This is a genomic window from Arthrobacter sp. RIT-PI-e (genome assembly GCF_001187915.1).
GTDB lineage: Bacteria > Actinomycetota > Actinomycetes > Actinomycetales > Micrococcaceae > Arthrobacter_D.
Map to the genome: position 1 here is coordinate 57672 of NZ_LGIU01000042.1, position 55499 is coordinate 113170.

General features: G+C 70.4%; 48 protein-coding genes and 1 pseudogene (1 of these 49 only partly in view). 17 read left to right on the forward strand and 32 right to left on the reverse strand.

All coding sequences use genetic code 11. The features are described from left to right. The 4 genes from AC792_RS04035 to AC792_RS04050 all read right to left on the reverse strand — a co-directional run. A protein-coding gene (locus tag AC792_RS04035) for an MFS transporter (RefSeq protein WP_049829290.1) crosses the window boundary here: on the reverse strand, positions 1-243 show its 5' portion. Its footprint begins 975 nt before the window's first position; 243 of the gene's 1218 nt are visible here — the first part of the coding sequence; it begins with the start codon at positions 241-243; its stop codon lies beyond the left edge, outside the window. A gap of 194 nt (positions 244-437) precedes the next feature. Next, positions 438-998, reverse strand: coding sequence for a hypothetical protein (locus AC792_RS04040; RefSeq protein WP_160317607.1), 561 nt, complete (start codon positions 996-998; stop codon positions 438-440). Between the two features lie 65 nt (positions 999-1063). After that, positions 1064-1357, reverse strand: coding sequence for a transcriptional regulator (locus tag AC792_RS04045; RefSeq protein WP_049829292.1), 294 nt, complete (start codon positions 1355-1357; stop codon positions 1064-1066). Beyond that, positions 1350-1790, reverse strand: a complete 441-nt coding sequence (locus tag AC792_RS04050) for a hypothetical protein (RefSeq protein WP_152916014.1) — start codon at positions 1788-1790, stop codon at positions 1350-1352. The genes AC792_RS04045 and AC792_RS04050 overlap by 8 nt, the downstream gene beginning before the upstream one ends. A 260-nt stretch (positions 1791-2050) precedes the next feature. On the opposite strand from AC792_RS04050, the gene AC792_RS04055 reads away from it, so the two are divergent. After that, entirely contained in the window at positions 2051-2908 is an 858-nt protein-coding gene (locus AC792_RS04055; RefSeq protein ID WP_235436354.1) for a CPBP family intramembrane glutamic endopeptidase, read from the forward strand. Positions 2909-2948: 40 nt separating this feature from the next. Here AC792_RS04055 and AC792_RS04060 read toward each other — a convergent pair whose 3' ends face one another. Continuing rightward, complete coding sequence (locus AC792_RS04060) at positions 2949-3539, reverse strand: hypothetical protein (RefSeq protein WP_152916015.1); 591 nt, start codon at positions 3537-3539, stop codon at positions 2949-2951. Between AC792_RS04060 and AC792_RS04065 the strand changes: the two genes are divergently transcribed. Continuing rightward, on the forward strand, positions 3540-4607 hold the full coding sequence (locus tag AC792_RS04065) for a DUF2268 domain-containing protein (RefSeq protein ID WP_200903357.1): 1068 nt from the start codon (positions 3540-3542) through the stop codon (positions 4605-4607). A gap of 28 nt (positions 4608-4635) precedes the next feature. Here AC792_RS04065 and AC792_RS04070 read toward each other — a convergent pair whose 3' ends face one another. The 6 genes from AC792_RS04070 to AC792_RS04095 all read right to left on the reverse strand — a co-directional run bounded on the left by AC792_RS04070 (position 4636) and on the right by AC792_RS04095 (position 11808). Then, positions 4636-5538, reverse strand: coding sequence for a MerR family transcriptional regulator (locus tag AC792_RS04070; protein ID WP_152916016.1), 903 nt, complete (start codon positions 5536-5538; stop codon positions 4636-4638). Further along, on the reverse strand, positions 5469-5819 hold the full coding sequence (locus tag AC792_RS04075) for a hypothetical protein (protein WP_049829298.1): 351 nt from the start codon (positions 5817-5819) through the stop codon (positions 5469-5471). Before AC792_RS04075 ends, AC792_RS04070 begins: the two co-directional genes overlap by 70 nt. 41 nt (positions 5820-5860) lie before the next feature. After that, positions 5861-6592, reverse strand: coding sequence for a DedA family protein (locus tag AC792_RS04080; protein ID WP_082177390.1), 732 nt, complete (start codon positions 6590-6592; stop codon positions 5861-5863). An 83-nt stretch (positions 6593-6675) separates the two neighbouring features. Continuing rightward, positions 6676-7704 carry a CNNM domain-containing protein gene (locus AC792_RS04085; protein WP_049829299.1) on the reverse strand — a complete coding sequence of 343 codons (1029 nt, stop codon included), beginning with the start codon at positions 7702-7704 and terminating at the stop codon, positions 6676-6678. Beyond that, complete coding sequence (locus tag AC792_RS04090) at positions 7701-9116, reverse strand: hemolysin family protein (RefSeq protein ID WP_049829300.1); 1416 nt, start codon at positions 9114-9116, stop codon at positions 7701-7703. The genes AC792_RS04085 and AC792_RS04090 overlap by 4 nt, the downstream gene beginning before the upstream one ends. Positions 9117-9327: 211 nt before the next feature. Continuing rightward, positions 9328-11808 (reverse strand): MMPL family transporter, encoded by a 2481-nt coding sequence (locus tag AC792_RS04095; RefSeq protein WP_049829301.1) that lies wholly within the window; start codon positions 11806-11808, stop codon positions 9328-9330. 79 nt (positions 11809-11887) lie between these two features. On the opposite strand from AC792_RS04095, the gene AC792_RS04100 reads away from it, so the two are divergent. Next, positions 11888-12517 (forward strand): TetR/AcrR family transcriptional regulator, encoded by a 630-nt coding sequence (locus AC792_RS04100; protein ID WP_049829302.1) that lies wholly within the window; start codon positions 11888-11890, stop codon positions 12515-12517. Positions 12518-12571: 54 nt separating this feature from the next. Here the strand turns inward: AC792_RS04100 and AC792_RS04105 are convergent, their stop codons facing one another. Then, positions 12572-14089, reverse strand: a complete 1518-nt coding sequence (locus tag AC792_RS04105; protein WP_082177391.1) for an MFS transporter — start codon at positions 14087-14089, stop codon at positions 12572-12574. A gap of 113 nt (positions 14090-14202) precedes the next feature. Between AC792_RS04105 and AC792_RS04110 the strand changes: the two genes are divergently transcribed. Continuing rightward, positions 14203-14865, forward strand: coding sequence for a TetR/AcrR family transcriptional regulator (locus AC792_RS04110; protein WP_082177404.1), 663 nt, complete (start codon positions 14203-14205; stop codon positions 14863-14865). 146 nt (positions 14866-15011) lie between these two features. Here AC792_RS04110 and AC792_RS04120 read toward each other — a convergent pair whose 3' ends face one another. From AC792_RS04120 to AC792_RS04155, 8 genes are all read right to left on the reverse strand, one after another. Continuing rightward, entirely contained in the window at positions 15012-16490 is a 1479-nt protein-coding gene (locus AC792_RS04120; protein ID WP_049829304.1) for a dynamin family protein, read from the reverse strand. Then, positions 16487-18361, reverse strand: coding sequence for a dynamin family protein (locus AC792_RS04125; protein WP_049829305.1), 1875 nt, complete (start codon positions 18359-18361; stop codon positions 16487-16489). The genes AC792_RS04120 and AC792_RS04125 overlap by 4 nt, the downstream gene beginning before the upstream one ends. A gap of 125 nt (positions 18362-18486) precedes the next feature. Then, complete coding sequence (locus AC792_RS17885) at positions 18487-20199, reverse strand: IniB N-terminal domain-containing protein (protein WP_200903358.1); 1713 nt, start codon at positions 20197-20199, stop codon at positions 18487-18489. Positions 20200-20366: 167 nt separating this feature from the next. Continuing rightward, a complete protein-coding gene (locus tag AC792_RS04135) occupies positions 20367-24368 on the reverse strand; it encodes an Hsp70 family protein (RefSeq protein ID WP_326947686.1) in 4002 nt (1333 codons plus the stop codon). A gap of 248 nt (positions 24369-24616) precedes the next feature. Further along, positions 24617-26437, reverse strand: coding sequence for an ABC-F family ATP-binding cassette domain-containing protein (locus tag AC792_RS04140; protein WP_049829308.1), 1821 nt, complete (start codon positions 26435-26437; stop codon positions 24617-24619). Between the two features lie 51 nt (positions 26438-26488). Beyond that, positions 26489-27460 (reverse strand): 4-(cytidine 5'-diphospho)-2-C-methyl-D-erythritol kinase, encoded by a 972-nt coding sequence (locus AC792_RS04145; protein WP_049829309.1) that lies wholly within the window; start codon positions 27458-27460, stop codon positions 26489-26491. Between the two features lie 10 nt (positions 27461-27470). Next, positions 27471-28364, reverse strand: coding sequence for a 16S rRNA (adenine(1518)-N(6)/adenine(1519)-N(6))-dimethyltransferase RsmA (gene rsmA / locus AC792_RS04150; protein WP_049829310.1), 894 nt, complete (start codon positions 28362-28364; stop codon positions 27471-27473). A 331-nt stretch (positions 28365-28695) separates the two neighbouring features. Beyond that, positions 28696-29658 (reverse strand): TatD family hydrolase, encoded by a 963-nt coding sequence (locus AC792_RS04155; RefSeq protein WP_049829311.1) that lies wholly within the window; start codon positions 29656-29658, stop codon positions 28696-28698. 211 nt (positions 29659-29869) lie between these two features. Here AC792_RS04155 and AC792_RS04160 point away from each other — a divergent pair, with 211 nt between their 5' ends. Continuing rightward, positions 29870-30892: an AAA family ATPase gene (locus tag AC792_RS04160; RefSeq protein ID WP_049829312.1), complete on the forward strand. Its 1023-nt coding sequence runs from the start codon at positions 29870-29872 to the stop codon at positions 30890-30892. 180 nt (positions 30893-31072) lie between these two features. Here AC792_RS04160 and AC792_RS17465 read toward each other — a convergent pair whose 3' ends face one another. Then, positions 31073-31249 carry a hypothetical protein gene (locus tag AC792_RS17465; RefSeq protein ID WP_200903361.1) on the reverse strand — a complete coding sequence of 59 codons (177 nt, stop codon included), beginning with the start codon at positions 31247-31249 and terminating at the stop codon, positions 31073-31075. Between the two features lie 349 nt (positions 31250-31598). Here AC792_RS17465 and AC792_RS18155 point away from each other — a divergent pair. Together AC792_RS18155 and AC792_RS04170 are read left to right on the forward strand one after the other, a co-directional pair. After that, positions 31599-31643: pseudogene (locus tag AC792_RS18155) on the forward strand (hypothetical protein); the annotation flags it as partial. An 811-nt stretch (positions 31644-32454) separates the two neighbouring features. Further along, positions 32455-34866, forward strand: coding sequence for a transglutaminase family protein (locus AC792_RS04170; protein ID WP_049829314.1), 2412 nt, complete (start codon positions 32455-32457; stop codon positions 34864-34866). An 86-nt stretch (positions 34867-34952) separates the two neighbouring features. Here the strand turns inward: AC792_RS04170 and AC792_RS04175 are convergent, their stop codons facing one another. The 3 genes from AC792_RS04175 to AC792_RS04185 all read right to left on the reverse strand — a co-directional run bounded on the left by AC792_RS04175 (position 34953) and on the right by AC792_RS04185 (position 40278). After that, positions 34953-37286, reverse strand: a complete 2334-nt coding sequence (locus tag AC792_RS04175; protein ID WP_082177394.1) for a putative bifunctional diguanylate cyclase/phosphodiesterase — start codon at positions 37284-37286, stop codon at positions 34953-34955. Positions 37287-37440: 154 nt separating this feature from the next. Then, a complete protein-coding gene (locus AC792_RS04180) occupies positions 37441-38922 on the reverse strand; it encodes an NAD-dependent succinate-semialdehyde dehydrogenase (protein ID WP_049829316.1) in 1482 nt (493 codons plus the stop codon). A gap of 306 nt (positions 38923-39228) precedes the next feature. Then, complete coding sequence (locus tag AC792_RS04185; RefSeq protein WP_049829335.1) at positions 39229-40278, reverse strand: zinc-dependent alcohol dehydrogenase; 1050 nt, start codon at positions 40276-40278, stop codon at positions 39229-39231. Between the two features lie 73 nt (positions 40279-40351). On the opposite strand from AC792_RS04185, the gene AC792_RS16185 reads away from it, so the two are divergent. Together AC792_RS16185 and AC792_RS04190 are read left to right on the forward strand one after the other, a co-directional pair. Then, positions 40352-40960 carry a hypothetical protein gene (locus tag AC792_RS16185; RefSeq protein WP_200903359.1) on the forward strand — a complete coding sequence of 203 codons (609 nt, stop codon included), beginning with the start codon at positions 40352-40354 and terminating at the stop codon, positions 40958-40960. After that, positions 40932-41735 carry a GAF and ANTAR domain-containing protein gene (locus tag AC792_RS04190; RefSeq protein WP_235436355.1) on the forward strand — a complete coding sequence of 268 codons (804 nt, stop codon included), beginning with the start codon at positions 40932-40934 and terminating at the stop codon, positions 41733-41735. The genes AC792_RS16185 and AC792_RS04190 overlap by 29 nt, the downstream gene beginning before the upstream one ends. A gap of 25 nt (positions 41736-41760) precedes the next feature. On the opposite strand, the gene AC792_RS04195 is transcribed toward AC792_RS04190, so the two are convergent. Genes AC792_RS04195 through AC792_RS17475 form a run of 3 tightly spaced genes read right to left on the reverse strand, consistent with a single transcriptional unit; the run spans position 41761 to position 43731 of the window. Then, positions 41761-42198, reverse strand: coding sequence for a hypothetical protein (locus tag AC792_RS04195; RefSeq protein WP_152916019.1), 438 nt, complete (start codon positions 42196-42198; stop codon positions 41761-41763). Then, on the reverse strand, positions 42188-42808 hold the full coding sequence (locus AC792_RS04200; protein ID WP_049829318.1) for a hypothetical protein: 621 nt from the start codon (positions 42806-42808) through the stop codon (positions 42188-42190). The genes AC792_RS04195 and AC792_RS04200 overlap by 11 nt, the downstream gene beginning before the upstream one ends. After that, the gene (locus AC792_RS17475) at positions 42799-43731 is read right to left on the reverse strand and encodes an RNA polymerase sigma factor (RefSeq protein WP_200903360.1); all 933 of its coding nucleotides are present in this window, start codon (positions 43729-43731) and stop codon (positions 42799-42801) included. The genes AC792_RS04200 and AC792_RS17475 overlap by 10 nt, the downstream gene beginning before the upstream one ends. Before the next feature lie 219 nt (positions 43732-43950). Here AC792_RS17475 and AC792_RS04210 point away from each other — a divergent pair, with 219 nt between their 5' ends. The 5 genes from AC792_RS04210 (at position 43951) to AC792_RS04230 (ending at position 46583) form a co-directional block, all read left to right on the forward strand. After that, on the forward strand, positions 43951-44457 hold the full coding sequence (locus AC792_RS04210; protein WP_049829319.1) for an Asp23/Gls24 family envelope stress response protein: 507 nt from the start codon (positions 43951-43953) through the stop codon (positions 44455-44457). Positions 44458-44673: 216 nt separating this feature from the next. Beyond that, positions 44674-44856, forward strand: coding sequence for a hypothetical protein (locus AC792_RS04215; protein WP_049829320.1), 183 nt, complete (start codon positions 44674-44676; stop codon positions 44854-44856). Beyond that, on the forward strand, positions 44853-45302 hold the full coding sequence (locus tag AC792_RS04220; RefSeq protein WP_049829321.1) for an Asp23/Gls24 family envelope stress response protein: 450 nt from the start codon (positions 44853-44855) through the stop codon (positions 45300-45302). Before AC792_RS04215 ends, AC792_RS04220 begins: the two co-directional genes overlap by 4 nt. Then, the gene (locus AC792_RS04225; RefSeq protein ID WP_049829322.1) at positions 45299-45865 is read left to right on the forward strand and encodes a DUF6286 domain-containing protein; all 567 of its coding nucleotides are present in this window, start codon (positions 45299-45301) and stop codon (positions 45863-45865) included. Before AC792_RS04220 ends, AC792_RS04225 begins: the two co-directional genes overlap by 4 nt. Before the next feature lie 103 nt (positions 45866-45968). Beyond that, complete coding sequence (locus tag AC792_RS04230; RefSeq protein ID WP_049829323.1) at positions 45969-46583, forward strand: hypothetical protein; 615 nt, start codon at positions 45969-45971, stop codon at positions 46581-46583. 54 nt (positions 46584-46637) lie between these two features. Here the strand turns inward: AC792_RS04230 and AC792_RS04235 are convergent, their stop codons facing one another. The 3 genes from AC792_RS04235 to AC792_RS04245 form a co-directional block, all read right to left on the reverse strand. Next, positions 46638-46922, reverse strand: a complete 285-nt coding sequence (locus AC792_RS04235) for a hypothetical protein (protein WP_082177395.1) — start codon at positions 46920-46922, stop codon at positions 46638-46640. A gap of 275 nt (positions 46923-47197) precedes the next feature. After that, positions 47198-47716 (reverse strand): adenylyl-sulfate kinase, encoded by a 519-nt coding sequence (locus tag AC792_RS04240; RefSeq protein ID WP_049829324.1) that lies wholly within the window; start codon positions 47714-47716, stop codon positions 47198-47200. A gap of 176 nt (positions 47717-47892) precedes the next feature. Next, on the reverse strand, positions 47893-48570 hold the full coding sequence (locus AC792_RS04245; RefSeq protein WP_049829325.1) for a hypothetical protein: 678 nt from the start codon (positions 48568-48570) through the stop codon (positions 47893-47895). A 296-nt stretch (positions 48571-48866) separates the two neighbouring features. Between AC792_RS04245 and AC792_RS04250 the strand changes: the two genes are divergently transcribed. After that, the gene (locus AC792_RS04250; RefSeq protein WP_049829326.1) at positions 48867-49532 is read left to right on the forward strand and encodes an ANTAR domain-containing protein; all 666 of its coding nucleotides are present in this window, start codon (positions 48867-48869) and stop codon (positions 49530-49532) included. A 597-nt stretch (positions 49533-50129) separates the two neighbouring features. Here AC792_RS04250 and AC792_RS04255 read toward each other — a convergent pair. Together AC792_RS04255 and rsmI are read right to left on the reverse strand one after the other, a co-directional pair. Continuing rightward, entirely contained in the window at positions 50130-50651 is a 522-nt protein-coding gene (locus tag AC792_RS04255) for a DUF1697 domain-containing protein (protein ID WP_082177396.1), read from the reverse strand. A 102-nt stretch (positions 50652-50753) separates the two neighbouring features. Continuing rightward, positions 50754-51575, reverse strand: a complete 822-nt coding sequence (gene rsmI, locus AC792_RS04260) for a 16S rRNA (cytidine(1402)-2'-O)-methyltransferase (protein ID WP_049829339.1) — start codon at positions 51573-51575, stop codon at positions 50754-50756. A 267-nt stretch (positions 51576-51842) separates the two neighbouring features. On the opposite strand from rsmI, the gene AC792_RS04265 reads away from it, so the two are divergent. Continuing rightward, on the forward strand, positions 51843-53471 hold the full coding sequence (locus AC792_RS04265; protein WP_082177399.1) for a dolichyl-phosphate-mannose--protein mannosyltransferase: 1629 nt from the start codon (positions 51843-51845) through the stop codon (positions 53469-53471). 38 nt (positions 53472-53509) lie between these two features. After that, complete coding sequence (locus AC792_RS04270) at positions 53510-55351, forward strand: AMP-dependent synthetase/ligase (protein ID WP_049829328.1); 1842 nt, start codon at positions 53510-53512, stop codon at positions 55349-55351. Positions 55352-55499: the final 148 nt, after the last annotated feature.

Below are 55499 nucleotides of genomic sequence, written 5' to 3' on the forward strand. Positions count from 1 at the left end.
GAGACCGGCGAGGTGTTCACGCCTACCGGAGTCCGCGAGCCGCCCGGCGATCGGACGGACGATGACGGAGACGATCAGTTCGAGAGCGACGAGGAACCCGATGTGAGCAGGTTCGGCGCCGAGCGCCATACCTGCCCAGAGCGGGATGAGGAAGTCGAGCAGCTCGGCCGGTCCGTTCGTCAGACCTGCCGCCACCAGCGCTGACCGAAGACGGGCACGCTTGCCCACAGTGTTCCCCCACATGCGCCTGATCCTAACCACAGGGGTCAAGCCCAGCTGGGATACTCAGCCTGACGGCGATCAGAACGTGCCCCAACGCCACGCAGCCCAGGTCACCGCCGATGACGATCATGGATCAGCATGGAGCCCAGTACGGCTTTGCCGCCTCCACCGCGACGTACCGACGTGAGCGGGTTCCACTTCAAGGCAAGACGCGGCTAGGAGATGACGCGGTGCACCCGACGTCGTGCACCGCCGGTGAAGCCGAAGCGCTGGTACTGCTCGAACTGGGTAGGCGTATTGGCTGTTGCCACGACCACCGCACCGGATGGCGGGACGGTGGCGAGAGCACTCCGTGCAGTCTGGACTGCCGTGAACTGCGTTCCGGGCAGTTGCGCGAGACCCGCGAGCTCCCACCGCGGACCGGCCGGCGTCTCGGGCCCGTACGGCACTGTTGACGCTCCCCTCTTGGGGAGCAGGAAGAGTGCGCCTGCCGAGGCCGCGATCACCAGCAGTGGGGCGAGGACGAGCAGGACAGGGAAGGCGTTCAGGGCATCGGCCAGCGCTAGGAGGCCGAAGGTGGTGACTGCGGCGAGGACGCCGACGGGTAGCAGTAGGAGCAGATCGAGGGCCACGTTGATCGGCAGCAGCAGCACCAAGCCCGTGCGGGTCGCGTCGAGGAAGAGCCCTCCACGCACCGCGGCCGGGAGAACCGCCAGCACTGTCCACGGTAGGGCCAGGAGTGCCACCACCCGGTGAGGAGTGAAGGCTCGCGCCATGATCCACGCCGAACGCAGTACCCGGCGACTGGGACGAGGTGGGTGAGTCGTCATGTCAGTGCCCCTCATTCTGTTCCCTCGATGATGGCCCGGAGTGCTGCGATGTGCCCCTGGTACGCGTCCCGCCCCTGCTCTGTGAGCGAGAGCCGGAGGCGTGAGCGCCCTGCTCGCGTCACCTGCTCCTGCTGGAGGTATTTCTGCTCGATCAACTGGGAGATGTGCTTGCTGAGCGCGGACTTCGACAGGTCGAGCCTGCGCTGGAGCTCACCGAACTCCACGTGCGTGGCGGCGTTCGTGATGGCGCAGATCTGCAGGCGGTGAGGTGCGTGGATCAGCGGGTCGAATCTCGGCTCAGGCACTGCCCACTTCTCTCCTGTAACGGTGACCCATCTCGAACGTCACCACACCGCCGAGCACCCCGGCCGGCAACCACAGCCACGTGGCGTCGAGGGCGACGGCGAGCGCCGCGGGTAGGCCGACGGCGGCGATCATCGAAACCATGTAGGGGAATGCCCCCTGGCCATCCAGCCCCACCATGCCGTAACCGGGTCGCAGGAACACCCAGCGCATGCCGACCCCTACGAGGGCCAGGAACCCGATGATCGTCACCACTCGGGAAGGGCTGGTGGGAAGCATCTGCGCCCAGCAGATCACCGTGATGAGCGTGGCCTGGGTGATGAAGAACGCCCTCGATAGCGGCGGGTTCCGCGTTGCAGTCTCGGCCCCTTCTGCAACCTCCAGCATCGCGCGCGCTTCGTTGCGGTCCGGTGTCCCGTCTCGGCTTGTTTCCATAGGGGAAACAGTAGCATTGTGTTTCCACTAAGGAAACAGGGAGTCAATCGGAGATGGCCTTGAAGTAGCGGGCAACAGGCCAGCGCTCGAACCCGGATCGCTCGTAGAGGTGACGTGCTGGTTCATGACCGGGATCATCACCGGTCTCGACCAGCATCATGTGCATCCCACATGCTCCAACCGTTCCCAACCCTCACCAAGGAGCTTGGGCGGCGACCCCTTATGAGTCTTCTCCCCGACCAGGCTTTACAGTCGGTCGCATGGGAACTTCAACCAGGACGATGGGCCATGCAGCCCGGTGGATCATCAGCACCGGCGCCGGGCTGTGGCTCTCGAGCCTCACCCTCCTCATGGTCGTGTCCCCGTCGGGGACGGCGATCTCGAGTGATCCTGGTGCGCAATCCGTGCCGTACTGGGCAACGCTCGTACCGCTCGCCGTGGGGACTGCCCTCGCCCTCCTCCTCCCCCGCTCGTCACCGCACCGACCGGTCAGGATTACTTCCCCGAGGTCCTTCCGCGTGACCACAGCCGGTCTCCTCGTCCTGGCTGCCCTGTTCCCGGTGATGACGCTCGCCGTTCCGCTCGTCGGCGAGTCCTACGTCCTGGGCAAGTTGATCCTGTTCATGATCGTGCCGACGGTCCTGCTGCTGATAGTGCGCAGGAGCGTGAGCATTACCTGGCGTAAGAATTGGTCCCGATGGTGGGCGCCGGCCATTGTGATCATCGTGTGGACGCTGCTGTCCCAGGTTGCCCCGTGGAGCCCGGCATTCGACCCGGCAGGCATGGAGGTGGCGTTCATCCTCACGGCGGCCATCGCGACGGCCATCACCGCGGGCGTGGGTGAGGAACTGTTCTATCGTCGCTGGTTACAGACGCGACTGGAGGCCGCCCTGGGCGCATGGCCGGGCATCATCGTGACCTCCCTCGCCTTCGCGCTCATGCATCTCGGTTCCCACGGGACCGGTGACCCGCTCCTGGACGTGGCCCGCGTGATCGTCCTCCAGGGATCGTTCGGGCTGTTCGTGGGAGTGCTGTGGTGGCGCTACCGCAATCTCACCGCCGTCGTCGTGGTTCATATCATCAGTAACGGGTGGGCCGTGGCCGCGGCCCTGGTGTAACCGGGAAGGGCACTGCGCAATGGGGCGTGACCGCCGGCATTCACCCGACGAAGACGAAGTAGAAGGAAAGGTGCAGGGCGAGATTCAAATGGAGGGTCTTCAACCCGAGCCGTAGTGATGCCAGAACGAACCCGAGGGCGAGGATCGAGAGGCTCGGCAGCACATGGACGGGTGCAAAGCTCTGCCGGAGGAACACTGCATGGCCGAGCCAGAACATGACGGCACTGGTAACGAGCACACCCCACGCTGGTAACCGCTCCCCGAGGTAGCTCTGCAGGAGCCCGAAGGTGAGGTAGTTCTGCCAGAAGTCGGAGACGGTCATCCAGAACATGTAGAGCGCCACCGGCGCCTCCAGTTCGTACCGGAAGGGCACCGTGACGGCCAGGACCAGCGGCAGCACGTAGAGCCACCTCGACCAGGAGCGGGCGAACAGGACCCGGTTGTACCGGCGGTGGGTGAGCACGAGTACGACGACGACGATGAGCGCCAGGATCGTCTCGATGAGGATGGACGTGTCGATGTCCGTGGTGAGGAGCTTGCCGGCACCGTTGGCGAGCAGTCCCGGAGTGAGATACCAGAGCCCGAGCCACACGACGGAGATCAGGAGGAGTGTCCTCCGCGAAGGACGCATGTGGAGATCGGAGGTCATCACGGGTGTTCGGTGTGGAGTGCTCACCCGGCCCATCCCAACGGTCCGCACATTCTCGACCACCGCACCGAAACGTCGGGTCCGGGTGTCTTCCTGATGGACGACAACCTGCATCGCCGTGCCGATGTTGACCCTGACGCGGGGTCAGTCTCTACGGTCGAACCCATGACGACCAAGATTCTGGACACCAGTAGGGGAATGGGTGCCGTGCTCGCTGCTCCCCGCGATGAACGTGAGGACATACTGCGTGGCATGATTGCGCCGGCGGAGGGGATGTATCGGTACTTCCCGGGCGAGGTGGACCTGGTGGCGATGCACCGGATGAGCTTCGGGTTCCCCCTCGACCGCTGCGAGGAAGAAGTCCTCGAGGCACTCGAACGGATGCGGGCCGCCGAGGTCTGGCAGCGGATGAGCACCGCGCTGACCCGCGCCGTCGACGTCCAGCGTGCCGCCACCCCGGATATCGAGGTGCCCGACGTCGTCGTCCTCCTCGTGCTGGGCGATCCGGAGGATCAGTACTTCATGGGCCCGTTACGGGGGTTCAGCGGCAACGGCAGTGTGCCCGGCTATGTGCAGTTGACGGTGTGGCCGACCGAGGAGAACCTCGCCCGGGTCGAAGCAGCGGTGGTCCACGAACTGAACCACAACCTGCGCTACGCGCCCGGAGGGATCAGCTGGGACCCCTCCACCGTAGTAGTGGGCGAGCAGGTGATTTCCGAGGGGCTCGCCGACGCCTTCGCCCGGCAGCTCTACGGGCATACCGGGTACACCCCCCTAGGCCTCCCGCACCTGGACGACGACGCGGTCCTGGCGAAGGTGATTTCCGGGTTGCAGGTGACCGGGATGCAGAACTTCACCGCCTGGATCCATGGGGACGATTCCGCGCGGCGGTTCGGCGCCCACCCGGTGGGACTTCCCACCGGCGCGGGCTACGCGGCAGGTAACCGCCTGATCGACGCCTACCTGGCTGCTACCGGGCGGACGGCGGCCGAAGCCCTGCACGTGCCGAGTCAGGACGTCATCGACGTCGCCCTGTCCCGCCTGCACTGATCCCCCGCCCGCGGTGTCGTCGCAGGGCTCATTCCCATCGGGCGGTGCCCGGGTCCACACCGTGGTTTCGGGCGTTCGCTTCGATGGCCAGCTGCAGCCACACGGCCAGGCCCGGCGCAGCCTGCTCGTAGTAGGCACGGAACCCGGGCTCGGTCACGTAGCTGCGCGCGAGGACCACCTGCATGGAGTGGGTGCAATGGAAGTACTCGCTCATCGCCACCCGGTGCTGCTCGGCCACCGCTCCGGCCTCCGTACTGCCCGGGAGAACTCCGGCGCGCAACGCTTCGGCGGCGGCGTCCGTCGATTCCTGCAGCGAGACCGAGACGGCGTGCCAGTCGGCCTCGGTGCGGGCGGCGGAGCGCTCCGCGTACTGCGCCCACTGCACCGATTCGCCCCACAGCTCGCGCGCCTGCCCGGGCCAGTCAGGATCCCACTGCGCGCCGAAGACCCGGGGCTGCTCGGGTACGGGGACGAGGACACCGTGCTCCTCGGCGGCGAGCAACCGCTCCACGGCCCGGTCCACATCCTGGAGGCGCAGGATCCTCTCCGCCAGCTCCACCCGCCGGGACTCGAGCTCGGCTCGGCGTTGCGCGGACCCGGCGTCGAGCAGTCCGGGGATCCGCTGCAGCGGCACCCCCAGATCCCGGAACAGCACCACCCGCTGCAGACGGGCCACGTCGGCCTCCGAGTACATCCGGTATCCATTGCTCGTACGCCCCGACGGAACAGCAACACCGCATCGGTGCCAGTGGTGCAGGGTCCGCACGCTCACCCCCAATGACCGGGCGACCGCACCGACACCCTCGAACCCGTTCACGCTCTCCTCACTGCTCCGGGAGATTCGACCCGGGCTCGACGCCGTCACCGACGGGTGAGATTGCCCGGCTCGGGTACCGGAAGCTCGATGATCGTCCCGTAGTCCTGTTCCCATCCGTAATCCACACTCTTCACCCGCAACACCTCCGGGCTCGCCTCCACGATCTGCACGTTGATCGGCTCCTCACGGTCGGCGATGGACAATACCCAGGTGTCCGCCAGGTAGCTCAGACCGATGCTTTCCAGCACCTGGGACGCGTCGTACTCATCGGCAGCCTCGCCGAGCCGGTACCCGAATACCGTGACCGGGACGAACGTCCCACCCTCCGCCACGAGGTACCCGAGCAGCTCGCCGTCGTCCTCCCGGTGGTACGGCACCCACGATGAAGAGATCATCACCCGATCCTACTGACGCCTCATCCTGTCAGTCTCGCCGATCAGTCCTGCTGGGCCTCCGTGCGGGGCTCGCTCACCGCGACCCTCGACTGCCTGAGGCGCTTCCTGACCCGCAGGAGCACGAAACCGAGGACGACGAGCCCGATGATGACGACGACGACGTTGGAGATCAGACCGCTCCAGTTCTCGAGGATCGACTTGATGGCCGGCCCGAAGGCGACGCCGAGCCCGATCCAGATCCCGTTCCACACGGCGGAGCCGACGAAGGTGTAGAGGCTGAACTTCCAGACCGCCATGCGCTCGATCCCCGCGGGGATCGAGATGAACGAGCGGACCAGCGGCACGCACCGGCCGAACAACACCGCCGCAGCACCCCATCTCGCGAAGAACGTCTCGGCGCGGTCGAAGTCGTCGTGGTCGAGCAACGGGATGCGCCCGACGATGCGCCTCGTACGATCACGGCCCACCGCAGCTCCGATGGCGTACCAGATCAGCCCGCCGATCAGTGCGCCGAGCGTCGCCGCCATCCACGCTCCCCACGCGGACATCCGGCCCTCGTAGGCCAGGAAACCGGCCACCGGCAGGATCGCCTCCGAGGGGATCGGCGGCGCGAAGGTCTCGATGAGCACCGCCACCCCCACACCCACCTCGCCGAGGCTCTCCATGAGGCCGAGGACCCATCCGACGAAGCCGTCGTACTCCGCGCCGGGGGATACGTTGAACGGGATGAGGGTGTGCACGGGAATGATCCGGTCCTTCGTGTAGTGAGGCATGGGCCGCTCCGCACCATATCGCGGAAGACACGTGCCCGAGCATGTCGGCGGGCACGTGTCTTCCGCGGGTAGGAGGAGGCGGGTTACACCGTCGGCGCCGCGGCGGGGACGTCGGCGGAAGTGGGCAGTACTTCCCGCAGGAGGTCGTCGAGCGTGATGACGCCGAGGAGCCGCCCGTCGTCGACGACGGTGGCGAGTTGCACACGTGCCTGGCGCATGCGCGTCAGGGCGTCGTACGCAGCGACATCGGGGGTCACCGTGAAGGCCGTCCGGGCGACGTCGATCGCCGGCGTCGTCGCGCTCGCGCCGAGGGTGTCGCGAACATGGATGACCCGGGAGTCCGCCCCCGTACCCACGAGGATCCGCAGGTGTCCGGACGAGACCGCGGCGGCCTGCACGTCGGCCATGCTCGCCGTACCGGGCACCGAGGTCGGTGTGCGGTCGGTCTGCACGATGTCGCCGATGGTGAGCGTGGCCAGGGAGATGGTGCGGACGATCGGCTCGGAGTACTGGACGTCTAGGGTACCCGCTGCGCGCGAATGGGCCACGAGTTCCCGGATGGTGTCGGCATCCTGCCCACCGGCAGCGGCCTTGTCCACGGGTTCGACCCCCGAGGCCTTCACCAGCCTGTTCGCGATGTGGTTGATCCACAGCAGGAACGGCCGCAGCGGCCAGGTGAGGCCACGCGCGGCGAGGCCTGTCGCTTTCGCGGCGACCTCCGGGTGCGCGATGGCCCACGATTTCGGCGCCATCTCCCCGATGACCAGGTGCAGGAACGTGACCACGATCAGAGCGAGCATGAACGCGATGACACCCGAGAGCACCTCGGGCAGACCCCACTGCACGAACACCGGCGACAACGCGTAGTCGATCGCCGGCTTGGTGACCGCGCCCAGGAGGAACGTGCACGCTGTGATTCCCAGCTGCGCGAACGCGAGCATGACCGTCAGCTCGTTCATCCCGCGCAGTGCCGCTCGGGCGGAGGCGCTGTGCTCGGCCTCCTCCTCGAGCCGGTGCCGCCGGGCAGCGAGGAGCGCGAACTCCACGATCACGAAGAACGCACTGGCCACGATGAGGACCGTGGTGATGATGGTGACGCTCACCCAGCTCATCGGCCCGCCTCCTGGGCTGCACCGGAGGCGAGGGCCACATCGGCGTCCCCGTCCGCTGCGTCGAGATCGCGTTCGTGCAGCTGGACGTCGAGCTTCGAGGGGATGTGACGGGCCACCTCGAGGACGCGGACATCGAGCCAGCGCTCCATGCGCAGCCCCTGCACCGTCTCGGCCGTTCTCTCGGGTAGATCGATGCGCACCAGCGAACCCTCCTGTGGCAGATCGCCGTGTTCACTGACGGTGAGGCCGGCGATCGTCTCGGCATCACCCCGCGGCAGGTCGTACCCGATGAGGCGCTCCACCTCGTCGAGGTGGATGTCACCCGGCAGCGTCCACTGCCCCTCCTCCGTGCCGACCAGCTCGTCGACGTCGACGTCGTGTTCGTCGGAGAGCTCGCCGATGACCTCCTCGGTGAGGTCCTCGATGGTGAGGATGCCGTCGAAGTTCCCGTACTCGTCAACGACGCAGGCCAGCTGGTTACGGGTTTGACGCATGCGATCCAGGGCGACCGGCAGCTGCATGGTGGTCGGCAGCACGACGGTCTCGCGCATCACGGTGGACACCGGGGCTTCGTCGTCATGGTTCCCGCTGAGCAGGGCGATCAGGTCGACGACGCCGACGGGGTTGTCCTCCTCGCCGATGACGGGGTACCTGGTGTGTCCGGACCCCATCAGCGCCCGCACCTCGCCGATGGTCGTCCCGGGTGAGACGGAGTCGATGCGGGAGCGGGGCACCATGGCGTGTTCGACGTCGCGCCGCGGGAAGTCGAGGATCCGGTCGATGATCATCGCGAGATCGTCCGGGAGGTCACCGCTCGAGCGGGACTCCTCGATGATGGCCTCGAGGTCGCGTGCCGTGGCGCTCTCGTCGACGTCCTCGAGCGGTTCGATGCGCAGCAGCCGCAGCAGGGCGTTGGCGGCCATGTCGAACACCGTGATCAGCCAGCCGAACGCCAGCAGGTAGATCCGGGTGGGCATCGCGAGCGCCCGGGCCAGCCGTTCGGGACTGGCGATGGCCAGGTTCTTCGGGTACAGCTCACCGAAGATCATGGTCACGATCGTGGCGAGGAGCAGGGCTCCGACGGTCCCGATCAGTACCGACACCACGGGGTCGATCCCGATCCCGCCGAGCAGGGTGCCGATCGATTCACCGATCAGGGGCTCGGCCACGTAGCCGATCAGCAGACCGGTCACCGTGATGCCGAGCTGGGCACCCGACAGCATGAAGGACGTCCGCTTCGTGATCGCGAGCACCCGCTTGGCCTGGGCGTCACCCTTCTCCGCCAGGGCCGCCATGCGCGAGCGGTCCACGGACATGTAGGCGAATTCCTGCGCCACGAAGAATCCGCAGGCCACGATGATCGCCAGCGTGACGATGATACCGACGAGCAGTGTGAGAACCGCGCCGATCATTCTGTTTCACCCCCTCGAACAACGAAGGGGCCGGTAGATCGACCCTCCTGGTCGGGGGAAACAGAACGATGGCTCACAGTGGCTCTTTCTTGTGGGTCAGGGTAGTTCGACCCATCTTACCCGGAGCACACGATCACCGCCCGGGACATCGGGCGGCCGAAGGAGCACGTGCTCCCCCACCCGTTCACCGGGAGGGGGAGCACGTCCGGCATCACTGTACCGGTGGGTGTTCGCGTTCCAGGGCGGCGCCCTCGACGTCGACATTCGGGAGGATCCGCTCGAGCCAGCCCGGGACCCACCAGGCATGGCGTCCGATCAGGTGCATTAGGGCGGGTACGACGAGCATCCTGATGATGAACGCGTCGACGAGGACGCCGAAGGCGAGGCCGAAGCCGACGGCCCGGATGATCGTGGAGTGGGCGAAGATGAACCCGCTGAAGACCGAGACCATGATCAGCGCCGCCGCCGTGACCACGGAGCGCCCGGCCCGGAAGCCCTGCATGACCGCGAGGCGGGCCGGGGACCCGTGGACGAACGCCTCACGCATCCCTGCGGTGAGGAACAGCTGGTAGTCCATGGCGAGGCCGAAGAGGATCCCGACCAGGATGACCGGCAGGAAGCTCAGGATGGGCCCCGGGTCGTGGATGCCGAAGAGCCCGCCGAGCCAGCCCCACTGGAACACCGCGGTGAGCGCTCCGTAGGTGGCGATGAGGGACAGGATGAACCCGGCGGTCGCGATCAGCGGTACGAGGAGCGACCGGAAGACGACCACCATGATGAGGAAGGACAGGCCGACGACGACGCCCACGTACAGCGGGAGGACGTCGGCGAGGTTCCCGGAGATGTCGATGTTCGTGGCTGCCTGGCCCGCCACACCGAGCGTCGACCCGTCCGGTGCCGGCAGGTCCCGGAGGCTGCGGACGAGGTCCTCGGTCGAGGCGTCGTTCGGGCCTCCGTCGGGGATGACCTGGAATGCGGTCAGGATGTTGTCGTCGGACACGGCGATCGGGGCCACGGCGGAGACGTCGTCCTGGTTCGCGATCGAGCGGGCGGTGTCGAGCTGCTCCGCCTGGACGTCGTCGTCGGAGATCCCCTCGGGGAGGTGAGCCGTGACGAGCAGGGTGCCGTTGACGCCGTCCCCGAACTCCTCCGAGGTGATCTGGTGCGCCCGGTACTGGGTGGAGTCCTCGGGCTCCGAGGAGCCGTCGGGCAGGCCGAGCCGCATCGACAGTGCGGGTGCGGCGACCAGCAGCAGCACGGCGGCTCCGGCGACCACGCTGATGACGGCGCGGCCGGTGCGCATGGAGGTGATCTGCTTCTCGACGCGGTGCTGCGGAGGGCGCCCGCGGTGGGCGCGTTCCTTCTTGGACAGGACGCGGAGTTTCGCGAGTCCGAGCATCGCCGGGGTCAGGGTGATGGCCACGAGGACCGCGACGGCGACACTCACGGCGCCGACGGTGCCCATGAGACCGAGGAACGGGACGCCGGTGATGTTCAGGGCCAGCAGGGCGACGACGACGGTGCTCCCGGCGAACACCACCGCGTTGCCGGCGGTACCGTTCGCGAGCCCGATGGACTCCTGCAGCTCCGTTCCCGCGATGAGCTGCTTGCGGTGACGGTTGAGGATGAACAGGGAGTAGTCGATACCGACGGCGAGCCCGAGCATGAGCCCGAGGACCGGGGTGACCGATGCCATCTCCACGGCACCGGAGAACGCGAGCGCCGCCGTCAGGGCGACGCCGATACCCACGATCGCGCTCACCAGCGGCAGCGTCGCGGCCAGGGCGGTACCGAGCATCACGAACAGGACGATGGCGGCGATGATCAGACCGATGGCCTCGCCGGGTCCGAAGATGCTGGGGGTGGCCTGGGCGAGGGAGTTCGCGAACTCGACGTCCACGCCGTCGATGGGACGCTCCGAGACGTAGTCGATGACCCCTTCACGGGTCTCGTTGCTCAGGGCGAGCTGCGGCACGTCGAAGCTGACGTTGACGATCGCCGTCGTGCCGTCGTCGGACACGGAGCCGATGTTCTCCGCGAACGAGAAGAGCTCGGCGCCGTCCTCGAGCTGCTGGGTCTGCTCGTCGAGCTCCGTACGCCCGGCGTCGAGGGTCTCCTGCTGCGTCTCGAGCTCGGCCGCCTGGGCGTCGAGCTGGGCCTGCTGGGAGGCGATGGCCACTGCGGCGGCTCCGGTCGCACCATTCCGCGAGCGGTCCAGCTGGGCCTGCGCCGCCTCGAGCTGATCCGATCCTGCGTCGAGCTGCGCCTGCCCGGACTCGAGTTCTTCACGGGCGGAATCGAGCTGCTCGCGGCCGTCGGTCAGCATGTTCGCCTGCTCGGCGAGCTGAGCCTCGGTGGCGAACGGGTCGACGACGGCCGAGACGTCCTGCAGGTCGCCGGCGTCGGCGACGAGGTCCGCGACGGCGTCCTTCTGCTCCTGCGTGAAGGGCTCGCCGTCGGTGGTCTGCAGCACCACAGCTCCGGCCCCGCCGCTGAGGTCCGGCAGCTTCTCCGCCAGCTCGTCGGTGACCTTCGCGGCCTCCGTGCCCGGGATGTCGAAGCTGGAGGCCAGTGCACCACCGAAGGTCAGGAAGGACGTGACGGCCAGGGCGAGGATGGCCGCCCACGCCCCGAGGGTCCGCCAGGCATGCGCGGCGGTCCACGAACCGAGGCGATAGAGGAACAGAGCCATGAGCCATCCTTGCTTCGAGTGATACCTACACTCAGACGATACGTGGCGTCTCGTCTGTTGATCGAATTACGCTGGTGTGATGTTGACCAACCATCGCGCCGGCGCCCAGCGCAGCGAGGCAGCGCGGGTTGCCATCCTCACCGCTGCTGCGACCCTCTTCACCACCAGCGGGTACGAGCGCCTGACGATGGAGGGCATCGCATCCGCCGCGAAGGTGGGGAAGCAGACGATCTACCGGTGGTGGCCCTCGAAGAGCGCCCTGATCGCCGAGTGCCTCGCCAACGGATATCTTCTCCCCAACGACCGCCTGGACCCACCCGCGGCCGCGCACGTGGTCGAGGACATCAGCTCCTGGTACGCCGGACTTGCAGCATACTTCCAGTCGGAGACCGACAGCCGGTTGTTCCTCTCCCTCATCTCCGCGGCCGCCGGTGACGCCGGCGTCGCCGAGCACTTCGATGCCCGCTTCGGCGGCGGCCACACGATCGAGGCCCGGCTCCGGCAGGGCGTCGACGCCGGCGAGCTGCAGCCGACGGTGCCGATGAACCAGGTGGCCGACATCCTCATCGGCACCCTGGTGCTCCGGGTGCTCGCGCGCTCCACGACCGATGCGAAGGAGGCGGCCGAGGTGGTGCGCATGGTGCTCTCCCCCTTCACCACGGAACCCACGGAACCGGAGGAACCGGAGGAACCGGAGGAACCGACCTGACACGGGGTCGGGACCGTTCCGTCGGTTCCTCCGAGGATGCCGGTGCCGGCATCGTCAGTCGTGTGCGCTCCCGGCGATCGAGAGGTCGTCGCCCCCCGCGGACTCCGCGTCCTGCCGGCGCCTGCGGTAGGACGGCGCGGCGAGGGCGGCCAGGAGTGCCAGCACCCCGATCCCGGCGGAGACCCAGAAGCCCGTGGTGAAGGCCTCGTCCGTCGGTGCGCCCTGAGCGGTGGTGTTCGACGAGATGAGCGCCGCGATGACCGCCGTGCCGATGCTGCTGCCGATGGTGCGGAGCACGGTGTTGGCGCTGATGGCCTCACCGGTCTGTGCCGCCGGGACGCTCTCCACGATCGCGTTCGACGTGGCGGCCAGCGCCATGCCGATCCCGACACCGGTGAGGATCCCCGAGAGGATGATCTGCCAGCTCTCCGAGTGGCTGATCGCCGGGATGAGGAAGGCCGCGATGACGGCGACGCCGCCGAGGATCATCGGGACCTTGGGGCCGATCCTGCGGATGAGGATCCCGGCCACGACCCCGGAGATGACCATCGCCACGACGGTGGGCAGCAGGTAGAGCCCCGCCTCGCTGACGGACTTGCCGAAGCCGTATCCCAGGGCGCTCGGGAGCTGGAGGAGCGGGGGCACCAGGACGAAGGTGCCGAACATGGCGAAGCCGAAGACCAGGGCCACGACGGGCGCCGTCCAGACCCCGCGGTGGCGGAAGAGCCGCAGATCGATCAGCGGGTCGGTGACCCGGAGCTCGACGAGCACGAACCCGACAAGCGTCAGGGCCCCGCCGACGAGCAGGCCGATGGTCCGCCCGTCAGCCCATCCCCAGGTCTGGCCCTCACTGATGGCCAGGAGCAGGGCCACCAGGCTGACGGAGAGGATCCCGGTGCCGAGCATGTCGAGGCGTCCGGGTGTGCGGACGGGGGACTCGGGCATGCCGAAGATGGCACCGAGGAGCGCGATCAGCACCAGGACGGCGGGAAGCCAGAACAGCCAGTGCCAGGACAGGTGCTCCACGATGGGGCCGGCGGCCACGATCCCCACCCCGGCGCCGATGCCGAAGATCGCCGAGAGCAGCCCGATGGTCACGCTCACCCGCTCCTGCGGGAGCTCGTCACGGACGATGCCGATGGACAGCGGCATCACCGCGCCCGCCGCACCCTGGAGGATGCGGGCGATGATCAGCACGGTGAGGTTGGGGGCGAGTGCCGCCAGGACGGTACCCACCAGCAGCAGGGCGAGCACGATGATGAGCACCTTGCGCTTACCGACCATGTCACCGAGCCGACCGAGGATCGGGGTGAGCACGGCCGCGGAGAGCAGGTAGGCGGTCAGGACCCAGCTCACGGCGCTGGTGGCCACGCCGAGATCCTGGCCGATGGTGCCCAGGGCTGGAGCGACGAGTGACTGCAGGACGGCGAAGGACAACCCACCCAGCGCCAGATACGCGATGAGGGCGCCGCCCCGGGAGGACTTCGCCGAGTGGCGGGGGCCGCCCGACCCCCCGGTCTCCCTGCTCACCGGTACGGATCCGGTTGCTGGATGGTGCATGGTGGTGGACATGGCGCTCCCTATGTAAACAGGCGATGACTTATTCAGAGTATAGAGTCGTCAGCAGGGAAATCATCAACTGTTGACTTATGGTCCACGTCACCTGGAAGCGAGGTCGGAAGGTCATGACCGACAGGACTGCAGCACCGCCCGGATCGACCGGGTGCGACGCCGCCGCCCCAGCGGATCCCGTCCGGTCCGGTCGGGATGCCGTCCGCACGCGCGGCGCCCTGGTGCGGGCGGCTCGCCGACGGTTCGCCACGGACGGGTACCGGGCGACGACGGTGCGTCGGATCGCCTCCGACGTCGGCGTCAACGTGGCACTGATCGGCCGGTACTTCGGGTCGAAGGAGGGGCTCTTCGAGGCGTGCATGAACCGTACCGCGGAGGAGCTGGGGACCGGCGGCCCGGCCCGGTCGAGCGCTGCCGAGGGGATCGACGGGACCATCGGGCGCCTGATCGCCCATGTGGTGGAAGCACCGAACGCCGATGATCCGCTCCAGCTCCTGCTGCTGCTGCGCTCGTCCGGGGACGAGAACGCCGACGCCATCCGGCGTCGGACCCTCCAGACCTTCACGGAGCGGCTGGCGGCGTCGGCCGGCTGGGACGCAGCCGATCCGGCGACGGCGGGACTGCTGCTGCGCGCCCAGATCGCCATCGCGACGATGCTCGGGCTGGTGATGCTGCGCACCTCGGTCGGCGCGCAACCGGCGGCATCCGCGACCATCGGCGATCTCGAGGAACCGCTCGGTGACCTCCTCAGGGGCCTTCTGGCACCCGACTCCTGACCTCCCGGGCCTCCATCCGCTCGATCGGCGCAGCGGAGAGGCGGATCCCCGGACAGTGGGAAGAGCCCTCGAACCGGACGATCGTGCCCTCGCCGTCGGGGAACACCCGCACCAGGCGGGCGGAGCGGTCCCGGGAGGCGGCTCGCCTAGGCATGGGCCCGGACCTGTGCCTCCTGCACGAGCTCCTCGCACGTGCGCACCACCACCGCACAGGCCTCCGCTGCCGTACGGGGGGTCAGCGGGTTCTCCGTGATGCCCCGCCAGCGGTACAGGTGCGCGAGCGCCGCCGCGCGGACGTCGTCCGGCGACGCGCCGTCGTCGAGCCCCAGCCGCACACCCTGCGCGACGCCGGACCCGCCGATCAGCCGCTCCACCTCCGCCGCCTGTGCGGGTGCCAGCGGCACCGTGCGCGAGCGCAGCGCCGAGAGCAGCCGCAGTTCGCGGATCTCGTGGGCACCGGTGTGGATCTTCTCGACGGACGTCAGCAGTCCGGTGCTGCCGTCCCGCGGATGACTGCGCACAAGTGCCTCCACGCCGGTCAGCGCGGTGCGTGCCCGCAGCTGCGCGGCGCGCTCCTGGAACTGCTGGCCCATGAGCAGCAGGAGCTGGTCCAGCCCGCTCCTGCGCGCCAGTTCCCGCGCCAGGTCGGAGGCGGTGTGCACACTGCCCTGGAGGAGGGCGCAGGCCAGGCGGATGCCGAACAGGCCGAACCGCTCCAGCAGTGCCGCCCGCGCCTCCTGGCCCACGTCCGGGGAGAACTCGATGCGGACGAAGCGGTCCGCGGAGAGCAGCAGGCCCTCGCGTGCGGTGCGGTCCACCGCGGCCAGCAGCGCCAGCGCGTGGTACTCCTCCTGGCGGAGGGTGCGTGCGGTCTGGGCCAGCAGCCCGGCGATCGGCACCACCTCGAGCGCCAGCGCCCGCAGGGAGGGGTCCGCGCGGTAGCGGTCGGCGATGCTCCCCGCGGAGATGAGCGAGTCGATGCGGCCCGCCCCCACCTCGTCCGCCCGCGAGAGCACGGCGAGCGCGTTCACGGTGCCGGAGGTCCCCGCGCTGGTGTCCCGGAACGCCTCGAGGAAGTCGAGGTCCGAGGCGTGCAGGTGCCGCATCAGGTACACCACGGCGTCGGCCTCCGACGGCGCGTCCTCCGGCGTGAGGAACGCCAGGCTCCGCTCCGAGACGTCCGAGGAGAGGGAGGCGATGCCCGGGGTGTCGATCAGGGTGAGGTGGCGCAGGCGCTCCGCCGGCCAGTCCACCACCAGGCGCCGCACCTCCTCGGCCCGCACGGACCCGAGCTCGAACTGCAGACGCCCGTCCACGCGACGCACGGGCAGGAGCACGGGCTCGCCCTCCAGCGGGTGCAGCGTGATGCGCGGGGTGGCGGCCCAACGGTACCAGGTGACGATCCGCGTGCACTCCCCCGTGTCCGTGGGGGCGATCTCCTCACCGATGATCGCGTTGAGCAGGGTGGACTTCCCGGCCTTCACCATGCCTGCCAAAGCCACGCGGAGGGGCTCGCGCAACCGCACGGCGTACGTCTCGAGCTCCGCGCTCACCTGCGGATCATCCGCGTAGACGGCCAGGGCGTCCTGCCCCAGGGTGGCGACGGCCTCACCGGTGCCGCTCATGCCCGGACCGCCGCGACCTCCGCCGCAGGGCCGGCGGGAGGCGCCGCGGGGGCGGGCGACGCCGGCAGCAGCGTCCGGGCCGCCCTGCGCAGGACGACGACGCCCCCGATCTGCGCCCTCAGCTCACGGATGCGCTGCCCGCGGCCCTGGGCCCGGGACGACGACGCCCGCTGGGCCGCCGACACGGAGTCCGAGAGGGAACGGTGGTGCTCCTCGGCGATCTCCGAGAAGTGGTCGCGGGTCTCCCGCTGGACCAGGCGCAGGCGGTCCTTGAGCTGCTTGCCCACCTGGAACACGACGTCGTCGATCTGGCGGCGCACCAGGTTCTTCGCCTCGCCCTGCCGGCGCTTCAGCCGCGCCTCCTTGTCCTCCTTGTAGGCCTTCCGGCCGAGGAGCAGCCCCGCGCCCACGGAGAGCGGGTTGATCAGCGACATCCCGATGATGCCGGTCAATAGGCCGAACATCAGCACCCCGCCGTAGGATCCGCGCATGCCGATCAGCACCTTGCCCGGCAGGCTCACCTTCCCGCGGTCGAGGTCGGCGACCTCCTCGACGGGCGCCAGCACGCCGTCGGTACCCGAGACCTGGAGCAGGGGCAGCGGCACGCCGTCCTTGGAGAACAGGCCCGCCACCTCCTCCGCCAGCCACTGTGCGCGCTCGTTGGTCCACACGAACGTGTCCGAGACGGCGGACGCCACACGCTGCTCCAGCCAGTCCGCGAACTGGTCCCACGTCTCCCCCGGATCGGCCGAGTCGATCGCGGCCTCCGCCTCGCGCTGGATCTTCCGCAGGCGGTCCCGGAGATCGTGCTCCATGTCCGAGATGAGATCGGACATGCCGTCGTTCAGCGAGGTCTGCCAGCGCGAGGACTTCCTGCGCTGCTGGTCCGCCCGCTCCTTGGTCTCCTCCAGCTCGGCCAGGAGGTTCTGCAGGCCCTCGGGGTTCTCCAGCGCGCTGAGCTCGGACTTCAGTGCGAGCTCCAGGTGATCCGCCGTGGAGAGCAGGTCCTGGGCCACGGACCGGCGCTGCAACGCCGCCGCCTTCCCCACGATCTCCTGCCGCAGGTACCGCACGAGCTCCGGGAAGCCGGACTCCTCGTTCAGCTCGGTGTCATTGGTCTTCGCGGCGTACAGCCGCAGATCCGAGGAGACCGGGATCAGCGGCGTGCCCGCGTTGCCACCCTGGTCCAGGTGCCCGCGGTCCAGCCCGGCCACGGTGCGCCACTGCGGGTAGAGATCGGTCTTGGAGAGCACGCAGGCCACGTTCGGCACGATCCGGGAGGCCTGCCTGAGGAAACGCAGCTCCGGCTCGGTGTACTCCTGGGAGGCGTCGGAGACCAGCAGCATGGCGTCCGCCGTGGGCAGCGCCGTCAGGGTGGTGAGGGCGTGCGCCGAGTCCAGGCCACCCACCCCGGGGGAATCGATCACGGACAGGCCGTTGGCCAGCATCTTCCGCGGCAGCCCCACCTCGGCCGAGGCGAGGCCCTGCACGTTGCCCGGGTTCTCCTTCTCGGAGACGTAGCGGGCGATCTCCTCGAGCGGGATCCGGCGCCGCTCCAGCTCCGGTGCGCCGTCCTCCCCCCGGGTGCCGCCCTCGCGCGGTGCCACCACGAAGGCCGACGCCGGGTCCCCGAAGCGCACCACGGTGGGCACGGAGGTGGCGATGTCGTCGTCCACGGGACACACCGGTGCGTTCACGAGAGCGTTGATGAGCTTGCTCTTGCCCTGCTTGAACTCACCCACCACGATCACGCGGACATCGGGGTCGGCGAGGCGCTCGAGGGTCTGGCGGAGCCGCTGCGAGAGGTCCGGGCGGTCGCCCACCGCCACCAGCTCGAGAGCCTTCTCCACCATTGCGACCAGTTCACCCATGCTGCATCCCCTCGGACCTCGTTGTGGAACGCGGAACGGCCCAACAGGAGATACTTCCCGTTGGGCCGGTCCGGTTCACCGTGCTACCGGTGGTGAGCCACCGGCACTGCGCTCACTGCTGGAACTCAGTGTCCTTCTTCGACGACGACCGTGGTCTCGTTGTCGGAGAGGACGTCCACCGTGTTGTCGAAGACGAGCGTGTTGTCGTCGATCGAAGTGTACTGCTCGTCGTAGTTGAACGAGTCGGTGACGACGACGTCGGTGTTCTCCGAGTAGTCCACGTACGAGTTGTCGGTGGAGTTGTCGGTGAGGGACTTGTCGTTGAACGAATCGGCGACGGCGACCGCCACATCGGTGTCCACGACGGTGTTCTCCACGACCGAGTTGTCGGAGTTGTCCGAGTTGTCGTTGAAGGAGTCCGCGACGTCCACGTTCGTGTTGATCGACTCGTCGACGAAGGACTCCTCGTTGAAGGAGTCGCTGACGGCGACGTCGATGTCGGCGTCCACCGAGTTGTCGGTGTTCGTCGAGTTGTCCACGTAGGACTCGTCCTTGAAGGAGTCGACGATCTCGACGTCGGCGTCCAGCGAGTTGTCGGTATTGAAGGAATCGGCGACGTCGACGTCGACGTCCGTGTTGATGGAGTTGTCCGAGTTGTCGGAGGCGTCCACGAACGAGGAGTTGTCGTTGCCCGAGTCGTTGACCGAGTTGTCGGCGTTCAGGGAGTCCTTGATGTCGACGGCCACGTTGGTGGAGTTGTTGCTGTTGTCCACGAACGAGGAGTTGTCCGAGTTGTCCGAGTTGTCGGCGTTCAGGGAATCGGTCACGTTCAGCGAGTCCGTGATGGCGACGTTCACCGAGTTGTCGGAGTTGTCGGAGTTGTCGCTGTTGTCCGAGTTGTCGTTGCCCGAGTTGGTGAGCGAGTTGTCCGAGTTGTCGTTCAGCGAGTCCGTGATCACGGTGTTGACCGAGTTGTTCGAGCTGTCGTTGCCCGAATTGGTGTTGGTCACGGAGTTGTCGGAGTTGTCCGAGTTGTCCACGAACGAGGAGTTGTCGGAGTAGTCGTTGCCGATGGCAACGCTTCCGTCGCCGCCCACGCTGACGTTGGTGGAGGCGTCGAGCGCGGTGTTCACGGAGTTGTCCACGGCCACGTCGCCGTTGGCGGCGACAGCGCCGTCGCCCGAGGCGACGAGGGAGTTGTTGTCGAACATCTGGCTGACGTCGCCGTTGGACCAGATGTTCTGGTTCACGGAGTTGTCCACGATGGTGTCGCGGTCGTCGATGGTGTTCGAGGTGTAGGAGAAGTTGTTGACGATGTGCAGCAGCTGCTGGATCGCGTTGCCGTTGTCGCCGTCGCCGACGCTGGGGCCGCCCGGGGTCGTGGGAGCGTCGTCGTCGCCGCCGGTGCTGGCGCCGCCGTTTCCGCCGCCCTCGTAGCCTGCGCCACCGTTCCCACCGTGGCCGCCTGCACCACCGTTACCGCCTGCGCCACCGTTGCCACCCTGACCGGGGGCACCGACGCTCGGGGCGCCCGGCGTGACGACGGGGGCGCCGACACTCGGGGCACCCGTGACGGGGGCGGTGACGACGGGGGCGCCGATGGTGTTGCCACCGGTGCTGTAGGCACGCTCGAAGGACGCGGCGACGGGGCCGGCGGCGCTGACGGGTGCGTAGTCGAGGACCACGGGGAGCACGGCGTCGACGTCGTCGGTGCAGACGCCGCCGAGGCCGGCTGCTTCGAGGGTGCCCTCGGGGTCGGCCATGAACGCGTTGGCGGCATCGGCGTCGCGGAAGAGGTTCATGAGGAATTCGAGGAGGCTGGTGGCCATGGTAGGCATGGGATGATCCTTTTTCTCTGGTGAGCGAAGGGTGGATCGCTCGGCGTCGTTGCCGGGCTTGGTTCAAACGTAAGCGTGCTGTCCACCCGCCGGCATCGGGGGTGCACCCCCTATCCGCCGGCACCCCGTTAGGGGTTCCGGGCGAACACCGTTAGGGGGTCACGGGGTCACGGGGTTGCGGAGGCCCGGGGGCCGGCCTCGCCCACGAGGACGCGGAGGCTCGCCAGGAGGTCCGAGCGCGTGGCCGCCCCGAGGCGCCGGCGGATCCGGGCCACATGGTGCTCCACGGTGCGCGGCGAGATGAACACCTCCTCGCTGATCTCGCGGTAGGTACGCCCCTGCACCACGAAGTGGGCTATCTCGCGCTCACGCTCGGTGAGGACGGCCCGCGGACCCGCGCCGTCGACGGCGGTGGAGCGCTGCTCCCGCCGCGCCGACGCCCGCTGGGTGCCGGTGCGCGGCTCGTGCCGCTGCTGCTCCGCGTGCGTGCCGGGTTCCAGGACGGGTGGGGTCTCCGTGGCCGTCAGCCCCTGCGTACCCCGGCCCGGGGTGACCCGGAGGTCCCGGGCGCAGGCCAGCAACCGCGTCATGTCCTTCCGGTCGGCGGCCTTCGCGGCGGCGTGCCCGGCCAGCCGGGCGCCGTCCCACGCGTACCCCACGGAGGCGAGATCACGGGCCGAGGCCTCCACGAGGTCCGGGTCGGCGTTCCCTCCGAGCACCGAGATCCACGCCTTGCCGGCCGCGGCGAGGATGCCCGCCAACGGGTAGGCCACCGCCCCGCGGACCAGGGCCGCGGCGTGGGGCGCCAGGCGGGCGGGGCGTTCGAGCAGCAGCTCGGCCTGCACGGCGGACCAGCGCAGGGGCACGGACCAGAGCACGGGGTGACCGAGACGCTCGAGCAGCGCCCATGCCTCCTCGATGTGCGGCTGGAGCGTCTCCAGGGTCTTCAGGCGTGCGGCGGTGATGAGCAGCTCGCCGAGGGGCAGCAGCGTGAAGAGGTCCACGGACACGTGCAGCAGCGCCTCGCTGGCCCGCTGCCATGCCTGCACCTGGGCGCTCGTGTTCCCGGAGCGACGCGCCAGGCCCACGTGGAGTGCCTGCATCAGCAGTTCGTCCCGCGGCACGAGGGAGGGGACTGCCGACCGCGCCTGCTCGATGAACTCCAGTGCGGCGTCGTTCTCGTCCTGCAGCATGGCGGCCCAGGCGGCGATCAGGCACAGGCGCGGCCGTGCACTGCCCGTACCCTGGTGGCCCTCGAGTGCCTTGGTGGCCACGCTGCGGGCGGTCTCGGGTGTTCCCGCGAGGATGGCCACGAACGCGGCGAAGGCGGCCGGCGACTCCGTGCTCGGCAGGAGACGGCCGGAGGCGGTGAGGGTGTCCGAGGAGCGGATGAGGATGGGGAGGGCGTGGTGCGGCAGGGCATCCAGCGAGGCCAGGGCACCCTCGGCCAGCAACCGGGACGCGACGGCGGCGAGCGCCGGTGAGGCGGTGGCGGCCGATTCGCGGGCCTGGGCGCGGGCTCCCCCGAGGGCGCCGGCGGCCAGGAGGGCCACGACGGCGAGCGGTTCGGTGCTCCCGGGGTGCTGTTCGGCGGCCCAGCGGTACATGTCCGCTGCCCGCGACATCATGCCGCGCTGTGCCCAGACCGCGGAGGAGACCCGCACAGCCCTGCGGAACCCGGGCAGTCCGCTGCCCGGCACGTCCGGGGAGAACGGTGTGGCGGGTGGGGCTGCGAAGTAGTCGTCGAGGATGCGGCCGGCGGTGTCCAGCTCGCCCTGGGCGGCGGCGGCCTCGGCACGGGCCGGTGCCGTGGCGGTCGTGTCCGCTCCGGCGAGGAGGGCGAGGTCGAGGAGTTCGAGTGCCCGTGCGGGGTCCTCGGTGAGGGAGGCGGAGGCCTCCTGCTCGAGGACCCGGACGAGCCGCTCGTCCCGCACGCCGTCCGCGGCGAACCGGTGCGCGAGCTCCCCCAGGGGGATCCGGTTCTCGAAGTACTCGTCCAAGAGGGCCCGCTGCATCCTCCGGAGGTCGAAGGCGTCCGCGGCCAGGAGCACGGCATCGTGCACCTCCGGGAGCGGGCGGGCGTCCGCTCCGAGGAACCCGGCCTGCCGGGCCCGCTGCACGAGTGCGGGAAGCGGCTCACCGGCGGCGTGGGCCAGCGGTGGCAGCTGCCCCGGGATGCGGAAGCCGACGCTGAGTGCGAGCAGCACCTCGTGCAGGGCGGCGTCCTCGACGGCGAGCCGCGCCACGGCGATGTGCGGTACCACGAGGGCCGAGGGGCCGGGGTGCACGGGTGTCATCACCGACCCTCCTCGGGTGTGCTCGTGGCGCGCTGGCCGGTGGGAGTGGGGTCCTGGCCGGGTGCGGAGGGCGTGACGGTACCGCCGTCCCCTCCCTGCGGCGTGGGTGCCGGGGACCGGCGTGCTCGGGACCGGCGTGCTCGGGGTCGGCGTGCCGGGGGCGGGCGTCGTCGGACCCGGGACGGCGGCGGACCCGTCGGCACCGGACGGGGTGCGGGACGGCGTGGGTGACGGGCGGCCCTCCTCGGTGGCGGACGGCTCGGAGCTCGCCGAGGGGGACTTCGAGGAGCTCGGGCGCGCGGAGGACCCGCGCCCGCCGCTCTTCGTGGCCTCGTCGGCGTCCTCGCCGTCCTCGGCGCTGCCGGACCGTGACCGCTCGGAGTCCTTGCCCGATTTCTCGGCCGGGGTCCTGCCCGATCTCTCCGCCGTGTCCGGGGTGTCCTCCTCGGAGTCCTTGCCGCCGGGAGCCGCGTCCGCGGAGTCCTCACCTGCGGCGGAGCCGTCCGCGGGATCGTCACCAGCCGGGGTCTCCCCCGCAGCGGATGCGGCGTCGTCGTCGGACGCGTCCGTGCTCGAGGCCGGTGCGCCGGATCGGGTGTCGCCCTGCTCCGCGGCCTCCGCCTGCTGGTCGGTGCCTCCCGTGAAGATCGCCAGGGGCGAGGACGTCCCGGCAGCCGAGGCACCGGCCACCCCGATGAGGGCCACGGCGCCCACCAGCAGCGCCACGCGCAGGCCCAGCCTCCGGTTGGTGGACATGGCCTCGGGGCCGTGGTGCGGGGCGGAGCTCGAGGGAGCGAAGCCATGGGGCGTGACACCGTGCTGTGCGGTGACGGCGTCCGCTGTACCGGCCGGCTCCGCGTCCGCGAGCGGGGCGGGGTCCTCGGTGAGGGCGGCCGTGGCGAACGCGGCGCCGAGGGCGATCGAGGCCTTGGGGTCGGCATCCACGGCCAGGGGCCGCTCGAACTCGTCGGAGAGCAGCTGGGCCACCAGCGGGATGCGGGAGGACCCACCGATCAACAGGATCGCCGAGAGCTCCTGCGGCTCCACCCCGGCAGCGGCCAGGGCGGAGGCGAGCACCTCGACGGTGTCCCGGAGGTCCTGCTCGATCATGGCCTCGAACTCGGAGCGCACCAGGCGCACCTGCTCGTGGGCGCCGGGCAGGTAGACGCCGATGGTGGTGTCGGCGTCGGTGGAGAGGGCCTCCTTGGCCTCCGCGCACTCCCTGCGGAGCCGGGCGAGCCCGGACAGGGCGTCGGGCTCGGAGGGGTCCAGCGCCGCGAAGACCTCGGGCAGGCTCTCCACCACGTGGCCGAACACCGCCTGGTCGAAATCCGCGCCGCCCAGCCGCTCGAGCCCGGCCGGGTTCCCGAGCACGGCGAAGGACTCGGAATCGGCCTTCCGGAGCACGGTGGCGTCGAAGGTACCGCCCCCGAGGTCGTACACCGCGAGGGTGCTGCCCGCGGCCACGCGCTGCGAGGAGGCGTAGGAGAGGGCGGCGGCCTCGGGCTCCGTGATCAGCATGATCCCGGTGATGCCCACCCCTGCCACGGCGCGCCGCACGGATTCGAGTTTGTGGCCGCCCCACTCGGCGGGGTGGGTGAGGGTGATGGACGTGGGCGCGGCGCCCTCGCGCTCCTCGGCGAGATCCACCACGTGGCGCACCATGGTGGCGTAGAGGTCCTCGGCGAGGACGGAGAGCTCCCCCATGACCAGGGGCACGCTGTCGCCGATGCGCCGCTTGAACTCACGGGCCATCCGCTCGGGGTGGGCGAGGCCGCGCCGCTCGGCCGCCTCACCGACCACGCTGACGCCGTCGGTGCCGAGGAAGACCACCGAGGGGATCGAGGGCGCCCGCAGTCCCAGGGTGAGCACCTGCGGTGCCTCCCCGTCGCGAACGATGGCCGCAGCCGTGTAACTCGTTCCTACATCGACACTGATGCCGTAGGACATATTCCCCCCGAAAACCGCTTGCTGATGACCTATCGCTTTCAGCCAATCGGGTTGCGGTGGGGCTCACAAGAGTGGAGGGGGCGGACCCACTACGTGATGTCTGGAGCCACTACTCAGGTGAGTGGAAAAAACTACGTACTACCTACTGATACCGGGAAATCGGTGCGCGGCTACTCGCCCAGGACGTCCGCGGCCTCCATCCACTGCACCTCGAGCTCCTCGATCTCCGCCTGCAGTTCCCGCAGCCGGGCATCCAGCTCCGCGATGTGCGCGAAGTCGGCGTCCGCCCTGGCGCCGGCCTCGCTCATCTGCTGCTGCAGCTTGCCCTTCTGGGCGTCCACCTTGCTGATCTGCCGCTCGATCCGCGCCAGGTCCTTCCGCGCCTGCCGGAGCTCGGCCTCGGAGGACGTCCCCGCGGAACCACCGCTCACGGCGGGGGACGCAGCACTGCCGGTGGCCGTCAGCGGGCCGGCGGCGCTGCGCAGCTCCAGGTACTGGTCCACACCACCGGGCAGATCCCGCAGGTGCCCGTCGCCGAGCAGCGCCATCTGCGTGTCCGTGACCCGCTCCAGCAGGTAGCGGTCGTGGGACACCACCACGAGCGTGCCCGGCCAGCCGTCCAGCACGTCCTCGATCGCCGAGAGCGTGTCCGTGTCCAGGTCGTTGGTGGGCTCGTCCAGCATCAGCACGTTCGGCTCGCCCACCAGCAGGCGCAGCAGCTGCAGCCGGCGGCGCTCGCCACCGGAGAGCTCACTCACGCGGGTCCACTGCTTCTCGTTGGTGAAGCCGAGCTGCTCCACGAGCTGGCTCGCGGAGACCTCCTTGCCGCCCACGGCGAACACGCGCTTCTCCGACTCGATGACCTCGATCACTCGGCTGCTGCTGACGTCGTCGAGCTCGCGCACCTCCTGCGAGAGCACGGCCGTCTGCACGGTCTTGCCCCGCTTGAGCTTGCCGCCCGTGGGGGCGATCTCGCCGTTGAGGAGCTTCAGCAGGGTGGTCTTGCCGGAGCCGTTCACGCCGACCAGCCCGAGCCGCTGACCCGGTGCCAGGCGCAGCGTGATCCTGTCGAAGAGCTGCCGGTCCGCGCCCTCGCCGTCCGTGATGCCGAGGCTGACGTCCTCGAGGTCCAGGACGTCCTTGCCGAGGCGTGACATGGCCATCTTGCTCAGCGCCAGCGAGTCCCGCGGCTCGGGAACGTCCGCGATGAGGTCGTTGGCCGCCTCGATGCGGAACTTCGGCTTGGCCGTGCGGGCGGGGGCGCCGCGGCGCAGCCAGGCGAGTTCCTTCTTCACCAGCTGCACGCGCTTGGACTCCACCACCGAGGCCATGCGGTCGCGCTCGGCGCGGGCCAGCACGTAGGCGGCGTACCCGCCGTCGAAGTCGTCGACGACGGCGTCGTGCACCTCCCAGGTGTGGTTGCAGATCTCGTCGAGGAACCAGCGGTCGTGGGTGACCACGAGGAGCCCGCCCTCGGTGGGGCGCCAGCGCTGCTTCAGGTGGCGCGCGAGCCAGGCCACGCCCTCCACGTCGAGGTGGTTGGTGGGCTCGTCGAGCATGATGACGTCGTCGTCGCCGATGAGGAGCTTCGCGAGCGCCACGCGGCGCTTCTGCCCACCCGAGAGGGAGGAGACCTTCGCGTGCCAGTCCACCTCGGAGACCAGCCCGCCCATCACGTCGCGGATCTTCGGGTTGGACGCCCACTCGTGGTCCGCCTGGTCCCCCACGATCGCCGTGCCCACCTCGAGCTCGCCGTCGAGCACGTCCGACTGGTCCAGGTAGCCCACCGAGACGTCGCGCCGCTTGGTGACGCGCCCCGAGTCGGGGGTGCTGCGCTGGGCCAGCAGGCGCATGAGGGTGGACTTGCCGTCACCGTTGCGCCCCACCATGCCGATGCGGTCGCCGTCCTCGAGGCCGAGGGACACGTTGTCCAGGATGGTGCGGGTGACGTAGGCGACGCTGAGGCTTTCGGCGCCGAGGAGGTGTGCCAAGGAGAAACTGCTTTCGGTCGGAACGGGAGGTTCGCGGGAGGAGCGGGTCGGTCAGGCCGCGCGGTCGGTGACGATCCGTGCACCATGCGCGGGTCCGGACACCGAGAGCGCCTGCCGGCCGCGGGCGGCGAGGTGGGCTTCCACCTCGGCCGCGTGGCCGGAACTCTTGGTGAGGAGGGCCACGGTGGGGCCCGAACCGGACACGATGCCCGCGAGCGCACCGGCGTCGCTCCCCTCCTCGAGGATATCGCCCAGGCCGGGCGCGAGGTCCAGGGCGGGCTGCTGGAGATCGTTGTGCAGCAGGGGTGCGAGCCCCAGCGCGTCACCGGCGCGCATCGCCCCGAGGATCGCCGGGTCGATCCCGGGCTGCGGGTCCGGCTCCACGCCGTCGCGCAGGCGGAGCTCGTCCAGCCTCCGGTACACCTCGGGGGTGGAGAGCCCGTAGTCGGAGGTCACGAGCACCCAGTGGAGGGGGGTCTTGGAGATGGCGGGCGTGAGCTGCTCGCCCACCCCGAGGCCGACGGCGGTGCCCCCGAGCAGCGCGAACGGCACGTCCGCGCCGAGGTCCACGGCGATCTTCGCGAGCTCGTCGCGGGAGAAGCCGCTGCCCCACAGGGCGTCGCACGCGAGCAGGGCCGCCGCGGCGTCCGCGGACCCCCCGCCCATGCCGCCGGCGATCGGTACGCGCTTGGTGATGTCCAGGTGCACCCCGGTGCTCCCCGGACTGACCTCCGCCAGCAGCGCGGCAGCCCGGACGGCGAGGTTGGTGCTGTCCAGGGGGATGGACCCGGCGGGCAGGTTCAGGGTGCCCTGGCCGTTCACGGTGACCGTGATCTCCTCCCCCGGGGTCCGGGTGACGGTGACCTCCTCGTAGAGGGACACCGCGAGGAACACGCTGGCGATGCCGTGGTACCCGTCCTCGCGGGGCGGGCCCACCCGGAGCGAGACGTTGATCTTCCCGGGGGCGCGTACGCGCGCGGAGCGGGCGCCGGAGCGCATGTCGACTGTTCTGCCCGGGACCATGGTTCCCAACCTAGTTCACGGCGCCGACGTCCGCCGCTTCCCGCCGGGCCTCCGCGATCCGGGCGAACGCCGTGATGTCGAGGACCTCGCCGCGCGCCGAGGGATCCACCCCCGCCGCCCGGAGCGCCTGCTCCGCGAGCACCGGTGTGCCAGCCCAGCCGGCGAGCGCGGCCCGCAGGGTCTTCCGCCGCTGGGCGAAGGCGGCGTCGACCACGGCGAACACCTCCTGCCGCGTGGCGGTGGTGACCGGTGGTTCCCGCCGCGTGAAGCGCACCAGCCCCGAGGCGATCTTCGGCGCCGGCCAGAACACGTTCATGCCCACCATTCCGGCCTTGCCCATGCTGGAGTACCAGGCCGCCTTCACGGACGGCACGCCGTAGGTCCTCGATCCGGGAGGGGCCGCGAGGCGGTCCGCCACCTCGTCCTGCACCATCACCAGCCCGCGCTGCAGGGAGGGGAAGCGCTCCAGGAGGTTCAGCACCACGGGTACGGCCACGTTGTACGGGAGGTTGGCCACCAGGGCGGTGGGGGCGTGCGGCAGTTCGGTGACGCGCAGGGCGTCCTCGAGGACGACGTCGAGCGCTGCTGCGCGCTCCGGGCGCCACCTCGCCACGGTGTCGGGGAGCCTCGCGGCCAGCACGGGATCGATCTCCACGGCCACCACGCGCTCGGCGGCGTCGAGCAGGCCGAGGGTGAGGGAGCCGAGGCCCGGGCCCACCTCCAGCACGGTCTCGTGCTCCCCGAGCTGGGCGGCGCCCACGATCCGGCGGATGGTGTTGCCGTCGATCACGAAGTTCTGGCCGAGGGTCTTGGTGGGGCGGATGTCCAGCTCCGCCGCGAGCCGCCGGATGTCGGCGGCTCCCAGGAGGGGTGCGGGCCGGTCTGCGGCGGGGGGCTGAGTCACCCTGCCATGATATCCGTCCGCGACCGGGAACCGGCCCGGCCCCGGGGCCGACGGCGGGGACCGGGGACCCTGGTCTCAGAAGGGTCCCCGACGCCGCCGGCCCACTGGGGTTGCATCCCTGCTGGGGAGGGAGCCGCCGGACGTACCGCCTGCTTCCGGTCTCAAGAGAAGGGCGGTACTGGAGGCGCGGTGGCAGCGGCACGATGGCGGGCCTGCCGCGCTCTCCTGGGCCCAACACTACGAAGGACGAGCGGCCCGGGCACGAGTGCGCTCCACCCGAGTTCCTCCCGGGACTACTCGGATGCCGCACCCGCCCTACGTGGCCGGTTCTTCAGTCCCAGCTGCCGTAGACGGCCTCGGTGTTGGCGGTGAGCCGGGCGCAGAGGGCGTCCAGCCCCGTGTCGAGGACGTCCGCCATGCTGCGCACGGTGTACGGGACGAGGTACGAGGCGTTGGGCCGCCCGCGGTGCGGTTCCGGTGTCAGGAACGGGGCGTCCGTCTCCGTCAGCACCAGGGCGGGATCCGCCACCAGCAATGCCTCCCGCAGCCCCGCGGCGTTCTTGAAGGTCACGGTGCCCGCGAAGGACATGTACCAGCCGTTCTCGTTGCAGATCCGCGCCAGCTCCGCGTCACCCGAGAAGCAGTGCAGCACCACGCGCTCCGGGGGGCCGTCCGCCAGCAGGGTGGCCACGACGTCGTCGTGCGCCTCGCGGTCGTGGATCTGCAGCGCCTTGCCGAGGCGCTTGGCGATGTCGATGTGGCTGCGGAAGGACCTCAGCTGCTCCCCCCGGCCGCCCTCCCCGGTGCGGAAGTAGTCCAGACCGGTCTCCCCGAGCGCACGGATGCGGGGGCCCGCGGCGAGCTGCTCGATCTCCGCGAGGGCGTCGTCGAGCCCTCCCGCCTCCGCCAGCAGGGGCGCGTCGTTGGGGTGCAGCGCCACCGCACCGAGCAGGCGGGAATCCTGCTCCACCGCCTCCGCGGTGAAGCGGGAGGAGGCGAGGTCCGTGCCCACCTGCACGGCCCCGCGCACACCGGCGGCCTCCGCGGCGTCCAGTGCCTGGTGGACCGTCACGCCCACCGGACCCTCACGGAAGTCGAAGTGCGTGTGGTTGTCGATCACCGGGACGGGCAGGGGCTCGGGGAACGGCGGGTAGCCGCCCTTGCGGCTGCGCGGGGCCGGCTGCGCGTCGTCGTCGGTGAGGGCGGTGGAACCCGTGGGGTCCGGGGCGCGGTAGGCGGGCGGGGTCTCGCCGGGCGCGTAGGGGTGGGCGGAGGAGGCTGCACTGGTGCACATGCCCCCACCCTAGTTGCGGCGCCACCGCCACCTCGTTGCTCCACGGAACTTATCCCCCGGCACGCCAGTTGACCTAGTACTCTGTTCAATCAGTCAGCCCGGTTCCTTGTGCCCGCGCGCCGGGGGAACCGCGGCGGTTTCCTGTGGGGGTGTGCCTGCGGTCGTCGAGACCGCGCGGTCCTCCCCTGCAGCCCTCGCACGGAAGGTTCCCATGGACGTCCAGCACAACACCGCCGAACCCCTCCAGGACCAGCGGAGGGCAGCAGCGGACCCGGAGGTGCCGGGGGCCGACTTCCACCGGATCAGCACCCGCATCCTCGACGCCGTGAACACCGTGATCGACGGCAAGCCGGAGGCCGGCCGGCTGGCCCTCACCGTGCTCCTGGCCCAGGGCCACCTGCTCCTCGAGGACGTCCCCGGCGTGGGGAAGACCATGCTCGCCAAGACCCTGGCCCGCACCATCGACTGCACGGTGAACCGCATCCAGTTCACCCCGGACCTCCTGCCCTCGGACGTCACCGGGGTGTCCATCTTCAACCAGGACTCCCGGCGCTTCGAGTTCCGCCCCGGCCCGGTGTTCGCGAACATCGTGATCGGCGACGAGATCAACCGTGCCTCCGCCAAGACGCAGTCCTCCCTGCTCGAGTGCATGGAGGAGCACCAGGTGACGGTGGACGGCCGCACCCATGCCCTCGGCGAACCGTTCATGGTGGTGGCCACCCAGAACCCGATCGAGATGGAGGGCACCTACCCGCTGCCCGAGGCCCAGCGTGACAGGTTCATGGCGCGGATCTCCATGGGGTACCCCGATGCCCGGGCGGAGGCGGCGATGCTCGAGACCCACCAGTCCGTCTCACCGCTCGAGGCCGTGCGCCCCGTGGCGAGCGCGGGGGACATCGCCGCCATGCTGCGGCAGGTGCGCGGTGTCTACGTGGCCCCGGCCGTGAAGGAGTACACCGTGGCGATCGGCCGGGCCACCCGCGAGCACCCGCGGCTGCGGCTCGGCGCCAGCCCGCGGTCCCTGCTGCACCTCCTGCGGGCCGCGAAGGCGGGCGCCGCGCTCGAGGGCCGGGACTTCGTGCTCCCGGACGACGTCGCGAACATCTCCGACGCCGTCCTGGCCCACCGGCTGCTGCTGGACCGCAAGGCCGCCAGCGCCGGGGAGACGGCGTCGAGCATCGTCCAGGACATCCTGGACCGTGTGCCGGTGGCCCGTGAGGGGCAGCGGCGCTGAGCCCGCAGGGCCTTCCGGCACCCGACGTTCCCTGCTCCCCCTCCTTCTACGTGGCGGACATCTGATGGCTCTTCTCGACCGGTTACCCTCGCGCCTGCTCACCGTGCGCGGCTGGGGTTTCGTCCTCACCGCCGTGGCCGCGCTCCTGGCCGCGCAGGTGCTCGGCCGGCGGGACCTGCTCTACGTGGGGGTGCTGCTGCTGGTGCTGCCGCTGGCCTCGGTCCTGGTGCTCCGGATCGTCAAGCCCCGCTTCTCCGTGGGCCGGCGCTTCTCCCCGCAGTCCATGGAGACCGGCTCCACCACCACCGTGACGCTCTCCCTCACGGCGTCCGTGGCCGGAGGCGCGAGCCTCGCCATGGAGGAGCAGCTGCCCCCGCGCTTCGGCCAGGCGCCGCAGTTCTCCTACCCGTCGCGGAACCCCACCCCCGACGGCGTGTCCCTGTACGAGTACCGGCTGCGCTCCGGCTCGCGCGGGATGTACGAGATCGGCCCGGCCACCGCCGAGTTCACCGCCCCCTTCGGGCTCGGCAAGTCCCGCCACGTGCTCGGCGGTACGGACGCCCTCGTGGTCACGCCGGCGCCCCTGGAGCTGCTGGCCTCTCCGCTCTCGGGATCCCGTGGCAGCGACGGCACGGCCGCGACGCACCGGCAGGCGAACCCGAGCGACGACGACGTCATGACGCGCGAGTACCGGCACGGCGACTCCATGCGCCGGGTGCACTGGGCGGCCACCGCCCGCCACAGCGAACTGATGGTGCGGCAGGAGGAATCGGTGACCACCCCGCAGGCCACCCTCCTCATGGACCAGCGGCACGCCAGCTTCAGCACCGGGTTCTCCGCCGCGTTCGGCCCGGACGGCGCGAGCACCGACGGGCTGCTCAGCTCCCCCACCTTCGAATGGGCCGTGACCGCGGTGATGTCCGTCAGCGCGCACCTGCTCGAGCGCAACTACGCGGTGCGGTTCCTCGACCAGCAGGGCGCTCCCGCACTGCTGCACTCGGCCTCCGCGCCGTTCCCCGCGGAGGAGGAGCACCACGGGCCGGGCGCCGTCGTCGGGATCGCCGAAGGGCTCGCGGCCCTGGAACTCGCCGCGGACACCGGACGCCGTTCCGCGGACGAGGACCGCTCCGGCAGCACCGTGGTGCGGGCCGGGGAGGCCGCCCGCAGCGCTGCACGCCGTATCCGCCGCGCACCGGCGGACACCCCGCAGAGCGCACCCCATGCCGCCTACGGCGACGACCTCCTGGACAAGCTGGCGGCCGGCCGCAGCCGCGGGCCCCTGATCGCGCTGCTCGGCGTCCTCTCCGTCGACGAGGCACGGGCGCTGGCCCCGGCCGCCGGCTACGGGTCCGCCGCCTACGCCGTGCTCGCCACCGAGCGCCCCGCGGACTCCCGGCGTCAGCTCGAGATCCTGCGCGACGCCGGCTGGCACGCCACGGCGGCTTCCCCCCGGGCCGACTTCCCCGCCGTCTGGGCCGGGCTGGAGCAGGCGGGGACGGACAACCCCCCCGCCGCCGCATCCCGGACCGCGCCGCCCGGGCCACCCCCTCCGGAGGATCGGCATGACCTCGACCCTGTCCCGTCCGGCTCCCCCCCCCGCCGCACCGCCCGCCGCACCGGTCCGCGCACCCGTGGAACCGTGGCCCTGGGCGGTGACCGGCGCGGTGCTGTTCGCCGTCCTCGCCGCCGCCACCAGCCTCAACGGCGTGGGGGGGCCCTGGACCTGGCTGGGTCCGGGGCTCGGCACGGTGTTCCCGGTACTCCTCGCCATGGCCGCGGCGCGGAGCCTCCGGGCGGGGGGTGTGGCCACCGCATCGGTGGGGGTCCTGGCGCTGGTGGGCATGCTCACCGCGCAGTTCCTCGGCTCCTCGAGCTTCCTCGGTGTGGTGCCGGGCCCCGGGACCGTACCGGAGATCCAGCGGCTGCTCGCGGAGGCGGAGGAGACCGTGGTCTCCTCCGTGGTCCCCGTGCTCCCGGGGGACGGCATCATGCTGGTCATCTGCGCCGCGCTGGGACTGATCGCGATCGTCGTGGACCTGTTCGCCACCACCCTGGCCATGCCCGCCGCCGGCGGGGCGGGCCTCCTGGGGATCCTCGTGGCCCCTGCGATCGTGAAGCCGGACGGCGTGGGCCTGTCCGCCTTCGTGGCCACGGCGCTGGGCTACCTCCTGGTCCTCGCCCTCGCCCAGTGGCGGGAGAACCGGAGGGCCTCCGGTGGCGCCCGGGCGTCCTCGGGCTTCGCCGGGCGCGGGGTGATCATCGGGGCCGCAGCCCTGTCCGCCACGCTGATCCTGCCGCTGATGATCCCCGGGTTCACCTCGGGCGCCTTCCCCCAGGGCTCGCGCCTCAACGTGTGGGGCAACGCCACCGGGCTCAACCCCGCCGTGACCCTCGGCAACGACCTCCGGAACCCCACCGGGTTCGGCCGGATCACCTACTCCACGAGCTCGGACTCCCCGCTGTACCTGCGGGCGGTCACCCTCGAGGACTTCTCCGGCCGCCGCTGGGAACCGGACCAGCGCCTCGGGGACCGCGAGCCCGACGTCGCCGAGATGGGCACCGAGCAGGGCGTGGGCGGTGACGTCCCGGGCACCGAGGTGTTCACGCGCGTGAGCACGCAGAGCTACGCGAGCCCCTGGCTGCTCTCCCCCTACGCACCCGAGGGCGTCACCGGTCTGAGCGGCTCCTGGGAATGGGATCCGCTCAACCTCTCGGTGCTGGCCACCGACGGCGGGCCCACCCCCCGCCAGGACTACCTGGTGCGGAGCCGCGAGCCCGAGCGGACCCGCGAGGGCCTGGGCCGCACCAGCCCCGCCGGCCCCGACGCCGTGTCCGCGGTGTTCCTCTCCCGCCCGGAGGACCCCCCGGAGATCATCAGGACCACCGCGGAGGACGTCGCGGGCCGGTACCGGAATCCGTACGACAAGGCACTCGCCATCCAGAACCACCTGCGCGGACCGGACTTCGTCTACTCCGAGCAGGCCCCCGTGGACGGCGGCTACGACGGCACCGGCCTGGACGTCATGGCCGAGTTCCTCGAAGTGCGCTCCGGGTACTGCGTGCACTACGCCGGCACCATGGCGGTCATGGCCCGCGCCGCGGGGATCCCCAGCCGGGTGGCCGTGGGGTACACCCCCGGCAGCCCCACCGGGAACACGCGTGAGGGGCCCGGAGGCCTGGAACTCACGGAGTTCGTGGTGGACTCCCGGAACGCCCACGCCTGGCCCGAGCTCTACTTCGAGGGTGTGGGCTGGGTGCGGTTCGAACCCACCCCCTCCCGCGGTGTGGTGCCCGAGTACGCCCAGCAGACGTTCACCCCCTCCGCCCAGCAGCGCGACGATCTCGATTCCCTGGATCCCGGCAACGCGATCCCCGGTGCACCGGGCGAGCAGACCCCGGCGGCCGAGCCCTCCCCCTCCGCCGAGGCGACACCCCCCAGTGGCGAGCAGAGCGGCTCCCGTGCCCTGCCCGGCGTGCTGACCGCGGCGGGCCTGGTGCTCGTGGCACTGATCCCCCCCCCGCTGCGCTCCGCACGCCCCGGGTCACGGCGCCGTGCACCGGAGACGGCGGGGGGGGGCCCCGGCGGGCGAGGATCGGCGACCACCGCATGGGCGGAGACCACCGAGATCGCCGGTGACTCCGGCGCCCCGCTGCAGGCCCCCGACCCACCGCGCACCTTCGAGCACCGGCTGGCCCGGCAGGCCGGGCTCGCGGAGGCCCAGGCCGGCTCCATGGCCCGCCTGCGCGCGGCGTACGAGTACGAGGAGTACGCGGAGCACACCCCCGCGATGCAGGGTCCCGGCGGGGGGTCGGGGTCCACCGCGGCCCTGGCCCGGCCTGCGCTGCGTGCCCGGTGGGACGACGTCGACGCCGTACGGAGCGCCCTGCGCAGCAGCAGCTCCTGGCCGGTACGGTTCAGAGCGCGCTTCCTGCCGCGGTCGCTGGTCAACCGGTTCCCGACCGACTCCCGGTAGGATCCCGCACCGACCGGCGACCCAGCACATTGCTGCCCGGCCCCGCGCTCGCTCCGGGGCGACCCGGGCAGCTGGTGCGGGTAGCGCTACGGGCGGTCGGGGGCCGGAGGAACGGGCCGGGTCGCCGCAGGTGCCCGCACCAGCAGGGAGTCCGCCCGAGGCACACCCCGGGGTGGATGCGCAGCGATCCAGGGGGCCACGCCGGCGGCCGGAAGAGGTCTGGCGAAGTGATACCCCTGGGCGAGGTCGCAGCCGAGGGTGCGGAGCTCCTCCGCCGTCTCCTCGTTCTCCACCCCCTCCGCGACCACGCGCAGGTCCTGGCTGTGGGCGAGGTCGATGATGGAGGCCACCAGGCCGTGCGCGCGCCGGTCCCTGCGCATCGCGCTGATGAAGGAGCGGTCGAGCTTGAGCTCGTCCACGGGGAGGTCGCGCAGGTAGGCCAGGGAGCTGTACCCGGTGCCGAAGTCGTCGATCGAGATCTCGATCCCGTCGGCGCGCAGCCGGGTGAGGACCTCGGCGGTGCGTCTGGGCGTGGCCATCAGGGCGTCCTCCGTGATCTCCAGGGTCAACGAGGTGGCCGGCACCCGGTGCTGCCGGAGCAGGATGTCGATCTGCTGCGGGAGATCCACCGGGATGCAGGATCCTGACAGGTTCACGGCGACGTTCACCTCCAGGCCCTCGGCGCGCCAGGCGGCCACGCGTGCCACGGTGCGTTCGAGCACGAGCGTGGTCAGTCTGGGCATGAGCCGGGCCTCCTCGGCCAGGGGGAGGAACTTGTCCGGCGAGAGCTGACCGAGTACGGGATGGTTCCAGCGGACCAGGGCCTCCAGACTCGTCCTCCCGACCGGTCCGGTGACCCGCTCGCCGGCCAGGTGGACCTTGGGCTGGTAGTGCATCTCGAGCTGGTCCTCGGCCATCGCGGTGCGCAGTTCCTGCAGGGTCTGGAGTTTGCGGGCGGCACCGTCGTCGTCCAGGGAACTGTAGAGGTGATGCCCGCTGCGATCGGACTTGGCCCGGAACATGGCCACATCGGCCTTGCGCATCAGGAGGTTCAGATCGGTGCCGTTCGCCGGGGTCAGGGCCATACCGATGCTCACGTCGACCTGCAACGAGGACAGTCCGACGGTGATCGGTTCGTCCAGTGCCCCCCTCAAGCGGCATGCTGCAGCGACGGCCTCCTCCTTGGTGCAGCCGTCGAGGAACACCGCGAACTCGTCCCCTCCGAGACGTACGAGGAGATCGCCGGGGGTGAGCTGCTCCGCGAACCGCTGCCCCACCCGGATGAGGAGCTGATCCCCGACGTCGTGCCCCAGGGCGTCGTTGATGTCCTTGAAGCAGTCGAGATCCAGGAGGAACAGCGCTCCAGGACGGCCACGGGTGAGCCGCGGAGGGATCTGGATCAGGAGCGCCCGGCGGTTGGGCAGCCCGGTTAGCTCGTCCGTGATCGCCAGGGTGGACAGGACCCGGTTGCGGAACACCAGGGGAACCGCGGCCATCGCGAGCGCGGAGGCCGCGAGAAGTTGGGCCAGGAGCGGGATCTGCATCCGGCACCCGATCAGCAGGACCACCAGGGCCGTGGTGGTGGAGATCATCAGCGCCAGGAAGGCCGGGCGCTCGTAGACCTGCCCGCGGGACTCCTGACCGGTTCGTCCGGCGGCGTCGACCCATGCGGCGATGGCCACGATCCCCGCCACCCAGGCGGCATCGATGATGTTCCCGATCAGGTAGCTCTCCAACGTGAGCGCGAAGACGATGTCGGCCACCGAGTAGGCCACCAGTCCGAGGACGAGCAGCTGCCACCGGGGCCCCAGGTCCAGACCCCCGGTAGCGAGCAGACCACCGACAGCGGTGATCAGTACCAGATTCAGGATCGGATAGAGGACGACGATGACGAGTTCCAGACCGGTGGCTCCTGCCCCACCGGTCAGGACGGGGGTGAGGATCAGCGCCATGAGCGACCCCGCGGCCGCTGCTCCCACCACGCTGTCCAGGAGAAGCGGCCAGGCCAGGCCCTTGAGCTTGCGCATCATGACCACGAGCGCGCTGAGCATGAGCGGGTAGAAGGCGAGGTACGCGACGTCTGCGGTCGTCACATCGGTGAGCGCTGGTTGCCCGTTCAGCTCCAACAGGTAGAGCACGTCCCCCATGGTGTACATGGTGACGGCGCCCGCCCCGAACAGGATCTGCCACTGCCTGAACCGCGTTCGGAACGCTGCCCGGACACACACGGTGACCGCCAGCAGCTCCGTGATGATGCCCAGCGATTCCTCGAACGCGCCGTACGAGCCCGGGGTCGTCAGCAGCAGGGTCAGGACGTAGACGGTCAGCACCGCCCCGGTGAGCACGATCAAGCCGGGGAACCTCTTCCCGGAACTCGCCGAGCCCCCCGCGCCACTCGCCGGCCGAGCCTGAGTACGCATGATGGATCTCCTCAGCTGTCCCGACCACGAATGCGGTCCCTGAAACGAACTCTAGGATCACCGGATGGTCCCGGCCGCCGATTCGGGCCCCGACACCGAACCCAGACGGAATCCTTGGCTCATCCTGAGCTTGTGGCCGGCCGGCACGAGGGCGTCAGGAGGCGAACGGGTCCGAGATCCCCACGTACTGCGTGTAGAGGTACTCCTCGATGCCCTCCGCGCCGCCCTCCCGGCCGAGTCCTGACTGCTTGACCCCACCGAACGGCGCTGCGGCGTTGGACACCACGCCCGCGTTCAGGCCCAGCATCCCGACGTCGAGCCGCTCGCCGATCCGCAGGCCCCGGTTCAGGTCGCGGGTGAACACGTAGGCCACCAGCCCGTACTCGGTGTCGTTGGCGAGCTCCACGGCCTCGTCCTCCGTGCCGAAGGTGACGATCGGCGCCACGGGGCCGAAGATCTCCTCCTGCAGGATCCGCGAGGACCGCGGGACGTCCTTGAGCACCGTCGCCCGGTAGAAGTAGCCGTCCCCGTCGACGGGGGCGCCGCCGACGACCGCCACGGCGCCGTCGTCCACCGCTGCCGTCACGAGCTCGTGCACCTTGGTGCGGCTCTTCTCGTCGATCAGGGGGCCGAGCGTCGAGCGCTCCTCCGTGCCCCGCGCCGGGGTGGTCGCGCCCATCCGTTCCGCGAGCGCCGCCGCGAAGCGGTCGGCCACGGACTCGTGCACCAGGAAACGGTTGGCCGCGGTGCAGGCCTCCCCCATGTTGCGCAGCTTCGCGAGCATGGCGCCGTCCACCGCGGCGTCCACGTCGGCGTCCTCGAACACCAGGAACGGGGCATTGCCACCGAGTTCCATGGAGGTGCGCAGCACGTTCCGGGACGCGGCGGCGAGGAGGTTGCGGCCCACGGGGGTGGAGCCGGTGAAGGAGAGTTTCCGCAGGCGGGAATCCTCGATGAGCGGCCCGGTGACCTCGCCTGCCGTGGTGGTGTTCACGATGTTCAGCACCCCTGCCGGGAGGCCCGCCTCCTGCAGCACGGTGGCGAACAGGGAGGAGGTCAGCGGGGTCAGGTTCGCGGGCTTGAGCACCATGGTGCAGCCGGCGGCGATCGCGGGGGCGATCTTCCGGGTGGCCATCGCGAGCGGGAAGTTCCAGGGGGTGATCAACAGGCACGGGCCCACGGGCTTCTTGTTCACCAGCAGCCGGGCCTTGCCGTCCGGGGCCACGGAGTAGCGGCCCGAGGCGCGCACGGCCTCCTCGGAGAACCAGCGCAGGAACTCGGCGCCGTAGCCCACCTCGCCCCGGGCCTCGGCCAGGGGCTTGCCCATCTCCAGGGTCATCAGCAGCGCGAACTCGTCCGCGCGGGCGGTCACGAGGTCGAAGGCGCGCCGCAGGATCTCGCCGCGCTCGCGGGGAGCGGTGCGGGCCCAGTCGGCCTGCGCGGCCACCGCCGCGTCCAGCGCCGCGACGCCGTCCTCGGGTGTGGCATCGGCCAGCGTGAGCAGGGTGCGCCCGGTGGCCGGGTCCTCGACGTCGAACGTGGCACCGGACGACGACGCCCGCCACTCACCGCCGATGAACAGGCCGGTGGGGACCTTCTCGAGCAGTTCCTTCTCCTGGTGGATGGTGACGGCCATGGGCGCTCCTTCGTGGGGTTCTCCGGGCGCGTGGGCACCCGCTGCATTCGGTGCTCACGCTAGACCCGCCGTCCGGAGGCGTCCAGTGGAGCGTGCACTGCCATCGGTGGGTCGTCCTGGACATCCGCACAACGCTCGTCCGCCCTCCGGGGACGGTACGGTCACCGCATGCCCGGGCTGATCCTGCCCGACCCCGAGCGGCACTCCGCCTGGCTGGACGCCCATGCTGAGTGGGGTCCGGGTCTGCACGAGGACCGGAGGGTTCACCTCGGGAGGCTCCGGCGCAGCATGCTGGACCCGGGTGAATCAGGCTCCGGCGTTCGGGGCCACGAGCACCTTCGCGTGCTGGGTGGTGCCGCCGTCGAGCTCGGCGAGAAGATCCGGCAGTTCGTCGAGGGTGATCGTGCCGGTGATCAGCGGCACCACGTCCACCGAGCCGTCGGCGAGCGCCCGCATGGCACCCGTGAAATCGGCGTGGGTGTAGGCCAGCGAGCCGATCACGGTGAGCTCGCGCGACTGCCAGTCGCCGTAGGAGACCTCCGAATCGGTCATGGGATAACCGAGGAGTGAGAGGATGCCGCCGCGTCGCACGAGTTCGGCACTGGGCTGCAGGAGAGCCGGGGCGCCGGTGCACTCGTAGAGGACGTCCGCGCCGAGGGTGCCCGTGAGTTCCAGGACGCGCGCGCGGAACTCGTCGCCGGGCTCGAAGACCTCGGTGAAGCCCAGGGCCCGGGCGGCGTCGCGTCGTGCCTCGGAGGGCTCGACGACGACCACCGCACCCGCCCCGGCGTGGCGTGCGTGCTGGGCCGTGAGCAGCCCGATGGGCCCCGCGCCCTGCACCACCACGACGGCGCCCAGCCGCTGACCGGTGCGCCGGACCGCGTGGAAGGTGACGGCGGTGGGTTCCACCAGGCCGAGTTGTTCGTCCGTCAGGCTCTCGAGGGCCCGCTGGACACGGCGCTCGGAGACGATGAGATGTTCGGAGAATCCTCCGTGGTCGGGGGCGTCCTCGGTCACTCCGTTGGCCTCGGCGAACGCCGTGTCGCAGTGGTCGGCGTTACCGGCGCGGCACATGGGGCAGATGCCGCACGCGGGACCGACGCTCGCCACCACCCGGTCGCCCTCGGCCACGGTGTCGACGCCCGCTCCCACGGTCACCACGGAGCCGGTCCATTCGTGGCCGAAGACCGCCTTCGGGATGAGACCTCCCGAACTGTAACCGTGGGTGTCCGTGGCGCAGACGCCGCAGTAGCGGATCCGCACGAGCACTTCCCCCGCGCCCGGCTGCCGGAGTTCCTCCTCCTGCACCTCGACGGAACGCGGAGCGGTGACGACGGCGAAGCGATTCGTTTCCATGTGCACCAACGCTACGCCCGCTCGTCGGTCGGTACCCAGCCGCGCGATCCTCACCTGCAGCAGGATGGGGTGCATGGAGATGTTCATACGATCACTGGCGGCTGCCGTTCTCGATGTGCTCGGACCGGACGGTCGACTTGTAGCGATCGACGGTGTGGACGGTAGCGGGAAGACGACCTTCGCCGCCGCCCTGGCGGCAGAGATTCACGACCGTCCCGTGATCACCATCCACGCGGACGACTTCCTGAACCCGCCGACTCTTCGGCATGCACGGGGACGTCATTCCCCGGAAGGGTTCTGGCAGGACACCTACGACTACCGGATGCTCCGGGAGTACGTGCTCACACCGTTGGGGCCGAAGGGCGACGGCTGGTACTCACCGGTCGGTTACGATCCAGGAGCAGATCGACCGATGGAGCCGGTGTTCTCCTACGCTCCGCCGGAAGCGCTGGTGCTGGCGGAGGGCATGTTCCATGCACCGGTACGTGCAGGGGCAGCGCCTCTACTTCGATGCTGCACAGCCCTGGGAACGCGCAACCTTCGTCATCGACAACGGCGACGTCGCCACGCCTCGGATGATCCGGCCCGGCACTGCGTCAGCCGCCCGATTCGGCATGGCATAACATCTTCAGGAACCACGGAGGTGGTTCCGGGTGACGACGGGTCTTCCGGACGGACGTGATGCACGGATCGAGGTGGGGATGCCGGACGAGGACGAATTGGCCCGCGAGGTCGAACGTGACACCGTGACCGCCAGGTTGCAGAACATGGTGCTCGAGAGCGAGGACGTGCAGCACTTCCTGACCGGGATGGTCACCATCGCTGCGGAGTCCTTCACCGGGGCCTACGGGAGCGTGTTCTGCGGGGTGACGCTCCTGCGTCCCCGCTCGATGATCACCGTGGCCAGCAGCAGCGAGGAGGCGCAGCTGGTGGACGAGGTGCAGTACGGGTTCGACGACGGTCCGTGTCTCCGCGCCGCGCGGGAGGGCGTCACCGTCCACATCCCCGACTTCCTGACGGAGACCCGCTTCCCCGAGTACCGGGAAGCGATCGCAGCCCACGGCCTGCGCTCGGCCCTGGGCATCCCGATCCGGCTCGACGCGGGCGCCAGCGCCGGCCTGGATTTCTATTCCACCGAGGCGAACGCCTTCGACGACCAGGGCATCGTCGTCGCCGAGCGCATCGCCCGGGACGTCTCGCAGTCCCTCCGGCTTGCCGTGCGCATGGCCGAACTGAGCTCGGCCACCTCGAACATGCGGGCCGCCATGGAATCACGCACCACCATCGACATGGCTCTCGGCGCCATCATGGCCCAGAACCGGTGCGACCAGGAGGAAGCCATCACCATTCTGCGCCGCGCCTCGTCCAACCGGAACGTGAAGCTCCGGGACGTGGCGACGGAAATCCTGGGCTCCGTCGGGCAACGGAAGCCGGTGAGCACGCACTTCGAGGGCTGATTCCCCGCCGATCTGCAGCCGGGACTCATCCCCCGCCGTCGGGCACCGGGTCCCCCGCTCGGGTGGGCCGGGGCGCTTCCTCAATGGAGAGTATCGTGACGTCGATCGTCCCGACGGTCAGTCCGTGGCGCTCGAGGGTTGTCGCGGCGAGTACCTGCAGTTTCCGGGACAGGGTGAGCGCAGGGTGGTCGACGTCGGTGGCGACGTCGATGTGCACGTTGACCATGGTGCCGGCGAGGGACAGGGTGAGCCCGTCCGTGACGGAGACGACCGGTTCCTCACCGTCCGCACCGAAGGTCTGCTGGAAGAGGGCCACCGGCGTCAGCTTCAGGCGTTGGACCGTGCTGCGCACCGTCGGTTCCAGGCGTACCAGCCCGGGCTCTGCGAGGAGGACGGATCTGAGCTGCTCGACCACGGGGTCGAGGTCCGGTACCCGGGCGTCAACGGACGGGTCAGACATCATAGAGGTCCTCCACGACGATATCGATCTGCTTCATGGTGATGGATGTCTGCGTACGGACGATCGCACCGACACGCTCCCGGAGCGAGACCATCGCCGGCGGGATCCTCATGGTGGACGGCAGGGCCACCCGGAGTGTGATGCGGACATCCGTGACGTCCACCGGATCACCGGAGGGCGCCCGGGTGCCTCCGGGGCCGGTGGTACTGATGCTGCAGCGCCGGGCCCGGACTCCGGGGAGCGTCGATGCTGCGAAGCGGATCAACGCGGTGAGGGCCTGTTCGCTGATGTCAATCGTCCCGAGCTCGGTCCTGCTCAGCGGTGCACGCCGGCCACGGCGGATCTCGGCCCGCGCCACCATCATGATCGCTTCCCTGACCCGGGAGCCGGGCTGCAGCTCCGGGTCCACGCGGTCGTTCTCGCGCATCGCACCGGTGATCAGGGCAAGGTTCTGCAACGATGCACGGGCACTGCGGCAGTCCTCGCAGTGCTGCTCGTGCGCCGAGGGCGGCTCGTCGATGGAGGCCCACACCTCGTCGAGGTCCCGGCCACACCCGAGACGCGGGCGTTCGTGCCGAGGAGGATCCCCCTGCGGGTGATCATTCACCGCCATGGCTCCATCCCTTCTGCTAGGAAGCGTTTCGCACGGGCGATCCGGCCACGGACGGTACTCTCGGGAACCTGCACGATCGCAGCGATCTCACCGTACGAGAACTCGTGGATCTCACGGAGCAACCAACAAGCACGCGGTCCGGCAGGAAGTCCCTGGAGCAACGCGGCCAGGGCCTTCATCTGCGCCTGGCTCTCGACCTGCCGGGCCGGGTCGAGGGAGGCGGGCGCACCGACGGCGTTCCTGCCCCTGGAACTCTCCACGTCCTCGTAGGGGTCCGAGCCGAGATCCCCGGTGGGTTCGACCGGGCGGCGCCGACGCCTCCGGAGGTCATCGAGGCACTTGTTGGTCGCCGTGCGGTACAGCCATGGCACGAAGGCCTGCGGCACCGTGAGGTTCGGCAGGCTCCGCCAGGCGGAGATGAAGGTCTCCTGCACGATGTCCTCCGCGTCCTGACGGTCGTTGAGCATCCGCAGACACAACCGGAAGATGCCGCCCTGATACGCGGTGATCAACCAGTCGAAGGCCTGCAGGTCCCCGTCCTGCGCCCGCGCCACGATGGTGAGCTCGTCGAGCTCCTCCGAACGCTCGTCGGAAGTCGGGCCCGTGTATTCGGGGACCCCACCCTGCCGAGACGGCGCCGTGCCGGTGGATGGTTCCGGATCGGCGTCCTCGGGCGACGGGCGCGAGTCACTGGAGCGGAAAGCCGGGACGGGATCCTTGGTGGCGGGCGTCGAGGCGATCAGGGATCCGGCTCCGGTGGCCCCCGACCCGGTCAGGTCCTCGAGCCCCGGCACCTGCTCCTCACCGGTTCCCGGCTCACGCTCGGCCGTCCACTCCGGCTCCGGCTCCGGCTCCGGCTCCGGCTCCGAGCGAGCGGAACGGGACGACCCGGCGGGCCCGACGTCGTGATGCTCCTGGACCACACGTCCCCTCTCCTGTGCTGTGAAAGTGATCCTCGTCACCCCCGAGGCCGAAACCTGCCACCAGCCTAAGCCCCCCGCCCGTTCCGTCAGCAGAACGAGCCCTTCCTCGCGAGGACGAGGTGAGCGGGAAAAAAATAGTTGCTGGAACGGCGTGACGATTCCGCGGACGGAGCGTCTTGACCTGTGTACGCATTCCTACCACCAGGAGACAGCATCCACATGGCTAACAACACCTCATCCACCGCAGTCCCGGCCACCGGCGAGGAGCAGGAGCGCCAGGCCCAGCAGCAGGCCAAGGAGGCCGAGAAGTCACGCAACATCGGCCCCCTGCAGACCGACGAGGGCAACACGACCGTCGCCGACACCGTGGTGCAGAAGATCGCCGGCCTGGCAGCACGGGAGGTTCCCGGTGTCTATGCCATGGGCAGCGCCGGTCGCCGGGCCTTCACCAGCATCTCCGAGCGCATCCCCGGGTCGCAGACCAACGTCAGTGGCGGCGTCAGCGTCGAGAAGGGTGAGCGTCAGGCTGCCATCGACCTGACCATCGTCATCGAGAACGGCGCATCCATCGTCGAGGTGGCCAAGATGATCCGTCGCAACGTCATCGACTCCGTCGAGGGCACCACCGGCCTCGAGGTCCTCGAGGTAAACATCGCCGTCACCGACGTGCACCTCCCGGAGGACGACGACGACAACGACGACGCCGGTCGCGACGACCTGAAGTAGGACCGGTCACCACCACCGGACCCTGACGGTGCATCCCCGGGGACGGTCCGCACCGCAGAGCTCCGCAGCACACCGCGCGGTAGGGGACGGCGGCCGTGACCACGATGATCCACCATCGACGTGAATCGACGTGATCACGGCCCCTGCCCCGCACCGCGCTCCTCCCACCCCAGAGCCTCCCCTCCTTCCTCCTCCTGTTCCGTGAAAGGCACCACCATGAATACGACAGCTATGGGCCTCGTGACCGGTCTCGTCCTCGGCTGGGCCGCAGCCTTCGGCGGGTTCGGGGAGTTCCTGACCGTCGCCGTCCTCGGCGCCCTCGGGCTCCTCGTGGCCCGTCTGATCGAGGGCAAGATCGACCTGGGCGCCCTGACCGGGCGTTCGAGCACCCGCCGATGACCGCCGCACCCCCGAGCAACGCGACCCGTCGACGCTCCCCCGCACCCGAGACGGACACCGGCGACGACGCCGGCGGTGCCCTCGACGCCGGTGACCGTGGTTCGCTCACGATCTCCGAGAAGGCGATCGAGAAGATCGCGGGCCAGGTGGCCGCCGAGACCCCCGGCATCCACGGCTCGAGCGGAGGATTCCTCGGCATCGGCTCCCACGCCGACGAGGACGCACGGCCCAGGGTCTCGGCGCAGCTGCACGGACGTACTGCTTCCCTCCAGGTGAGAGCGGGTGTCCGGTACCCCACGCCGCTGCGCTCCACGACGGAGCGGCTCCGGGAGCGGATCAGCAGCCGTCTCGACGAGCTGTGCGGGATCGACGTCCGTCAGGTGGACATCGAGATCACCTCCCTGGTGACGGACACCGACGACTCCGGCCGGAGGGAACTCCTGTGAGCAACGCCCCACGGTCCCAATCGCTCCGCCGGCGCTCCAGCCGCTCCGTCCCCGCGACGATCCTCGCCGCACTCCTGCTGGCCCTGGCCGTGGTGGGTGCCTGGGTGGGGATCAGCCGACTCGTCACCGGTACCTGGCCGAGTTTCCTGGCACCGATCCGCCAGACACTCGCCGGCTTCACCTGGGAGAGCCCGGCGCTCTGGGCGACGGCGATCGTCCTGGCCGTGATCGGGGTGTTCCTCCTGCTGGCCGCGATCCTGCCCGGGCAGCACACCACGATCCGGCTCACGGATCCCGACGGAGAGGACGCGGACACCACGGAGACGGTGATGAGTCGTCGCGGACTCGCGAAACTGGTCGGTTCGCACCTGGACGAGGCCGATGGTGTGGACTCGGCATCGGTCGGTGCCACCGCACGGAAGGTCACCGCCGTCGTCCGCACCCCCCTGCACGACGCCTCGGGCTTCTCGGACAAACTCACGCGGTCCCTCGAGCGCAAGCTCGAGCAGGTCGGGGTGGACCCCGCCCCGAAGGTGGTCGTTCAGGTCAGGACGGACTCGTGAGCGGCGAGGCGCAGGGCCGGATCGAGTGCACGAACCGCCGGATCCCGAGCACGCGGGCCCACCGGCGGAGTCTTCCCACGCACCATGACGAAAGGAAAGCCCGATGAGGGAAACCGCCGGCACACTGAACCGGACCTGGCTGGCGATCATCGGCGTCGTGGCGCTGCTGCTCGGCACAGCCGGCATCCTCCTCGCGTCGGGAACGGCATCGGGGTTGGCATCCTCCGTGGGTCTGGAACCACCCGCCCCGGGAGACCCGGCGCTGCCGGAGAACTTCCAGGACGTCTTCGTCCCCGACACTGCCGCGGCGATCGTCGCCGTGGTGGCCGTCGTCGTCGGACTCCTGGCCCTAGTCTGGCTGCTCGCGCAGGTGCCCCGGCGCAACCAGGCACGCACCTTCCGGTTGCACGCGGACGACGCCGTGGACGGCCGCACCACCTGCGAGCCCCGGGTGATGGCGAGCGCGGTGGAATCCGACGTCGAGCGGATCTACGGTGTGATCTCGGCCGCGGCGCTGCTCCGCGGGAGTGCGTCGCAACCGGAGCTCACCCTCGACGTCAAGATCGATCAGCGGGCCGACGTGCGCAGCATCATCGAGCAGATCCATGCCGAGGTCGCCCCCAACCTCGAGACGGCGCTCGAGACGCCGTTGCGCAGAACCGCCGTCCTCGTGAACATCGGGGCGTCGCGCGGTAACGAGAAAGCCGCGGTGCTCTGACCCGTGGTGTCACGACCCCTCGTACGAGGGGTCGTGCGGTGACGGTCCGGGGACCTACTCGTCGTGGGGACGGTCGACGAGCTCTGTGCTGTAGGGGGCTCGGCCGCCCCGGCAGATGTCGTCGTACAGCTCGTTGACGGCGTGGGCGATCATGTCCCGGTCCACGGCCGGGAGCCGCACCAGTCCATGGAGACAGGCTCCGACCTCGAAGGCCTCGAGGCAGCCGCCCATGCTGTGGTAGTGCATCCACACCTCCTCCGAGGACAGGCTGAGACGCCTCATCACCTCGAAGGTCAGGGCGTACTGCTCCCCGTGGTTCCCGGCCCCCATGGCGATCACCGCTTCCTCACAAGAATCCCGCGCCGGACGGTATCGAGCCTAAGCTCCGGGAGCCCGGGCACCGCGGTGAAGATTCACCTTGCACCACCGGCGGAGTTCCTCTACTCGTCGCGGACGGCAGGAGGGGGCCAGGATTTCCTCGGAGCGCGATTCGCACCGCAGGTCCCGGGCCGGCTCACCGAGCTGACCGGGGAGGCCACCGCCCGTGACCGCACCGATCACCCACGGTTCATCCCTCACTCCATGGGACGATGCACCTCACCCGGCCCCGACCATCACCATCCCGTGAGTTCCAGCAGCTTCACCGCCACCCCGGCGGGGTCGAGGTCGTCGGTGTCGACCCGGTGGGTGAAATCGGGGGCCTCGCCGTCGAGCCGCTCGGCCATGGCGCTGCAGCGATCGAGTTCGGCGGGGGCGACCTCCCCGTGGTTGCGACGTTCGGGCCGTGCCCGGGCCGGCCCGGCGCTGCTGCGCAGCAGTACCGCGGTGACCAGCGGGTCATCCCCCATGGCGGTGGTGAGGCTCGACGCCGTGAGGACAGCGGCCGTGTTCGTGTAGACGAGCCGGTGGTGCCCGAGTGCTCGGTACGCGGACCACATGGCGGCCAGGTTGTGCTCGGCGAGATCGGCGCCGGGGAACGCGAGGTGCGGTGCCGGGAACGCGAGGTCGAGGTAGTCCCCCTCGATGACGGCGTGATGCACGTTCCTCTCGACCAGTAGTTCGTGGAGCGCGAGCGCCGCCGTGGACTTGCCGACCCCGGAACGGCCGCTGACGAGGAGGACATGGGAGCGCATCCACCCCACTGTGCTCTGCCGTGCACGGCAGCACAAGGGGTGTACGGGGTGCTCCGGGTGCACCCGGACCATGATGCACTCCCTCGGGCCCGGTCGGACCCGTCATGCCGGCACCGCGGGTGATGCGCATGAGCACCGCGTGCAGCTTCCGGGCGGACATCGCACACCCGACGGGCTCACGGCACGAGCGGCAGGGTGCGCCCGTCCCTGAGAGTCAGCGCGTCGACGACGAACCCGTCGTGGAGCCGGATCCCCGCGACACGGTACTCCAGCGTGGTCCGGTCCTCCCGGTACACGTACGCCGCACCCTCGGGGAGCCCGCCCAGCTCGGCCTCGCCCGGATACGGTGCCGCACCGAGCGCCTCCAGCTCGGCCGGGGTGATGCAGAACTCCCACAGCTCGTCCGAATCCACGAACGCCAGCAGGATCCCCCGGCCCGTGCGCGCGTCCACCTGGTACACCGTCATGGCCACCTTCGACGATCCTGCACCGGGCCCCAGGACTCCCGGGACATTGAAGTCATCGGCGGAGAACCCGCTGAGGATGCCCTGATCCGATGGTTCGTCACCTGCAGCACGCTCCTGCTGGGCCGTGAGGGCGGCACACGTGTCCGGCCGGTCACCCCCTGCCACAGGGTGCCCGGAGCTTCGATGCGTGTCACCGGCGACCCCGAGGAGTGTCACCAGGACCGTACCGAGTACCAGGTTGCGGGTCCGGGGCGACACCCGCCGTGGTCGTCGGACCGGCAGCGGCTCCTGCGTGGCAATCCACTCGGGCGGGTCCCCCAGGTCCACGACGACGACCCGGGCTGCGGCGTCGTTCCTGCCGGAGGACGAGGGCGCTCGTTCCTTCACACGCGGCTCCCCCGGGCCGTGGTCGGGGAATCGGCCACCGACGCACAGGGGAGCGCCGGGACGGCGGCCGGTGCGGGGTACGCGGCTGCGAGGAGCACTTCCTGCTGGGTCATCCCGCGATCCTCGTCCCGCCCGCACCGGCTGTCAACGGGATGCGCACCTGATCGGGACGCCCGAGTGCTGCCGATCGGCAGCACCCGACCGGTGTCGGAGGCTCTTGCTACGATCAGCGGGCACACGTGGGTGCGGGTCAAGACACCGGCCCGTACCGGGTTCCCAGTGATTGGTGCCACCAGATGAAGTTCTCCCCTGCCCTCGCCGACCCTGCCGACCTCCCGTCCGAGGAGCAGAGTTCCGATGACACCCGCACGGTCGACTGCCCCACGGGGACCTTCGACTACGACTTCGCGACCGGGCGGTTCGCGTGGTCGGACCAGATGTACTCGATCCACGGGTACGAACGCGGGGAGATCGTCCCGACGCTCGAACTCGGCCTGGCGCACTTCGATCCGTCCGAGCGTGAGCGGGCACGGGAGCTGTGGGACCAGCTCATCATCGACGCGGGACCCCTTGCCGGATACCACACCGTCGTCGACACCCGCGGCCACCGGCACCAGGTACTCACCGTCGCCGACCGGATGATGCAGGACGGCGAGGTGGTGGGGATCCGCGGATTCCTCACGGACATCACCGCCTCGGTGCACGAGGACTCGCACCGCCGTGCGAACGAGGCGGTGGCACGCTCCGCGGAGACGAGATCCGTGATCGAGCAGGCCAAGGGGATTCTCATGGCCCTGCAGACACTCACCGCGGACCAGGCGTTCCTCGCCCTGAGCAACCACAGCCAGCACTCGCACCACAAGGTCAAGGACCTCGCGCAGCAGCTCGTCGCGGCGACGGGGGACCACGTCGCGCTGGCAGCACTGGCCGCTGTCATCTGCACGGAGCACTCCGGGCCCTGAACCGACGCACATCGGGTGACAGCATGCGAGCCCGGTGGATCCGGTCGATCCGCCTTGACCTTCCCCCACAGTCGCGTGGTCAACTGATCAGTGGGCTTGGCAGTGTGTCAAGAAGCGGCGCACGACCACGTCCCTTGATGGCGCCCGAACCACCGGTTCGGGCGCCATCCCGCCAACCGCTCCTCACCCGGGACAGCTCACCGACATGTCCCGTGGGGGGATCTGCTCCCGACGGCCTCAGGGGCATCGGGCCGAGGCGTGTCCGTGAAGAATCACTCCACCGTGCCGGTGATGGTCCTCCGGCGACGGTGCTCGACCACGGAGCAGGTCAGGAACACGGAAGCGGCCAGGACCACGACGAGGAGCGACACGGTCCCCAGACCGCGGGCAGCCGTTCGGCAAGGAGCATCACACCCACCGCGAAGATCATCGAGACTCCGAACACGTGGCGGCTCCATGTAGTCATGACTCCAGCCTAGGCGCCGTGCGATCGCCGACGCGAGGTCCGACCGCAGCCTGCCGGCGTTCCGCCGGCACCGTGGTCGGACGGTTCCTCAGGTCGAGAACGTGCCGAGGCCCTGGTGGACGACACCGGGATCAGGCGGTGAGCTCGACAAGTTTCGCGACGGTGTTGGCGTTGCGGGCGGTGCCGACCACACCGAGTCGCTTCTCGAACCACGCGGCCTGGAGTCTCGAGGTTCCGACGCCGTCGGCGTAGCGTACGAACACCTCCGAGCCGTCCACCGCGAACTGGTCGGGGCTCCCCGCCGGCGGATCAGGAGTCTGCTGAAGGCGCGGTGGTGCTTCGAGGAACACCGTCAGCACCCAGCGGCCCTCCTGCGTACCCGCGAAGGGGTTCCGCCGCTCGGCGTCCACGAGCTCCTCGTGGGACCGGACGATCACGGGCAGATCGTGGCCGAAGCTCCGGTGCACCGTCCGCCGGACGAGCTCGGCACACGCCGCTGCGGACCGGCCTCCCGGGTCGAGGACGACGTTCCCGGCCACCTGCAGGGTTCTCACGCCGGTGAGCCCGGCGTCCTCGAGCGCCGAGCGGAGCTCGGGCATCCTCAGGGCGGTGGGCCCTCCCACACCTCGGATCAGGGCGACTGACGTGGACATGCCGTCAGCCTACGGGCCGCCGGTCCCACCGGCCCGTGATACATGGGCGCACTCGTGGGACGCAGGTGCGGTGACCGCCGTCGTGACCTGCGAGGACCCGGCTCAGCGCGCCGCGATCACCGCCGCGTACAGTTCGCGCTTGCTGACCCGGCTGTCGGCCGCCACGGCCGCCACGGCGTCCTTCAGGCGCATCCCGCCGTCGATGAGCCGGGTGACCTCCCCCACGTGGTCCTCCGGGCGGGACGGCGCGGCCTCCGGGGCGCCGGCCACCACGACGGCGATCTCACCCCGCACCTCGGAGTCCTGCGCCCACTGCAGCAGCTCGAGGAGCGATCCACGCACCACCTGCTCGTGCACCTTGGTCAGTTCCCGGGCCACCGCCGCCGGGCGGTCGGAGCCGAAGGCCTGCTGCAGCGAGCGCAGCATGGCCTCCAGCCGGTGCGGGGCCTCGAAGAACACCATGGTGCGCCGTTCGGCCGCGAGGTCCGCCAGCCGCCCTGCGCGCACCCCCGGCTTGCGGGGCAGGAACCCCTCGAAGCAGAAGCGGTCCGTGGGCAGACCGGACAGGGCCAGGGCGGCGCGCACGGCCGAGGCGCCGGGAACGGCGGGGGGACCGCGCCCCCCCGCCACCGCGGCCCCCCCGAGCCGGTACCCGGGGTCCGAGACCGAGGGCATCCCGGCGTCGGTGACCATGAGCAGGGTGGCGCCGTCGCGGACCAGCTCGAGCAGTTCAGGTGTCTTCTCGGCCTCGTTGTGCTCGTGGTAGCTGAGCACGCGGCCGGTGACGGTCACGCCGAGCGCCTGCACCAGGCGGTGCAGGCGCCGGGTGTCCTCGGCCGCCACCACGTCCGCCGTGTGCAGGAGGCCGATCAACCGTTCGGTGGCGTCGCCCATGTTGCCGATCGGCGTGGCCGCGAGGACGATGCGTCCGCGACCGCTGCCGTCGCCGGCGGTGCCGCGATAGGCGGTCGGCTGCGTGCGCGACGCCGGCTGCTCCAGCGTGTCGCCGGCACCGTCGGGGGCCTCGCGGTGGTCCGTGGCCGGTCCGGTGGGCGGGGGGGCCGGGGCTCGGCCGGCGTGGTCCTGGGTCTCACTCACCGCTCCAGCGTGACCGGGGGGCGCGGCCGACCGGGCGCGGATCCGCGCGCCGGCCTCCGGAGCAGGCGGGCGGGGCGCCGGTAGCATGACGGGGTGGGCCGCACCGCCGTCCGCGACCGCAGGGGTGCTCCCCCGGGCGGGCGCTGGGTGACCCCTCCCCACGGTGCCTACACGCCGGCGGCATTGACCCCCCGGCTGCTCGGCGCGACGACGGCGGGCGGGGCCCTGCGCTGGATCCTCCCCCTCGCCCTGGCCGTGCTCGGCGGCGTGCTGCGCTTCGTGCGGCTCGGCGAGCCCGGTTCGCTCGTGTTCGACGAGACGTACTACGTGAAGGACGCGTACTCGCTGCTGCGCTCGGGCTACGAGCGCCAGTGGCCCGAGGAGGCCAACGAGTCCTTCGACGCCGGGAACCCCGACGTGCTGCTGGAGGCACCCAACTACGTGGTGCCCCCGCCCGTGGGCAAGTGGATGATCGCCTTCGGCATGCTCCTGTTCGGCTCGGACAACTCCTTCGGGTGGCGTTTCTCCGCAGCGGCGGTGGGGACCCTCTCCGTCCTGCTGATCGCCGTCGTGGCCCAGCGCATGTTCGGCTCCGCACTGCTCGGCGCCGCGGCGGGCCTGCTGCTCGCCGTGGACGGCCACCACCTCGTGGAATCGCGCACCTCCCTGCTGGACATCTTCCTGAGCTTCTGGCTCCTCGCGGCCTTCGCCGCCCTCCTCGCGGACCGCGACCACGGACGCCGCCGCCTGGCCCGGCGGCTCGCCGCGCAGGCGTCCGCGTCCGACGACGGCCTCCCGTCCCGCGCCCGGCTGGCCTACGGCCCGTTCCTGGGGTTCCGGCCCTGGCGCCTGGTGGCCGGGGTGTGCCTGGGCCTGGCGCTGGGCACCAAGTGGTCCGCCCTGCCGTACATCGCCGCCTTCGGGCTGCTCACCGTCGCCTGGGACATGAGCGCACGGAGGATCGCCGGGGTGCACCACTGGTTCCTGGCCGGAGCCACCCGGGACGGCCTGCTCGCCTTCGTGTCCCTGGTACCCGTGGCGGCGCTGGCCTACGTGGGTACCTGGACGGGCTGGTTCCTCTCCGAGGATGCGTACGACCGCCGCTGGGCGGAGACCAACCCCTCCGCGCAGTGGGGGTGGCTCCCGGACGGTCTGCGCTCCCTCGCCGAGTACCACCGCAGCGCCTACACCTTCCACTCGGGCCTGGGCTCGGACCACCCCTACGAGGCCAGCGCATGGACCTGGCTGGTGATGGGCCGGCCCACGTCCTTCTTCTACGAGACGCCCTCGGGCTGCGGGGCGGACTCCTGCTCGCAGGCCGTCACGGTGCTGGGGAACCCGCTGATCTGGTGGAGCGCCGCGCTCTCCCTCCTGGTGCTCCTGTTCGCCTGGATCGGGCGGCGGGACTGGCGTGCCGCCGCGATCCTCACCAGCGTGGCCGCCGGGTACCTGCCCTGGTTCCTGTACCCGGAGCGCACCACCTTCACCTTCTACGCCGTGGCCTTCGAACCGTTCCTCGTCCTGTCCCTGACCTACTGCCTGGGCCTGGTGCTGGGCGGCCCGGCGTCGGGTGCGGCCCGGCGTCGGCGCGGTATCGTGCTGGTGGGCCTCTTCCTGGCCACGGTGGTGGCGCTCTCCGCCTACTTCCTGCCGGTCTGGACGGCGGAGATCATCCCCTACGACTCCTGGCGCAACCGCATGTGGCTGCCGAGCTGGATCTAGGCCCGCCCCCGACCCCGCAGAATCGAGAGCGAGCACTGGTGCGCGAAGCAATCACCGAACTCCTGGTGGACCTCCCGGAGACCAGCAACGTCACGGACCTGCTCCTCTCCACCCACGACGCCGATCCGCAGCGCACCCTGTACGCGGTGCGGGACGGCAGCCGGTGGCGGGACGTGTCCGCGGCGGAGTTCCTGCAGCAGGTCCGCGCCCTGGCCAAGGGATTGATCGACGCCGGCATCCGCCCCGGCGACACCGTGGCCGTGATGTCCCGCACGCGCTACGAGTGGACGCTCGCCGACGTCGCCATCTGGTTCGCCGGCGCGGTGACCGTGCCCGTCTACGAGACGTCCTCCGCGCACCAGGTGGCCTGGATCCTCGAGGATGCCACACCCGCCGTGGTGTTCGTGGAGGATCCGCACAAGGCCGCCACCGTGCTCGACGCCGCGGAGCGTGCCGGCCGGGCCGCCTCGACCACCGTGGTGCAGCTGACCGAGGAGGGCGCCGGGGGCCTCGCGACCCTGAGCTCGCTCTCGCGCTCCGGTGACGGCGTGCCCGACACCGTCCTGGAGGCCGCGCGGTCCTCCCGGCAGCTCGCGGACCCCGCCTCGATCGTCTACACCTCGGGCACCACGGGGCGCCCCAAGGGATGCGTGATCACGCACGGCAACTTCGCCCTGTTCGGCGTGAACACCCTGGAGTTCCTGCCCGAGTTCCTCAAGCAGGAGAACGCCCGCACGCTCATGTTCCTGCCCCTGGCCCACGTGCTGGCGCGCGCCGTCCAGGTGGTCTGCTTCACCGGCGGGATCACCCTGGCCCACTCCGGCTCGGCCGCGCAGCTGCTCGAGGACCTCGGCACGTTCAGGCCCACGTTCCTCCTCGCCGTGCCCCGCATCTTCGAGAAGATCCACGCCACCGCCGGTCAGCGGGCCGCCGACTCGGGGAAGGGCCGGCTCTTCGCCGCCGCCGAACGCACCGCCGTCGCCTGGTCGCGGGCCGTGGACGCGCGCGGGAGGGGCGGCAGTGGACCATCCGTCCCGCTGCGCGCCGCGCACGCCGTCTTCGACCGCATCCTCTACCCGCGCCTGCGCGCCGTGTTCGGCGGGGAGGTGACCTACACCGTCTCGGGCGCCAGCCCCCTCAACGAGCACCTCACCCACTTCTTCCGCGGCGCCGGGATCCTGGTCGAGGAGGGCTACGGACTCACCGAGAGCACCGCGCCCTGCACCGTGAACACCGTGAACCTCACCCGTGTGGGGACCGTGGGGCTCCCCATGCCCGGGACCAGCATCCGGATCGCCGACGACGGCGAGGTGCAGGTCAGGGGCGCCGGCATCTTCGCCGGGTACCACCGGAACGAGACGGCGACGGCCGAGGCGTTCACGGACGACGGCTACTTCCGCACCGGTGACCTCGGCTCCCTGGACGAGGACGGCTTCCTGAGCATCACCGGGCGGAAGAAGGACCTGATCGTCACGGCCGGCGGGAAGAACGTGGCCCCGGGCCCGCTCGAGGAGAAGCTGCGCGAGCACGGGCTCGTGGCCCAGGCCGTGCTGGTGGGTGAGGGCAAGCCCTTCGTGGCGGCGCTCATCACCCTGGACCGCGAGACCCTGGACGCCTGGGCGTCCGAGCACGGGAAGTCCGGGCTCGGCTCCGCGGAGGCCGCCACGGACCCCGACGTGCTCGCCGCGGTGCAGACCGCCGTCGACGCCGCGAACGCCACCGTGTCCCGCGCCGAGCAGATCCGGAAGTTCACCCTGCTGGACATCGAGTTCACCGTGGAGTCGGGGCACCTGACGCCCACGCTCAAGGTGAAGCGGGCCGCCGTCGTCGCCGACCACGTCGACGCCGTGGCCGCGCTGTACGGGACGGCGGAGCGGTAGGGGCTCCGGGTACCCGACCTCCTAGGTGTTGTGGGTCATGACGTTGCTAACGCGCCAGGTGGTGTGAGCGTGCGAAAGGGGTAGGTCCCCGAGCGCAGGATGGAAGTACCTCTACAACCCATCCGCGCGAAGGACCTACCCCTCATGA

Coding starts and splice junctions, on each gene's coding strand:
- AC792_RS04120 (WP_049829304.1), bottom strand. CDS start 16,490: ATGAGCGGCACCGGTGAGGCCGTCGCCACCCTGGGGCAGGACGCCCTG.
- AC792_RS04050 (WP_152916014.1), bottom strand. CDS start 1,790: ATGGAAACAAGCCGAGACGGGACACCGGACCGCAACGAAGCGCGCGCG.
- AC792_RS04220 (WP_049829321.1), top strand. CDS start 44,853: ATGACCGCCGCACCCCCGAGCAACGCGACCCGTCGACGCTCCCCCGCA.
- AC792_RS17885 (WP_200903358.1), bottom strand. CDS start 20,199: ATGCCTACCATGGCCACCAGCCTCCTCGAATTCCTCATGAACCTCTTC.
- AC792_RS04195 (WP_152916019.1), bottom strand. CDS start 42,198: ATGATGTCTGACCCGTCCGTTGACGCCCGGGTACCGGACCTCGACCCC.
- AC792_RS04125 (WP_049829305.1), bottom strand. CDS start 18,361: ATGGGTGAACTGGTCGCAATGGTGGAGAAGGCTCTCGAGCTGGTGGCG.
- AC792_RS04145 (WP_049829309.1), bottom strand. CDS start 27,460: ATGGTCCCGGGCAGAACAGTCGACATGCGCTCCGGCGCCCGCTCCGCG.
- AC792_RS04175 (WP_082177394.1), bottom strand. CDS start 37,286: ATGCGTACTCAGGCTCGGCCGGCGAGTGGCGCGGGGGGCTCGGCGAGT.
- AC792_RS04215 (WP_049829320.1), top strand. CDS start 44,674: ATGAATACGACAGCTATGGGCCTCGTGACCGGTCTCGTCCTCGGCTGG.
- AC792_RS04105 (WP_082177391.1), bottom strand. CDS start 14,089: ATGTCCACCACCATGCACCATCCAGCAACCGGATCCGTACCGGTGAGC.
- AC792_RS04170 (WP_049829314.1), top strand. CDS start 32,455: ATGACCTCGACCCTGTCCCGTCCGGCTCCCCCCCCCGCCGCACCGCCC.
- AC792_RS04070 (WP_152916016.1), bottom strand. CDS start 5,538: ATGGGAACAGGACTACGGGACGATCATCGAGCTTCCGGTACCCGAGCC.
- AC792_RS04200 (WP_049829318.1), bottom strand. CDS start 42,808: ATGGCGGTGAATGATCACCCGCAGGGGGATCCTCCTCGGCACGAACGC.
- AC792_RS04100 (WP_049829302.1), top strand. CDS start 11,888: ATGTTGACCAACCATCGCGCCGGCGCCCAGCGCAGCGAGGCAGCGCGG.
- AC792_RS04250 (WP_049829326.1), top strand. CDS start 48,867: ATGAAGTTCTCCCCTGCCCTCGCCGACCCTGCCGACCTCCCGTCCGAG.
- AC792_RS04040 (WP_160317607.1), bottom strand. CDS start 998: ATGGCGCGAGCCTTCACTCCTCACCGGGTGGTGGCACTCCTGGCCCTA.
- AC792_RS04240 (WP_049829324.1), bottom strand. CDS start 47,716: ATGCGCTCCCATGTCCTCCTCGTCAGCGGCCGTTCCGGGGTCGGCAAG.
- AC792_RS04155 (WP_049829311.1), bottom strand. CDS start 29,658: ATGTGCACCAGTGCAGCCTCCTCCGCCCACCCCTACGCGCCCGGCGAG.
- AC792_RS04060 (WP_152916015.1), bottom strand. CDS start 3,539: ATGCGTCCTTCGCGGAGGACACTCCTCCTGATCTCCGTCGTGTGGCTC.
- AC792_RS04185 (WP_049829335.1), bottom strand. CDS start 40,278: ATGGAAACGAATCGCTTCGCCGTCGTCACCGCTCCGCGTTCCGTCGAG.
- AC792_RS04160 (WP_049829312.1), top strand. CDS start 29,870: ATGGACGTCCAGCACAACACCGCCGAACCCCTCCAGGACCAGCGGAGG.
- AC792_RS04080 (WP_082177390.1), bottom strand. CDS start 6,592: ATGCCTCACTACACGAAGGACCGGATCATTCCCGTGCACACCCTCATC.
- AC792_RS04090 (WP_049829300.1), bottom strand. CDS start 9,116: ATGATCGGCGCGGTTCTCACACTGCTCGTCGGTATCATCGTCACGCTG.
- AC792_RS16185 (WP_200903359.1), top strand. CDS start 40,352: ATGGAGATGTTCATACGATCACTGGCGGCTGCCGTTCTCGATGTGCTC.
- AC792_RS04110 (WP_082177404.1), top strand. CDS start 14,203: ATGACCGACAGGACTGCAGCACCGCCCGGATCGACCGGGTGCGACGCC.
- AC792_RS04055 (WP_235436354.1), top strand. CDS start 2,051: ATGGGAACTTCAACCAGGACGATGGGCCATGCAGCCCGGTGGATCATC.
- AC792_RS04255 (WP_082177396.1), bottom strand. CDS start 50,651: ATGTCCACGTCAGTCGCCCTGATCCGAGGTGTGGGAGGGCCCACCGCC.
- AC792_RS04230 (WP_049829323.1), top strand. CDS start 45,969: ATGAGGGAAACCGCCGGCACACTGAACCGGACCTGGCTGGCGATCATC.
- AC792_RS17465 (WP_200903361.1), bottom strand. CDS start 31,249: ATGGCGAGGCTCGCGCCTCCGGCCACGGACGCCGTGAGGGAGAGCGTC.
- AC792_RS04075 (WP_049829298.1), bottom strand. CDS start 5,819: ATGATCTCTTCATCGTGGGTGCCGTACCACCGGGAGGACGACGGCGAG.
- AC792_RS04085 (WP_049829299.1), bottom strand. CDS start 7,704: ATGAGCTGGGTGAGCGTCACCATCATCACCACGGTCCTCATCGTGGCC.
- AC792_RS04095 (WP_049829301.1), bottom strand. CDS start 11,808: ATGGCTCTGTTCCTCTATCGCCTCGGTTCGTGGACCGCCGCGCATGCC.
- AC792_RS04180 (WP_049829316.1), bottom strand. CDS start 38,922: ATGGCCGTCACCATCCACCAGGAGAAGGAACTGCTCGAGAAGGTCCCC.
- AC792_RS04210 (WP_049829319.1), top strand. CDS start 43,951: ATGGCTAACAACACCTCATCCACCGCAGTCCCGGCCACCGGCGAGGAG.